A 57,671-nucleotide genomic window follows, 5' to 3' on the forward strand; every position below is an offset into this window, starting at 1 on the left:
GGTGATGTCGGCCGGAATGATGCCGGCGTTGGACTGGCCGGGCGTGATCAGGCCCGGGCCGTTGGGGCCCACGATGCGGGTGCCTTTGTCCTTGGCGTACGCGGTGAACGCGACGGAGTCGTGGACGGGGATGCCCTCGGTGATGACGACGGCCAGGCCGATGCCGGCGTCGGCGGCCTCGACGACGGCCGCCTTGGCGAAGGCGGGCGGCACGAAGAGGACGGTGACATCGGCTCCGGTGGCGCGCATCCCGTCGGCGACCGAGCCGAAGACGGGCACGGCCCGGTCGTCGAAGTCGACGGTGCGGCCGGCCTTGCGCGGGTTGACGCCGCCGACGACGTTCGTGCCCGCCGCGAGCATCCGCCGCGTGTGCTTCATGCCCTCGCCGCCGGTCATGCCCTGGACGAGGACCTTGCTCTCCTTGGTGAGGTAGATGGCCATGGCGTTCCCTCTCCTCAGGCCGTGGTGGCGAGTTCGGCGGCACGGGCGGCGGCGCCGTCCATGGTGGTGACCTGCTGGACCAGCGGATGCGCGTGCTCGTCGAGGATGGCCCGGCCCCGGGCCGCGTTGTTGCCGTCGAGGCGCACGACGAGCGGTTTGGTCAACCGGACGGTCTCCAGGGCCCGCACGATGCCGTCGGCGACCGCGTCGCAGGCGGTGATCCCGCCGAAGACGTTGACGAAGACGGATTTCACGGCCGGGTCGGAGAGGATGACCGACAGTCCGTCCGCCATGACCTGGGCGCTCGCTCCGCCGCCGATGTCGCAGAAGTTGGCGGGTCGCGCACCGCATCCCGCGACCACGTCGAGCGTCGACATGACGAGCCCCGCGCCGTTGCCGATGATGCCGACTACGCCGTTCAGCTTGACGTAGTTGAGGCCCTTCGCGGCGGCGGCCGCCCCGAGCGGGCCGTCGTGCTCGGTGTCGTCCGCGCCCCAGCGTGCCTGCCGGAAGCGGGCGTTGTCGTCGAGGGTGGCCTTGCCGTCGAGAGCCAGGATCCGGCCCTCCTTGGTGCGGACGAGCGGGTTGACCTCGACGAGGACGGCGTCCTCGCGGACCAGGACCTCCCACAGGCGCACGAGGACGTCGACGGCCTGCGACGGCAACCCGGCCGCGTCGGCGATCTCGGTGGCCTTGGCCGAGGTCACTCCCTCGGCCGGGTCGACGAGGATGCGCGCGACCGCCTCCGGCCTCGTGGCGGCGACCTCCTCGATCTCCATGCCGCCCTCGGCGGAGGCGATCGCGAGGAAGCGGCCGGCCGCCCGGTCGAGCACGTAGGACACGTAGAACTCGTTCTCGATGTCCGCCGGTTGGGCCAGCATGACCTTGCCGACCGTGTGGCCCTTGATGTCCATGCCGAGGATCTGGCGTGCGGTCAGCTCCGCCGCAGCCGGGTCGGCGACCAGTTTCACACCGCCGGCCTTGCCGCGCCCACCGGTCTTCACCTGGGCTTTCACCACGACCCGGCCACCGTCGACGAGGGCATCGAGGTCGTCGACGTACGCCACGAGCAGGTCGCCGCCCACGCCGCCGACGGTTACGCGCGCATCACCGGCAAGCCCGGCTGCGCGGTGGTCACCGCGGGACCCGGGACGACCGACGCCGTCACCGGTGTCGCCAACGCTTTCCGCGCGGAGTCCCCGATGCTGCTGATCGGCGGTCAGGGGGCTCTCACCCAGCACAAGATGGGGTCCCTCCAGGATCTTCCGCACGTCGACATGATGAACCCCATCACCAAGTTCGCGGCGACCGTGCCCGACACCGCCCGCGCCGCGGACATGGTGTCCATGGCGTTCCGCGAGTGCTTCCACGGCGCGCCCGGCCCCTCCTTCCTGGAGATCCCGCGCGACGTGCTGGACGCCAAGGTGCCCGCGTCCAAGGCGCGCGTGCCGCAGGAGGGCGCCTACCGTGCCTCGACCCGCTCGGCCGGCGACCCCGAGGCGATCGAGAAGCTCGCCGACCTGCTGGTGCACGCCGAGAAGCCGGCCATCCTGCTCGGCAGCCAGGTCTGGACGACCCGGGGCACCGAGTCGGCCATCGAGCTCGTCAGGACCCTCAACGTCCCCGTCTACATGAACGGCGCGGGACGCGGCACCCTCCCGCCCGGCGACCCGCACCACTTCCAGCTCTCACGCCGGTACGCCTTTTCCGACGCCGACGTCATCGTCATCGTCGGGGCTCCCTTCGACTTCCGCATGGGCTACGGCAAGCGGCTCTCGCCGGACGCGACCGTCGTGCAGATCGACCTGGACTACCGCACCGTCGGCAAGAACCGCGACATCGACCTCGGCATCGTGGGAGACGCCGGGCTGGTGCTGAAGTCGGTGACCGAGGCGGCCTCCGGGCGCATCAACGGCGGTGCGTCCAAGCGCAAGGAATGGCTGGACGAGCTGCGGGCGGCGGAGCAGACCGCTCTGGAGAAGCGGCTGCCGAACCTGAAGTCCGACGCCTCGCCCATCCACCCCTACCGCCTGGTCAGCGAGATCAACGACTTCCTCACCGAGGACTCGATCTACATCGGCGACGGCGGCGACATCGTCACCTTCTCCGGGCAGGTCGTGCAGCCCAAGTCGCCCGGGCACTGGATGGACCCGGGTCCCCTCGGCACGCTCGGCGTCGGCGTCCCCTTCGTGCTCGCGGCCAAGCAGGCGCGGCCCGACAAGGAGGTCGTGGCGCTCTTCGGTGACGGCGCGTTCTCCCTGACCGGCTGGGACTTCGAGACCCTCGTCCGCTACCACCTCCCCTTCGTCGGCATCGTCGGCAACAACTCCTCCATGAACCAGATCCGCTACGGCCAGGCCGCCAAGTACGGCGAGGAACGCGAGCGGATCGGCAACACCCTCGGCGACGTCCGCTACGACGAGTTCGCCCGGATGCTGGGCGGCCACGGCGAGGAGGTCCGCGACCCCGCCGACATCCGCCCGGCCCTGCGGCGCGCCCGCGAGTCCGGCAAGCCGTCGCTGATCAACGTCTGGGTCGACCCGGACGCGTACGCCCCCGGAACCATGAACCAGACCATGTACAAGTGAGGTGCCCCCGATGAACGCTTCGTCCACCAAGGCCCTCGAAGGCATCCGCGTCCTGGACATGACCCACGTCCAGTCCGGGCCGTCGGCGACACAGCTGCTCGCCTGGCTCGGCGCGGACGTCCTCAAGCTGGAGGCTCCGACCGGCGACATCACGCGCAAGCAGCTGCGTGACCTCCCGGGCGTCGACTCCCTCTACTTCACGATGCTCAACTGCAACAAGCGGAGCATCACCCTCAACACCAAGACCGGGCGCGGCAAGGAGATCCTCACCGAGCTGATCCGGCGCTCCGACGTCATGGTCGAGAACTTCGGCCCGGGCGCGGTGGACCGGATGGGCTTCACCTGGGACCGCATCCAGGAGATCAATCCACGGATCGTCTATGCCTCCATCAAGGGGTTCGGCGAGGGCCCGTACACCAACTTCAAGGCGTACGAGGTCGTCGCGCAGGCCATGGGCGGGTCGATGTCGACCACCGGCTTCGAGGACGGGCCGCCGCTGGCGACGGGGGCCCAGATCGGGGACTCGGGGACGGGTGTGCACGCCGTGGCGGGCATCCTCGCCGCGCTCTACCAACGGGAGCGCACCGGGCGCGGGCAGCGGGTCAACGTGGCCATGCAGCACGCCGTACTCAACCTGTGCCGGGTGAAGCTGCGGGATCAGCAGCGCCTGGCACACGGGCCGCTCGCTGAATATCCCAACGAGGACTTCGGCGACGAGGTTCCCAGGTCCGGAAACGCGTCCGGCGGCGGGCAGCCCGGCTGGGCGGTGAAGTGCGCGCCGGGCGGCCCGAACGACTACGTGTACGTCATCGTGCAGCCCGTCGGCTGGCAGCCGCTCAGCGAGCTGATCGGCCGGCCCGAGCTGGCCGCCGACCCCGAGTGGGCGACGCCCGAGGCGCGGCTGCCCAAGCTGGGCAAGATGTTCCAGCTGATCGAGGAGTGGTCCTCGACGCTGCCCAAGTGGGAGGTGCTGGAGCGGCTCAACGCGCACAACATCCCGTGCGGGCCGATCCTGTCCACCCGGGAGACCATCGAGGACCGTTCGCTGGTCGCCAACGAGATGGTCGTCACCGTCCCGCACCCCGAGCGCGGCGACTTCGTGACCGTCGGCAGCCCGCTCAAGCTGTCCGACTCCCCCGTCGACGTGACCAGTTCGCCCCTGCTCGGTGAGCACAACGAAGAGGTCTACGTCGGCGAACTCGGCCTCGGTGACGAGGAAGTGCGCCTGCTCAGGTCGAACGGAGTGATCTGACGTGATGGCGGAAGACCGGGTCCTGCGGGTGCGGTCCCTCCTGGAGTCCGTGCGGGCCGAGGGGCGGACCGCGCTGACCGCGCCCGAGGGCAAGGTGATCGCCGACGCGTACGGGATCGCCGTACCGGGCGAGGAGCTGGCGACGGACGTCGACGAGGCCGTGGCGTTCGCGGCACGCTTCGGCGGGCCCGTCGTGATGAAGATCGTCTCGCCGGACATCCTGCACAAGACCGACGTCGGCGGAGTGATCGTCGGGGTCGAGGGCGCGACCGACGTGCGGGCCGCGTTCCACAAGATCATCGACAATGCGCGCGCCTACAACGCCGACGCGCGCATATGGGGCGTGCAGGTGCAGGAGCTGCTGCCGCAGGGGCAGGAGGTCATCGTCGGGGCGGTCACGGACCCGACGTTCGGGAAGGTGGTCGCCTTCGGGCTCGGCGGGGTCCTCGTAGAGGTCCTGAAGGACGTCACCTTCCGGCTCGCACCGGTGGACGCCGACGAGGCACTGTCGATGCTGGACTCGATCCGGTCGGCGGAGATCCTGCGCGGGGTGCGCGGCCGGGCGGGCGTGGACCGGTGGGCCGTCGCCGAGCAGATCCGCCGGGTGTCCCAGCTCGTCGCGGACTTCCCCGAGATCGCCGAGGTGGACCTCAACCCGGTGATCGCCACGGCGGAGGGGGCCGTCGCGGCCGACATCCGGGTGATCCTCGCCGAGTCGCAGCCCGCGCCGCGCCGGAAGTACTCACGCGACGAGATCCTCGCGTCGATGCGCCGGCTGATGCAGCCGAGCTCGGTCGCCGTGATCGGCGCCTCCAACGAGCAGGGCAAGATCGGCAATTCGGTGATGCGCAACCTCATCGCCGGAGGCTTCGCCGGGGAGATCCATCCGGTGAATCCCAAGGCCGATGACATTCTGGGCCGCAAGGCGTACAAGAGTGTCACGGACGTTCCCAGTGAGGTGGATGTGGCGGTCTTCGCGATCCCCGCCACGTTCGTGGCCTCGGCCCTGGAGGAAGTGGGCCGCAAGAGGATCCCGAACGCCGTGCTGATCCCCTCCGGGTTCGCGGAGACCGGCGAGCACGAACTCCAGGCGGAGATCGTGGAGATCGCCGAGCGGCACGGCATACGGCTGCTGGGGCCGAACATCTACGGCTACTACTCGACTTGGCAGGACCTGTGCGCCACGTTCTGCACGCCGTACGACGTCAAGGGCGGGGTGGCGCTGACCTCGCAGTCGGGTGGCATCGGGATGGCCATCCTGGGCTTCGCCCGCACCACCAAGACGGGTGTGTCGGCGATCGTCGGGCTCGGCAACAAGTCGGACCTGGACGAGGACGACCTGCTGACCTGGTTCGGCGAGGACCCGCACACCGACTGCATCGCGATGCACCTGGAGGACCTCAAGGACGGCCGCGCATTCGTGGAGGCCGCCCGGGCGACCGTGCCGAAGAAGCCGGTGGTCGTGCTGAAGGCCGGGCGGACGGCGGCGGGGGCCAAGGCGGCCGGTTCGCACACCGGCGCCCTCGCGGGTGACGACGCCGTGTACGACGACATCCTGCGGCAGGCCGGGGTGATCCGGGCGCCGGGCCTGAACGACATGCTGGAGTACGCGCGCGCGTTGCCGGTGCTGCCCGCTCCCCAGGGCGACAACGTCGTGATCATCACGGGCGCCGGCGGCAGTGGTGTGCTGCTCTCCGACGCGGTGACGGACAACGGCCTGTCCCTGATGGAGATCCCGCCGGACCTGGACGAGGCGTTCCGGAAGTTCATCCCGCCCTTCGGGGCCGCGGGCAACCCGGTGGACATCACCGGGGGCGAGCCGCCGTCGACGTACGAGGCGACGATCCGGCTGGGTCTGGAGGACCCGCGCATCCACGCGCTGGTCCTCGGCTACTGGCACACCATCGTCACTCCTCCCATGGTCTTCGCGGAGCTCACCGCGCGCGTGGTGGCCGAGTTCCGGGAGCGCGGGATCGAGAAGCCCGTGGTGGCGTCGCTCGCGGGTGACGTGGAGGTCGAGGAGGCCTGCCAGTACCTCTTCGAGCACGGGGTCGTGGCGTACCCGTACACGACGGAGAAGCCGGTGGCCGTGCTCGGCGCGAAGTACCGCTGGGCGCGGGAGGCGGGGCGGCTGGGGGGCGGTACATGAGGTGAGTGAGCGGGGGGCCTGCCGACGGTGCGCGCCGGCAGGCCCCGCGACCCGCACGCGCACGAAAGGCATGGGACAGGGGGCGCTGGCCAGATCTTTCGACGCAAGGGGTGCGACACGACATGACAACGACCGATCTGCCCACAACGGTTCCCTACCGGGAGGTCACCGACGCGAACGGTCGCGTCTACCGCCTCGGTGAGACCGACATCGACATCATGGGCCGCAAGCGCAAGTGGATGGTGATCCTTCCCTGGATCGGCATGATGGGCATCTGCTGCGCCGAGTACGCGTTCGCGTCGGCCGAGGAGACCCTGCACACGGCGCACAGCTGGAACAGCATGCACATCTTCCGGATGATGACCGTCTGGGTCTTCTTCCAGGCCGCGGTGGCCTTCCCCGCGGGCAAACTGCGTGAGAGCGGAAAGCTGCCGGCCCGCTGGGCCATGATGCTCGGCGCCACCGCACCGCTGCTGGGCTACCTGTCCCTCGCCTTCGCGCCGCACGTCGTCTTCGCCTACATCGGCTTCAGCATGTTCAGCGGCATGGGCGCGGGCATGGTGTACGCCACCTGCGTCAACATGGTCGGCAAGTGGTACCCGGAGCGCAAGGGCGGCAAGACCGGCTTCGTCAACGGCGGTTTCGCCTACGGCTCGGTGCCCTTCGTCTTCCTGTTCAACGGCTACATGGACCTGACCAACTTCCGCTGGGTGCTGGTCTCGGTCGGCGTGTTCCTGGCCGGGACGGTCGCGTGCTCCGGCTACTTCTTCAAGGACCCGCCGAAGAACTGGTGGCCCTCCGCGATCGACCCGCTGAACCCGCCGGACGACCCGCGCGCGGCCCGCTCGCTGCGGATGAACCCGCCGGCGGTGCGCCAGTACTCCCCCAAGGAGGCCTGGAAGACCGGCCGGGTGGCCCTGATGTGGTTCTGCCTGGCCTGTACGTCCGGCGTGAACATCTTCGGTATCGCCTTCCAGGTGGAGATCGGCGAGGAGGCCGGATTCGCGGGCGGGATCGTCGCCACCGCCATGTCCTTGAAAGCCATCGTCAACGGCACCGGCCGCGGAGTCATCGGCTGGCTCTCCGACCTGTACGGCCGCAAGCGGTGCCTGCTCGTCGTGTGCGTGATCCTGGGCCTGTCCCAGTACGGCATCCTCTGGTCGGCGAACGCCGAGAACCTTCCGCTGTTCCTGGTCTTCTCGTCGATCTCCGGCTTCGGAGGCGGTGCCATCTTCCCGATGTTCGCCGCGCTCACCGCCGACTACTTCGGTGAGTACAACAACGCGTCCAACTACGGCATGGTCTACAGCGCCAAGCTCGTCTCCGGCCTGGGCGCCGGCATGGGTGCCGTGGTCGTCGGCGCCTGGGGGCACTCCGGTGCCTTCATCCTGGCCGGCTCCATCTCGCTCTTCGCCGGCTGCATGGCACTGTTCCTGAGCCCGCCGGGACGCGACAGGAAGACGGGCCGTATCTCCCCCAACCCGCAACCGCTCGGCGAGGACACAGCCTGACATGACGGCAGATCCGTACGCGGCAGGGGCGTCCGATGCTCGCCGCGGTGGTCTCCCTGCTGCTGCGTCGGCCGGGGCGCGCACCGGCACGGCCGCGGACCCTCGGCTGACGGCCGCAGCCGCAGACCTGAGGAGGCCCCCCGTTCGGGAGGAGGATCCTCCTCAGGTCCGTACGCCGGCCGCACCTCTCCCGTCAGCACTTCTCCCTCAGGGAGTGCAGGTGCGCGCTGGAGCGGCGCGCGAAGGTGAAGGACTCGGCCGGGTTGTCGTGCTCGGCCTGCCAGTGGTGGGCCAGGCGGTGGCCGCGCAGCCGGGTCACGGCGGAGATGAACCGCTGGTAGTCGATGTCGCCGTCGCCGACGTCGGTCATGTTGTAGCCGTACGGGTTCGACGGGTCGCTCTCGCCGTCCTTCACGTGGAAGAGCGGGTAGCGGTCGGGCTGCCGCAGGACGTAGTCCAGCGGCTCGAACGGCGCGGGCGTGCCGTCGGGCCGCTTGGAGAAGCGGAACTGGCCGACGTACGCCCAGTAGATGTCCATCTCCAGGTGGACGAGGTCCGGGTCGGTCTCCTTGAGCAGGATGTCGTAGAGGCGGACCTTGGGGTTGTCGGTGGCGAAGGAGAACTCCTCGGAGTGGTTGTGCTGGTAGAACTTCATGCCCCGGGCCCTGGCCGCCGCCCCGTAGCTGTTGAAGTCCTCGGCGGCGCGCTTCCAGGCGTCGACGGTCGAGCCGTAGCGGAACGGGCCGGAGGCCGTGCCGATGTGCTTGAGGCCGAGGGCCTGGGCGTCGTCGAGGACCTTGGTGAGGTTCTGGGCGAAGGTGTAGGCGTTGGGGTCGTCGGAGTAGTAGCCGACGTGGCTGCCGATCGGGTTCAGGCCGTGGTTGCGGGCCAGCCGCTTGAGCTGGGCGAGCGTGATGGGACCGGCGGAGCCCTGGGTGTATCCGGCGAACTCGACCTCGTCGTAGCCGTACCGCTCCAGTTCGGCGAAGACGGGGCCGAAGCCGAGGGTGGAGACCTTGTCGCGCAGGCTGTAGAGCTGGATGCCGAGGCGGCCGGGCGGCAGGACGGGGCGGCCGCGGCCCTTGGTGCCGGACGTGGTGGCGGGCGTTGCGCTGCTGTTGGTGGCGGCGTTCGCCGGGGCCGCGACGCCGAGCAGGGCGGCGGCGGTGGCGCCGGCGGCCACTCCGAGCATGCCTCGTCTGCTGAGGCGGTGGTTGAGCTCGGGGTCGGGCTGGGAGAAGCGGCTCATGCGTGGAACTCCTCGTGATCGCGGGGCGTTGTCAGTGGTGAGTGCTTCACTTGTGACCAGTCGGTACTGAGGGCTGTGACCTCAGGTGAGACCGGCGAGTCGGAGCAGCAGTGACTTCACATCGGTGGCCGCGACGCGGTCGCCGACAGCACGGGGGGTGGAGCAGATGAGGAGCGGACCGTCGTCGTCGCTCTGCGGAAGGCGGCCGTGGCTGCCGCGAATAGGTGAGGGGTCCAGGGGCACGACCGCCATGCGGTAGCGCATGCCGAGCTTCTTGCGCGCCAGTGCGGTGGCCGCCTTGACCTTGACGTAGGGGTCGAGGGGATCCATGAAGAGTTCGACCGGGTCGTAGCCGGGTTTGCGGTGGATCTCGACCAGCTGCGCGAAGTCGGGCGCGCGGTCGTCGTCGAGCCAGTAGTAGTAGGTGAACCAGGCGTCGGGTTCCGCCACGGCGACGAGCTCGCCCGCACGCGGATGGTCGAGATGGTGGGTCTTCTTGCCCTCGTCGTCCAGGAGTTGGGCGATGCCGGGCAGGCCGTCGAGGGCCGCTCGTGTGGCGTCGAGGTCCTCGGGGCGGCGCACGTAGACATGGGCGATCTGGTGGTCGGCGACCGCGAAGGCGCGGGACGCCATCGGGTCGAGGTACTCCATGCCGTCCTGCGTGTGTACCTCCAGCAGCCCGGCGCGGCGCAGAGCGCGGTTGATGTCGACGTGCCGGTTCACGCGGGTGATGCCGTACTCGGACAGGGCGACGACGGTACGGCCCTCGGCGCGGGCGTCGTCCAGCAGCGGGGCCATGGCGGCGTCGAGATCGGCGGCCGCCTTCAGGGAGCGCGGGTCGTCGGGGCCGAAGCGCTGCAGGTCGTAGTCGAGATGAGGGAGGTAGCAGAGCGTCAGGTCCGGGTGCCGGGTGCGGATGATGTGGCGGGTCGCGTCGATGATCCACCGGCTGGAGACGAGGTCGGCTCCGGGACCCCAGAAGTGGAACAGGGGGAACGTGCCCAGCTTGTCGTTGAGTTCGTCGTGCAGTGCGGCCGGCCGCGTGTAGCAGTCGGGTTCCTTGCGGCCGTCGGCGTAGTAGACCGGACGAGGGGTGACGGTGATGTCGGTGTCGGCGCCCATGGCGTACCACCAGCAGATGTTCGCGACGGTGTAGCCGGGGTGGGCGCGGCGGGCCGCGTCCCAGAGCTTGTCGCCGGCCACGAGCCCGTTGTGCTGGCGCCACAGCAGGACATCGCCGAGCTCGCGGAAGTACCAGCCGTTGCCGACGATGCCGTGCTCCGAGGGCATGGTGCCGGTGAGGAACGTGGACTGGGCGGCGCAGGTGACGGCGGGCAGGACGGTGCCGAGCGGGGCACGGGAACCGGACTGGCCGAGCGCTTTGAGGTGGGGCATGTGGTCGAGGAGACGGGGGGTGAGGCCTACGACGTCGAGGACGAGGAGCGGGGTGGGGCGGGTCGCGGCGCCCGGGTCTGACTGCTCATGGGGGCCGGTGCTCATGGCAGCTCCTTCAGGCCGAGGTCGGTCAGCAGGTCGCGGGCGAGGGCGAGTTCGGCGGCGATGCCCTCGGCGAGCTGGGTGCGGCCCTTGGGACGCAGCTCGGGCGGGAGGGCCTGCCAGGTGTAGGTCTCGACCTCCAGATGGCGGGTGAGCGGGGCCGGGCCGCCGACGAGCCGGGTCAGTGCGGAATTCAGGACCGGAAGGGTGGAGGTGAGGGGCGCGGCGGGGGCCGCGTGCAGGGGGACGTGGAAGTGGGAGCGCCAGGGTGAGGCGTCGGGCAGGGCGTGTCCGGCGAGGGCCTCGTCGAGGTCGTCGGTGGCGCGCAGGCCGGCGGCGGTGGCAGTGCGGGTCTGGTGCAGGAATCGGGGTTCGGCGAAGGCGGCGAGGGCCTCGCGTACCTCGGGGAGATGGGGGTGTTCGGCGTGCAGGGCGGCGGAGAGCTGGGACTTGACGACGGGGACGCCGGCCGCGGCGAGGGCGTCCAGGGCGGTGTGCGGATCTTCGAAGGAGGTGGCGAGATGGCAGGTGTCGACGCAGACGCCGACGCGGTCGTGGCCGATCGCGGTGAGCGGGGCGATGGCGTCGCGGGTCGTCTCGACGACGCAGCCGGGTTCCGGTTCCAGGCCGACGCGGATGGAGCGGCCGGTCAGCTCCGCGAGGGCGTCGAGGCGTTCGGCGAGGGTACGCAACGCCGTACGGGCTCTCTGCGCGGACTCGTCGTCGAACGCGGTGCGCCAGGCGAGGGGCAGGGTGGAGATGGTCCCGTCGGTGACGTCGTCGGGGAGGAGCCCGGCGAGGACGCGGGCCAGGGCGGTGGTGTGGTCCAGGCGTTCCGGGTCGGCCCAGTCCGGCTTGTAGACGCGGTACTTGACCTCCTCGGCACCGAAGCCCTCATAGGGGAAGCCGTTGAGGGTGACGACCTCGAGCCCGCGCCGGTCGAGTTCGGTGCGCAGGCCGCGCAGCGCGGCGGGGTCGGTGACGAGGGCATGGGCGGCGTCCTTGGCGAGCCACAGTCCGATGCCGAGCCGGTCGCGGCCGAGGCGGCGGCGGACGGGTTCGCAGTGGTCGCGGAGCTGGGCGAGGACGCCGTCGAGCGTCTCCGCGGGGTGGACGTTGGTGCAGTAGGCGAGGTGGACGGTGGACCCGTCGGGGTGGCGGAAGCGCATGGTTCACGCCTCCGCGGCGGGGACGGGGGCCGGCGTGCCCGGGCCGGTGTCCGACTGCGGATCCTTCGGGGCACCGCGGAGGATCGAGTTGCCCTCGTGGGTGGCCTCCGTGCCGGTGACGTCGAGGTTCAGGCGGCCGCTGAGCCCGTAGAAGGCGACGGGGTTGCGCCACAGCACCTGATCGACGTCGTCCTCGTCGAAGCCCTCGGCCAGCATCAGGTCGCCGACCTTGCGGGTCTTGAGGGGGTCGCTCTTTCCCCAGTCGGCGGCGGAGTTCACCAGCACCTGCTCGGTGCCATGGGCGCGCAGCAGCGCGACCGTGCGCTCCTCGTCCATCTTGGTGTCGGGATAGACGGAGAAGCCCAGCCAGCAGCCGCTGTCCCTGGCCTCCTTGACGGTGGTCTCGTTGAGGTGATCGATCAGCACCCGGTCCGGGGCCAGTGCGGACTCCCGGACGACGTCGAGGGTGCGGCGCAGTCCGGCGAGCTTGTCGCGGTGCGGGGTGTGCACGAGGGCGGGCAGGCCGTGGTCGGCGGCGAGCTGGAGCTGCGCGGCGAGGGCGGTGTCCTCCGCGGGGGTCATGGAGTCGTAGCCGATCTCCCCGACCGCCACGACGTTGTCCTTGACGAGATACCGGGGCAGCTCGTCGAGGACGGGCAGGCAGCGGGGGTCGTTCGCCTCCTTGGGGTTGAGGGCGATGGTGCAGTGGTGGGCGATGCCGTACTGGGCGGCGCGGAAGGGCTCCCAGCCGAGGAGGGCGTCGAAGTAGTCACGGAAGGAGGCAGGCGAGGTGCGCGGCTGGCCGAGCCAGAAGGACGGCTCGACGACGGCGCGGACACCGGCGGCATACATGGCCTCGTAGTCGTCGGTGGTCCGGGACGTCATGTGGATGTGGGGGTCGAAGATGCGCATCAGGACTCCTTGCCGTGGGGGTGGTCCGTGACAGGGGCCGGGGTGACGGACTCGGTCAGGTCCAGGACGCGGTGCAGATCCTCGGGGACGGTGCGGCCGGCGGCGGTGCGTTCGGCGGCGTAGTCGCCCAGCATCCGGGCCAGTTCGCCGTCGCCGGCGGCGCGCCGGGGCAGGTCCGCCACGTGGTCGACCGGCACGCCGGTGAACAGGCACTTCAGCACGGCGTGACGCCAGGCGTGAGCGGTCAGGTGCCGAGCGGTGTAGGGGCCGACGGCGGCGCTGAGGAGCCGGGTGTCGTTGGTGCGCAGGGCGTCCTCGATCAGCGGGAGCGCGTCCGGTCCGGAGACGAGGTGGGGCAGGGCGTGCAGCACGGCCCGGCGCTCGTCTGCGGTGCCCTGGAAGTACACCCGGGTCAGGGCGTCGATGCCGGCGCGGGCCGCGTCCAGGATGAGGACGCGTGCGGCGTCGGCGTGCGTGGCACCGCAGCGCCGGCCGGCTTCGGCGAGACGCAGCTCCCATACGGAGATGGGCCCGTGGATGCCGGGGTGGGCGGTGGCCTCGTCGAGGGCGTGGTCGAGCCAGGTGCGGGCGGCCGGGTCGAGGTGGGTGGTGAGGTGGTGGCGGAGGTCGGTGAGCGAGGGGGTGGGTGCGGTGCGCGGGGTGGGGTGTGGGGTGCGGGTGCGGGCGTTGCCCGGGGCGGACTCGGGGCTGCGGTCGGTGTCCTTGACGCCTGGCGCTGCCTCGGTGCTCTGGGTGTTCTCGGTTCTCGCCGCTGGCGTGGCGCGGGGACGGGTCATCTGGTGCTGCTCCCCTCAGGGGTGGCGGAGGGAGCGCCGTGGGGTGGCGCGGCCTGCTGGAGGGCCGGAGCGGTGGCAGGCGGCAGGGTGGCCGCGGTCCGCTCGGCATGGCGGAGGAACGGGAGGGAGTGCGCGGCGAAGTGCGGTCCGGCGTGGGAGTGGCGGGGCAGCTCGACGACGGTCAGGCCCTGGTAGCCGGTGGCCGCGAGGGCCGCCAGGACCGGCGGGAAGTCGATCTCCCCGTCCCCGAAGGGGAGGTGCTCGTGGACGCCGCGCCGCATGTCCTCGATCTGGATGTGCCGCAACCACGGGGCGGCGGCGCGCACGCAGTCGGCGGGAGAAAGGGGTTCGAGGCACTGGCAGTGGCCGATGTCCAGGGTGAGGCCGAGGTGTTCGGGGTCGCCGAGGGTGCTGCGGAGCCGGTGGAAGTCGGCCAGGGTGGCGAGGAGGTGACCGGGCTCGGGTTCGACGGCGAGCGGGATGCCCGCGGAGGCCGCGACGTCCAGGACCGGAGTCAGGGTCTCGGCGAGGCGTTTCCATGCGGTGTCCGTGTCGGTGTCCTCCGGGACGACACCGCTGAAGCAGTGCACCGCGTGGGCGCCGAGGTCGGCTGCGACGCGGACGGCCCGGACGAGGAGGTCGGCGCGGCGGACCCGGTCGTCCGGGTCCGGGTCCAGCAAGGACGGGCCGTGCTTGCGGCGGGGGTCGAGGACGTAGCGGGCACCCGTCTCGATGGTGACGCCCAGCCCGAGCGCGTCCAGCCGTTGCGCGACCCGGCGGGTGCGGGCGGCTAGGTCGGGGGCGAGCGGGTCGAGGTGCATGTGGTCGAGGGTCAGTCCGACGCCGTCGTAGCCGAGGTCGGCGAGGAGGCCGAGGGCGTCGTCGAGACGGAGGTCGGCGAGACCGTTGGTGCCGTAGCCGAAGCGGAGGGGAGGAAGGGCGCCGGGCCGTGAGAGGGAAGCGCTGGGTGAGGCGCCGGGCCGGGCAGGGGAGGTACTGCGCGAGGCGCCGGGCCGGGCGGAGGCGGTACCGGGTGAGGCGCCGGGCCGGGCGGAGGCAGTACCGGGTGAGGCGCCGGGCCGGGCAGGGGAGGTACTGCGCGAGGCGTCGGGCCGGGCGGAGGCGGTACCGGGTGAGGCGTCGGGCCGGGCGGAGGCAGTACCGGGTGAGGCGCCGGGCCGGGCAGGGGCGGTGCTCGGCGCTGTGGCCGGCTGGGCGTCGGGGGTCGGTGAGGCCGTGGCACGGCTCTCCGGAGCACTGGCATGGGCATGGGCATCGGCGCTCATGTGACGCTCACCTTCTTCGCGAACCGGGTTCCGAGGGGGGCGAGCGCGGCGATGAGAAGTGCCGTGGCCGTGCTCCGGGAGCGCGCGGTGAGGGCGGCCTGGAGGGGGATCGTGGCGCGGATGCCGGCGCCGACGGCGCGCTGGGTGAGGGGAGGTGAGGGGTTCAGGGTGGCGTGGAAGTAGGGGCGGGCGGTCTTCGCGGCGTACGCGGCCGTAAGGGCGGTGGCGAGCAGTTCTCCAAAGTCCTGCGCCGGGAACCGGTCGGCCCGGAGACCTGCCGGCCTGTGCCCGGTTGCCGGCCTGTGCCCCGTTGCCGGCCGGCGGCCTCTCGTCGGCCCGCCGGAGCCGCGGCGCGTCACCAGTCGGGTCAGCAGGGCCGTCGTCGCGAGGGCTGCCAGAGGCGGCACGGGTGAGCCGCCCTGGGCCTCCTGGCGGGAGACCGTGGTGACGGCGAGGGTGTGGGTACCGAGGAGGGCGGCGGAGGGCAGGGCAGGGCGGGTGCTGCCGCTCGTGGCCGCGGCTCCCAGGAGCAGGTCGAGGCCGCGTGCCGTGCCCATGGCCACGGGCCCGGCGGATGTGTGCTTCAGGCCGAGGTCGTACGCCCAGACGGTCGCCGCGAGGGGTGCGGCGACGGCCAGGGCCGGGCGGCCCGCCCCGGCGGCCAGGGCCAGTCCGGCTCCGGTGAGGGCGCAGGCCGCCGTAAGGGCGGCGGCGGGCCGGATGCGGCCGGAGGGCAGGGGGCGGTGCGGGCGTTCGACGGCGTCCACGTCGCGGTCGGCCCAGTCGTTGAGGGCCATGCCGGCTTCGTACAGGCAGAGGGAGGAGGCGATGGCGAGCAGGGTGCGGGTGTTGGGGGACGCGCCGGTTGCGGCCGCGCCGGCCAGGGCGTCTCCGGGGACGCTGAAGAGGGCAGGCAGGCGCAGGAGTTCGGCCCATGCGCGGCCCCGGTGGGAGCGGCCGGGGCATCCGCAGGGGGGCTGCGTGTCACCGGCAGTGGCCCGAGGAGCGGCGGTGGGCGTCTCGTCGGGGCATCCGCAAGGGCTTTCGCGCAGCGTCACCGTGCTTCTCCCGTCGCCTCGGGGCCGCTCACCGGCCCCGCGTCACGGCCCACGCCCTCGCCTTCTCCCTCTCCCCGTCCCAGGCTCCGGCCGAACCGGACCAGTGCCTCGTACTGCTCGGACAAGCCCGAGGGGCCCTCCCCCACCGGGTCCTTGAAGTAGAAGCCGAGCGCGCCGAGGGGTCCGGACAGCCCTGTCTCGTGGGCCCGGGCGGTCAGACGGGCCAGGTCGAGGACGAGGGGTGCGGCCAGGGCCGAGTCGCAGCCCTGCCAGATGGTCTGGAGGATCATGCGGGTGCCGAGGAAGCCGTCAAAGGCGATGTGGTCCCAGGCGGTCTTCCAGTCGCCGAGGGCCGGGACGTCGTCGATGTGGACCTCGCCCTCGGGGACGGTGCCGAGGGTGTCGGCGAGGACGCGTTCCTTGCCCGCGTTCTTCGCCGCGGCGGCGGCCGGGTCGGCGAGGGCGGCGCCGTCGCCGCCGCCCAGCAGGTTCGTGCCGGACCAGGCCCTGACCCGCAGCGCGCGTTGCGCGAACATCGGGCCCAGCACGGCCCGCAGCAGCGTCTGTCCGGTCTTGCCGTCGCGGCCGGCGTGCGGCAGGCCGGCGCCTGCGGCCTCGCCGGCGGCGACGGGGTGGTGCATGCCTTCGGAGGGGGTGAAGTTGACGTAGGGGCAGCCCGCGCGGAGGGCGGCCAGGGCGTAGAGGGTGCTGGCCGGCAGGGGGGCGTCGGGCCCCTGGGAGGCGGGTTCGGTGGAGGCGACGTTCACGACCACGGCCCGCTCCAGGTCGTGGCGGTGGATGAAGTCGCGTATGTCGGCGGCGAAGGCCGTGATCAGTTCAGCCTGGCTCCTGGTGTCCCCGGGGATGGGGCCGCCGGGCCTGATCTCCCGTTCGGCTGCGGCGAGTTCGGCGGTGACCGCGGTGGCGACGCCGGGTGGGAGGACGCCGCCGGCGGTCAGGGTCTCGGCGCGTTTGGGCAGGGGACTGTCGAGGGTGTCGTGTCCGCCGAAGACGAGGTCGGACAGCGCGGGCAGACCGCTGCCGGTGAAGGCCGGTGTTTCGGTCACCATGCCGGTGGGCGGGTGCAGTCCCGCGGCGACGGCGGCGCACCCCGTGACGACGGTGGTGGCGACGGAGCCTCGGGCTCCGATCAGCCACACCCCCACACGCGGTCGGGAGAGGGACGCGGACATGGGCAGCCTCCTGATCGTGCGCGAGACCCGCGCGGGACGTGACGAGACGGCGGGCGGGGGTCCGGCGTCCCCCGCCCGCCGCCGTTCAGTCGCCCTGGACGGGCAGTTCCTTCAACTGGATGTTGCGGAAGGAGACCTGGTCACCGGCGCCGTGGTTCTGGAGGCCGATGTAGCCGTCGGTCAGGCTCCGCTGGGGGTCCTTGTTGGTGAAGTCGTTGATCTTGACTCCGTTGAGGAACACCTGGAGGCGTTCGCCCTGGACCTTGATCTCGTAGGAGTTCCACTGGCCGGGCGGCCGCAGAACCTGGTCACGGGCCTTGATGTTGGCCGACTTGAACGAGTAGACGGAGCCCGTGGTGCGGTCGGCCGCGTCCGTGGCGTCGATCTGGATCTCGTAGCCCTTGTTCACCGCGGACCAGGGGTCGTCGGAGGCCGGGAAGCCCACGAAGATACCGGAGTTGTCGTCGCCCCGCATCTTCCAGTCGAGCTTGAGCGAGTACGACTTCAGCTCCTTGGCCTGGTACCAGAGCAGGCCCATGCCGCCCTCGGACTCCAGGGTGCCGTCCTTGACGTTGAACTTGCCGGGACCGGCCTGCTTCCAGCCGTCCAGGGTCTGGCCGTTGAAGATCTTCCGGTAGTCCTTGCCCGGCTTGCAGTCCGCCTTCACCTGGCCGGTGGCGTACTGGAGGCCGCCGAGCAGATGGGCGCGGAAGGCTTCGTCGGCGTAGGACTCCTTGGTGTGGCCGCCGCCGGTGTAGAAGGAGCGGCCGCCGCCGTAGCTCTGGCACCAGGCGATCGGGTGGTCGCCCCTCATGGTGCCGCCCTGGTAGGTGGTCTCGTCGAGGGTGGCGAGGACCTTGGCCTGCTCACGGGGGTTGGTGCGGTAGTTGTACCACTCGTCGGTGCGCTCCCAGGCGTCGTCCAGGTGCCCGGTGGCCGGGTGGTCGTGGTCCTCGACGCGGACGGTGGCCTTCTGGATGGCCGGGTGCGAGTCGAAGTAGGCGCCGACGAGGCCGCCGTAGAACGACCAGTCGTATTCGGTGTCGGCTGCCGCGTGGATCCCCATGTATCCGCCGCCGCCGGCCACGTAGTTCTCGAACGCCTTCTGCTGCTCGGCGTTGAGGACGTCACCGGTGGTGGACAGGAAGGCCACGGCGTCGTACTTGGCGAGGTTGGTCGTGGTGAACTGCTTGGCCTCCTCGGTCGCGTCGACCGTGATGCCGGCCGGGCCGCCGAGTTCCTTCAGCGCGGTGATGCCGGCCGGGATGGAGTCGTGGCGGAAGCCCGCGGTCTTGGAGAAGACCAGGACCTTCTTGCCGCCCTTGAAAGGCTCCTTGGAGAACTCGAAGTCGTCCACGTCGTACAGCGCACCCTCGCCGCCCTTGAAGACCAGGTAGATGTCAGTGGTCTTCTTCGGCAGCGACCGCAGCGGCACGTCGACGTTCTGGAACGTCTCCCAGCCGCCGGTCGGCGGGATGTAGGACGAGCCGTGCAGGGGCCCGTCGGGCGAGCCGGTGCGCAGTTCGATGAAGCCGCCCGCGCCGCCGGAGGAGGCCCGCACGGTCATCTTCTTCTGCCCGTCGAACCGGTAGGGGGAGAAGGAGATCCAGTCGCCGTCGTTGATGTCGCCGACGGTCTTGCCGCCGTTGGCGCCGGTCTTGTCGATGACCGACACGCCGGACTGGGTGGTGAAGTGCTCGCCCTGGCGGTGCAGCGGCTGGAGCACGGTACGGGCGGTGCCCGTCAGCGCCTCCTGGCCGTTCGCCCCGCCGTCGGTGTAGCTCGCGCCGACGACGCCGTAGATGTTGGCGTTGGGGTCGTGGCCGCCGTCACCCGGGGGCGGCGTCAGGGTGCCCTCGCAGCCCATCTCGCTGGTCAGCTCGTGGGCGTGGGAGTCGTGGCCGAGGCTGTAGGAGACCTTGACCTTGGAGCAGTCGACCGTCTCCTCGGGGTCGGTGACGGTCACCTTGAACGGGACGGGCTTGCCGAACTCGGCCAGGGCGCCGTTGCCCGGGACGTCGATGCGCACCTTGGGCTCGGTGTTGCCGACCACGATCCGGACGCTGGCGTTGCCGGTGTTGCCCTCGGGATCCTTGGCGGTGAAGGTGGCGCTGTAGGTGCCGACCTTCTTGTACTTGTGGGTGGGGTTGAGGCCCTCGCCCTTGGTGCCGTCACCGAAGTCCCAGCTGTAGGTGAGATCGGGAGAGTCGGCGTCCTTGGCGGAGGCGGTGAACTTGACCTTCAGGCCGGCCGCGCCGGACGTCTTGTCGGCGCTGACCTCGGCGATCGGGGAGAAGCCGTCCTCGGCGTTCTCGATCCGGTACAGCGCGGAGTGCTCGTCGCCCTGGAACCAGGAGACGCCGTAGTCGAGGACGTAGAGCGCGCCGTCGGGGCCGAACTCCATGTCCATGATCTGGGTGCCGGTCCACGGGAAGTCGTTGATCTTCGCGACCGAGCCGTCGTCGTTCTGCTCGATCCGCTTGATCCAGCGGCGGCCGAACTCGCCGGCGAAGAAGTCACCGTCGTAGGCCTCCGGGAACTTCACGCTGGAGTCCAGCTCAGGGTCGTAGCGGTAGACCGGGCCGCCCATCGGGGACTCCGAGCCGCTGCCGAACTCGGGCACGGAGCCGCCGTCGTACGGGATCCAGGCGGCCTGCGCGGGCGGCAGGTCGGTCAGGCCCGTGTTGTACGGCGAGGTGTTCTTCGGGGCGTTGCAGTCGAACGTCTCGCCGGATTCCTTGGTGGCGAAGTCGTAGTCGACGTACGGGTCGTTGTCGCCGGTGCAGAAGGGCCAGCCGAAGTTGGCCGCCTTGGTCACCTTGGCGAACTCGACCTGGCCGCCGGGGCCGCGCTTGGGGTCGGCGGCGCCGGCGTCGGGGCCGTAGTCGCCGACGTAGACGGTGCCGGTCTTGTCGTCGACGCTCATCCGGAACGGGTTGCGGAAGCCCATCGCGTAGATCTCGGGGCGGGTCTTCTCGGTGCCCGGGGCGAAGAGGTTGCCCTCCGGGACGGTGTAGGAGCCGTCCTCGGCGACCTTGATGCGCAGGATCTTGCCGCGCAGGTCGTTGGTGTTGCCGGAGCTGCGGCGCGCGTCGAAGGCCGGGTTGCGGTTCGGCCGGTCGTCGATCGGCGTGTAGCCGTCGGAGGCGAAGGGGTTGGTGTCGTCGCCGGTCGACAGGTAGAGGTTGCCGTCGGCGTCGAAGTCGATGTCCCCGCCGACGTGGCAGCAGGTGCCGCGGGAGGCCGCGACGTCGATGACCTTCTTCTCGCTGGCCTTGTTCAGCGTGCCGTTGGCGTTCAGGGTGAAGCGGGAGAGGCGGTTGACGCCGTCGAACTTCTTGAAGTCCTCGGCCGTGCCGGTCTCCGGGGCGTCGCCCGCGGGGGTGTCGAGCGGCGGGGCGTAGTAGAGGTAGATCGCCCGGTTGCTCTTGAAGTCCGGGTCTATGCCGACGCCTTGGAGGCCCTCCTCGTCGTGGCTGTAGACGTCGAGTTTGCCGGCGATCTTGGTGACGCCGCCCTGGTCGGTGAGGCGCAGTGTGCCGTCGCGTGAGGTGTGCAGGACGCTGCGGTCCGGGAGCACGGCGAGCGACATCGGCTCGCCCGTCTCGGGCTCGCCCTTGGCGAGCGGCACCTGCTGGAACTGGCCCTCGGCGGCTGCCGGTTCGTCGTGCTCGGGGTGGCCGGGGTGGGCGCCGGCGACGGTGGCCGGGGTGCCGACGGCGAGGAGCAGTCCGGTGAACAGGGCGACGGTGGCGCGAAGCCCGGGACGCCTGGGGGTGGCGGTGCTTCTGGGTCTGGTTCTGTGCACGAAGTCCCTCCGGGAACGGGGTGGGCCGTACGGGGTGGGTGCGGGGCGTGCGGTGCGGGCGCCGGGGTGCGCCGTCACCCCGGAGGTGGTTGTGTCCTGAACACATCAAGGACGGTATCCGTGTCCGTCCGGGGCGAACACCCCTTGAAGCAGACTCGGTTGTACTTTCTCCCAGCACAGGACAAAGCAGGATCCGTGTAGGTCGGAGGGGGGCCCGGCGGTGCTGCCGGTCCCCGCCCCCGACCTGCGCCGGGTCCGTGGTTCAGCTGTTGAACGCGGCGTCGAAGGACGCGCTGGGTGGCTCGAAGTCGAAGGCCTTCAGCCGCGTCAGGGCCTCCGGCGCCCCCTGCAGACGGTCCATGCCGGCGTCCTCCCACTCGACCGAGACGGGACCCTCGTAGTCGATGGAGCGCAGCATTCGGAAGACATCCTCCCAGGGGACGTCGCCGTGCCCGGCGGAGACGAAGTCCCAGCCGCGCCGCGGGTCGCCCCAGGGCAGATGGGAGCCGAGGCGGCCGTTGCGTCCGTCGAGGCGCTTGCGGGCCTCCTTGCAGTCGACGTGGTAGATCCGGTCGCGGAAGTCCCAGAGGAACCCGACCGGGTCGAGGTCCTGCCACACGAAGTGCGAGGGGTCGAAGTTGAGGCCGAAGGCGGGGCGCCGGCCGACCGCCTCCAACGCGCGGGCCGTCGTCCAGTAGTCGTAGGCGATCTCGCTGGGATGGACCTCGTGCGCGAACCGCACGCCCTCGGCGTCGAAGACGTCCAGGATCGGGTTCCAGCGGTCGGCGAAGTCCTGGTAGCCCCGCTCGATCATCGCCTCGGGGGCGGGCGGGAACATGGCGACCAGGTGCCAGATGGCGGAGCCCGTGAACCCGATGACGGTGTTCACGCCGAAGGCCGCCGCGGCCCGGGCGGTGTCCTTCATGCGTTCCGCGGCCCGCTGCCGGACTCCTTCCGGGTCTCCGTCGCCCCAGACCGCTTCCGGGACGATCGCCTGGTGCCGCTCGTCGATGATGGCGTCGCAGACCGCCTGGCCGACCAGGTGGTTGGAGATCGCCCAGCACTTGAGACCGTACTTGTCGAGCAGGGCCCGGCGGCCGTCGAGATAGCCGGGATCGGCCAGCGCCTTGTCGACTTCGAAGTGGTCGCCCCAGCAGGCGAGTTCGAGGCCGTCGTAGCCGAAGTCGCGGGCCAGGCGGCAGACCTCCTCCAGGGGCAGGTCCGCCCACTGGCCGGTGAACAGAGTGAAGGTGCGCGGCATCCTCATGGCCTCCTCAGACCGCGATCGGCGTGTAGACGGAGTTCTTCTCGGCGCTCTCCTCGACCGCCGCGAGCACGCGCTGCACCTGCAGCCCGTCGGCGAAGGAGGGTTCGGGGCGGCGGCCCTCGGCGATGGCGTGGACGAGGTCGCGGGCCTGGTGGACGAAGGTGTGCTCGTAGCCGAGGCCATGGCCCGGCGGCCACCAGGCGTCCAGGTAGGGGTGGTCGGGTTCGGTCACGAGGATCCGTCGGAAACCGGCCTCCACACCGGGCTCGGAGGCGTCGTGGAAGGACAGCTCGTTCAGCCGCTCCAGGTCGAAGGCGAGCGAGCCGCGCTCCCCGTTGAGTTCGATGCGCAGGGCGTTCTTGCGGCCGGTGGCGTAGCGGGTGGCCTCGAACGAGGCGAGGGCGCCGGAGGGGAAGCGGGCCGTGAACAGCGCGGCGTCGTCGACGGTGACCTGCCCGGTGCCGGCGGACGTGACGGCGGACAGCCCGCTCGTGGCGCCGGTGGGCAGGGGCCGTTCCCGTACGAAGGTCTCCGTCAGCGCGGAGACACCGGCCAGCGGCTCCCCCACCAGGTACTGCGCGAGGTCGACGATGTGCGCCCCCAGGTCGCCGAGCGAGCCCGAGCCGGCCTGCTCCCTGCGCAGCCGCCAGGTCAGCGGGAACTGCGGGTCTACCAGCCAGTCCTGGAGGTACGTCACGCGCACGTGCCGCAGCCTGCCCAGACGGCCCTCGGCGACCATGCGGCGGGCCTGGGCGGTGGCGGGAACGCGGCGGTAGTTGAAGCCGACCATCGCCACCTGGCCGCGGGCGTGGGCCTCTTCGGCCGCCAGCGCCATCGAGGCGGCTTCCTCGACGGTGTTGGCGAGGGGCTTCTCGCACAGGACGTGCTTGCCCGCCGCCAGGGCGGCCAGGGCGATCTCGGCGTGGCTGTCCCCGGGGGTGCAGATGTCGACGAGGTCGACGTCGTCCCGTTCGATCATGGCCCGCCAGTCGGTCTCGGTGGAGGCCCAGCCGTGCCGGTCGGCCGCCGCGCGGACGGCGGCGGCGTCCCGGCCGCAGATCACGGCCTGCACGGGGTGCAGCGGCAGGTCGAAGACACGTCCCGCGGTGCGCCAGCCCTGGGAGTGGGCGGCGCCCATGAAGGCGTAGCCCACCATCCCCACGCGCAGGGGTGGCTTCCCTGCCTCGGTCCCTTCCGACTGCTCCTGCGGCTGTCCCATACGGGTGTCCTCCTCGTCCTGGTCGGGGTGGCGCACGTGGGGGGTGCGGGGTGGCTCACTTGAAGCCGGTGGACATGTACTGGTCGACGTTGGTCTTGTCGACGACGGCCGAGTAGAGGGTGAGCGATGACGGGATCTCGAACTCGGCGAGGCCCCCGATGCCCTTGCTCTGGCCGAGGGCGCGGGCGAGATCGATGGCCGAGGCGGCCATGGTCGGCGGGTACAGCACGGTCGCCTTGAGCACGCCGTCGTCCTGCTTGATGGCCTGGAAGGCGGAGAGCGCGCCGGCGCCGCCGACCATGAGGAAGTCGTCGCGCCCGGCCTGCTCGATGGCGCGCAGCGCGCCCACGCCCTGGTCGTCGTCGTGGTTCCACAGCGCGTCGAACTTCGACTGGGCCTGGAGCAGCTGGGCCATCTTGGCCTGGCCGGACTCGACGGTGAACTCGGCGGCCTGCCGGGCGACCTTCTTGATGTCGGGGTAGTTCTTCAGGGCGTCGTCGAAGCCCTGGGTGCGCTGCTTGGTGAGCTCCAGGTTGTCCAGGCCCGCCAGTTCGATGACGCGGGCGCCGGACTTGCCCTTGAGCTTCTCGCCGATGTAGTGCCCGGCGTTGAGGCCCATGCCGTAATTGTCGCCGCCGATCCAGCAGCGGTAGGCCTGCGGGGTGTTGAAGATGCGGTCGAGGTTGACGACCGGGATGCCGGCGCGCATGGCCTTCAGGCCGACCTGGGTGAGGGCCTTGCCGTCGGCGGGCAGCACGACCAGGACGTCGACCTTCTTGTTGATGAGGGTCTCGATCTGGCCGATCTGCTGGGCGGTGTCGTTGGAGCCCTCGGTGATCTCCAGGGTGACGTCGGAGTACTTCTCGGCGCGGCTCTTGGCGTTGTCGTTGATGGCGTTGAGCCAGCCGTGGTCGGCCTGCGGTCCGGCGAAGCCGATGGTGACCTGCTTGCCGGGCTTGTCGTCGGCGGCCGGCTGGTCGTTGCCGGCCGGCTCGTCCTTGGAGCCGGACGGCTCGTTGCTCGTGCACCCCGTGAGCAGGGCACCGGCGGAGACGGCGGCGGCCCCGAAGAGCAGCCCTCTGCGGCTCGTGATCTCGGTCATGGCGGGGGAACCTTTCCTCAGGTCGTGCTCGCGGTACGGCGCTGGACCAGCACGGCGGCGACGATGATCGCGCCCTTGGCGATCTGCTGGACGTCGCTCTGCAGGTTGTTCAGGGCGAAGATGTTGGTGATCGTGGTGAAGATCAGGACGCCGAGGACGGAGCCGGTGATGGTGCCCCGGCCGCCGGTGAGGAGGGTGCCGCCGATGATCGCGGCGGCGATGGCGTCGAGTTCGTAGAGATTGCCGTTGGTGTTCTGGCCGGAGCCGGCCAGGACGATCAGCAGGAAGGCGGCGATGCCGCAGCACAGCCCGGACAGCAGGTAGAGGTAGAGCCGCTGGCGGCGGACGTCGATGCCGGCGAGCCGGGCGGCCTCCGGGTTGCCGCCGACGGCGACCGTGCGGCGTCCGAAGGTGGTGCGGTTGAGCACCAGCCAGCCGATGATGGTGACCACGGCGAACACCATGACCAGCGGCGGGATGCCGAGAACGTAGGCGTCGCGCTCCCCCAGGTCGAGGACGGACGGCACGGTGACGATCTGCGTCCTGCCGTCGGTGATCTGGAGGGAGAGGCCGCGGGCGGAGGCCAGCATGGCGAGGGTGGCGATGAACGGCACCATCGCGCCGTAGGCGATGAGGACGCCGTTGACCAGGCCGCAGCCGACTCCGACGACGACCGCCGTGAAGAGGATGCCGGCGAAGCCGTACTCCTGGGTGGCGACGGTGGTGGCCCACACGGAGGCGAGGGCGACGATCGCGCCGACCGACAGGTCGATGCCGCCGGAGACGATGACGAAGGTCATGCCGACGGTGACGACACCGATCACCGAGGCCTGGGTGAGGACGAGTTGCAGATTGCGGGTGTCGAGGAACTCGTCGGGCTTGGTGATGCCGCCGATGACGATCAGCACGGCGAGCACGCCGAGCAGGGACAGCGTGCGGACGTCGGCGCGGATCAGCAGGCCGCGCCAGGCGGGGGGCCGGGCCGGGGGCACCTTGTCGGTGCTGCTGTCCAGCGGCGGGGAGAAGGGCTGCGTCATGACGCCGGGCTTCCTTCCATGACCAGGTCGAGTACGCGGTGTTCGTCGAGTTCGCGGGCGGGTGCCGTGTGGACGACACGGCCCTCGCGCAGCACCAGCACACGGTCGGCGAGGCCGAGCACCTCGGGCACCTCGCTGGAGACCAGCAGGACGGCGAGGCCCTCGTCGGCGAGCCGGCGGATGACCGCGTAGAGCTCGGCGCGGGCGCCGACGTCGACGCCGCGGGTGGGTTCGTCGAGCAGCAGCACCTTGCAGCCGCGCAGCAGCCAGCGGGCGAGGACCGCCTTCTGCTGGTTGCCGCCGGACAGGGTGCGCACGGGCACGGACGGGTTGTCCGGCCGGAGCGACAGCTCGCGGGTCGCGGCCCGGGCGGCACCGAGTTCGGCGCCCCGGTCGATCCAACCGCCGCGCGAAAAGCGGGACATGGAGGAGACCGACACGTTGCGGGTGACGGACTCCAGCATCAGCAGGGCCTGTGCCTTGCGTTCCTCGGGGGCGAGCCCGAGTCCGGCCCGGACGGCGGCCCGTACGCTGCCCGGCTTCAGGGCCCTGCCGTCGACCAGCACCTGACCGGTCGTCGGTTTGCGGGCGCCGTAGACGGTCTCCAGGATCTCGGAGCGGCCCGAGCCGACGAGTCCGGCGAGGCCGACGATCTCCCCGGGCCGCACGTCGAGGTCGAGCGTGTCGAACTCTCCCTGCCGTGACAGTCCTCGGACCTTCAGCACGGGTTCCGCGGACGGCGGGGAGACGGGCCGGTCCGGGAAGACGTACTCGACGTTGCGGCCGGTCATCAGGGCGACGACCTCGTGGGTCGGGGTCGACTTCGCGGGGAGTCCGCCCGCGACGGCCCGCCCGTCCTTCAGCACCGTCACCCGGTCGCCGATGCGGCGGATCTCCTCCAGGCGGTGCGAGATGTAGACGACGGCGACTCCGGCGGCGGTGAGGTCGCCGACGATGCGGAAGAGGTTGCCGACCTCGTCCGGGTCGAGGGCGGCGGACGGCTCGTCCATCACGATGAGCCGCACGTCGTGGGAGAGCGCCCGCGCCATGGACACGATCTGCTGCTGCGCCGCCGACAGTTCGCCGACCAGCCGGGACGGATCGATCTCCGCGTGCCCGAGTCGCTTGAGCAGCGCGGCTGTTGACGCCTTGGCCGTCGTGCCGCGTACGACGAAGCCGGCGGCGGTCGGCTCATGCCCCAGGTGCACGTTCTCGGCGACCGACAGGTGTTCCACCAGGTCGAGTTCCTGGTAGATGGTGGCGATGCCGAGGCGCATGGCGGCGATCGGCGAGCGCAGTGTCACCTCCTCGCCCCGCCAGCGGATGGTTCCCGTGCCGGGCTGGTGGGCGCCGGCCAGGACCTTGATGAGGGTGGACTTGCCGGCCCCGTTCTGGCCGAGCAGGCAGTGCACCTCACCGGCCTGGACGTCGAGGTCGACGCCGTCGAGGGCCCGGACTCCGGGGAACGACTTGGTGATGCCGGACATGCTGAGCAGCGGTGGTTCTGGTGCCATGCGGATTCCCCTTGGCGGGCGGGCCGGTGTCAGGGCGCTTGTCGAACAGGCGTGTTCAGGGCAGGGCAGAGCGGTGAGCTGTGCTGGTGCTCCGTTACGGAGGTGCGGGCTTACGCGGGTGAGAACAAGTGGTCGCTGATGAGCCGGGCCGCGCCGATGACGCCGGCGGTGGGGCCGAGCTCGCCCAGGACGATGGGCAGGTTGCCGGTCGCCAGGGGCAGCGACTGGCGGTAGACCTGGGTGCGGATCGCGGCGAGCAGGGTGTGACCGAGGCCGGTCACCCCACCGCCGATCACCACCAGGCCGGGGTTGAAGAAGCTGACCAGGCCGGCGATGACCTGGCCGGTGTGGTTGCCGCCCTCGCGGATCAGATCGAGGGCGGCGGCGTCGCCCGCGGCGGCCGCGGCGGAGACGTCGACGGCGGTGAGGCCCCCGTTCGTCTCCAGCCGTGCGGCCAGTTCGGGCGAAAGCCCCTGCTGGGCCGCCTCCGTGGCGTCACGAGCGAGGGCGGCCCCGCTGAAGTGGGCCTCCAGACAGCCCCGGTTGCCGCAGGCACAGGGGCGGCCGTCGGGGACGGCCTGGATGTGCCCGATGTCGCCGGCGCTGCCCGTCGTCCCGCGGTAGACCTCACCGCCGACGACGATGCCGCAGCCGATGCCGGTGCCGATCTTGACGCAGAGGAAGTCGGCGACGGTGCGGGCGACGCCCGCGTGCTGCTCCCCCATCGCCATGAGGTTCACGTCGTTGTCGACCATGACGGGGCAGCCGAGTTCCTGGCTGAGCGCCTCCCGCACGGGGAAGCCGTCCCAGCCCGGCATGATCGGCGGTGCCACCGGGATGCCCTCGGGGAAGCGGACGGGGCCCGGGACGCCGATACCGGCGCCGTCGAACCCCTCCGCGAGCCCGGAGGCCCTCAGTTTCGCGGCCATGGCCAGGACCTGCTCGAAGACCGCGACGGGGCCTTCGCGCACGTCCATGGGCTGGTTGAGGTGCCCGAGGGTCTCCAGCTCGGCGTTGGTGACGGCGACGTCGACCGAGGTCGCGCCGATGTCGACACCGAGGAAGCGCAGTTCGGGGTTGAGCCGGATGTTGTGGGAGCGGCGGCCACCGCGCGAGGCGGCGAGTCCGTCGGCCACGACCAGCCCCGTCTCCAGCAGCCGGTCCACCTCCACGGCCAGTTTGGACCGCGAGAGGTCGACCTGGTCGCCCAGCTGGGCACGGGAGTTGGGGCCGCCGTCGCGCAACAGTCTGAGCAGTCGGGCCTGGTGGGCGTTTCCGGGTCGTGCGGTCATGCGTCTCACGAGCCCCTCCCCGCCTCGATCGGCCTGTGCGCGCCGGTTTTCCGCCACCTCGGTGGCTTGCTTTCGGAGGGAACGTAGCAGCGGCTGCCGGGAGTGGGAAGAAGTCGCGCAGGAATTGCCCCCTACTTTTTCCACTCACAGGACAAAGAAGCGGTGACGGGTGCCCTGCCTCGCAACTGGGCATGGTGGCGTCATAAAACCCCGGAGCCATGGGACCCCGGGGCTTGGGACCTACACAGATCTACGGATCTACGGAGGAGCCACCGAGTTACTGAGCCACTGAGCCACTGAGCCCCTCAGCTACGACCGGGAACGCGCATGGTACGAGCGGCGCGTGTGCTCGGTGTGTTCGCGCATGAGCTGGGTGGCGCGCTGTTCGTCCCGGCCGGAGACCGCGGCGATCAGCTCGCGGTGCTCGATCCAGGACTGATGGCCGCGCCGACGCGCCACGGGCGTGTAGTACCAGCGCACGCGCCGGTCGACCTGGGCGGCGAGTTCGGCGAGGACCGCGTTGCCGGCGAGTTCCATGATCTTGGCGTGGAAGCGGGCGTTCATGGCGACGGCCCCGTCCACGTCGTCGGCCTCGACGGCCTTCTCGCCCTCGGCGCACAGTGCTTCGAGGGCGGCGATGCCCGCGCTGTTCGCGTTGGCCGCCGCGAGCCGGGCGGCCTCGGCCTCCAGGAGCGTACGGACCGTGAGGAGCTGGTCGGCCTCCTCCTCCGTCGGCTCGTGCACGAACGCGCCCTGGGCGGGCCGCAGATCGACCCACCCCTCGGTGTTGAGTCGCTGCAGCGCCTCGCGCACCGGCTGCCGGGAGACCCCGAGATGCCCGGCGAGTTCACTCTCGACGAGATGCTGACCGGGCTGCAGCGCACGGGTGGTGATGAGTTCGAGCAGTGCCTCGTAGACACGGTCGCGCAGCGGACCCGGGCGTTCCAGCTTGGGTACCGCCCCCTGGGGCAGGCCTGTCGACAGCATCGCGGTCCCCCTCCTCGGCAGGGCCGTGCACAGCGCGGCGCGAGCCGGTGTCGCCGCAGACTCAGTATGGATTGTCTTTCGTCTACAGTCTACGGCGCACAAGAACCAGGGCTTCGGGGAGTTGACCGCGCCACACCGCCCGCCCCTGCCCGCTCAGCCCGCCCCGCCGCTCAGCCCGCTCAGCCCGCTCAGGGGCAGCGCACGACCTGCCCCGCGTACGACAGGTTCCCGCCGAAGCCGAACAGCAGCACCGGATCGCCCGTGCTGAGCGCCCCCTGCTCGACCAGCTTCGAGAAGGCCAGCGGGATGCTCGCGGCCGAGGTGTTGCCGGACTCGGTCACATCGCGCGCGACGACCGCGTTGACGGCGCCGATCTTCTCCGCGAGGGGTTCGATGATGCGCAGGTTCGCCTGGTGCAGCACCACTCCGGCGAGGTCGGCCGGCTCCAGCCCGGCCCGCTCGCAGGCCCGGCGCGCGATGGGCGGCAGCTGTGTGGTGGCCCAGCGGTAGACGCTCTGCCCCTCCTGCGCGAAGCGCGGCGGGGTGCCCTCGATCCGGACCGCGTTACCCATCTCGGGAACCGAGCCCCACAGCACCGGTCCGATGGCCGGCTCGCCGGCGGCCTCGACCACCGCGGCCCCGGCCCCGTCGCCGACGAGCACGCATGTGGTGCGGTCGCTCCAGTCGGTCACCTCGGACATCTTGTCGGCCCCGATGACCAGCACCCGGCTCGCGCCCCCCGCGCGGACGGCGTGGTCGGCGGTGGCCAGGGCGTGGGTGAAGCCGGCGCACACGACGTTGAGGTCCATGGTGGCGGCCTGCGGGATGCCCAGGCGGGCCGCGGCCCTGGCCGCCATGTTGGGCGAGCGGTCGACGGCCGTGGAGGTGGCGACCAGCACCAGGTCGATGTCCGCCGGGGTCAGTCCGGCGGCGGCGAGGGCCTTGGCGGCGGCGTGGGCGGCCAGCTCGTCGACCGGCTCGTCGGGTCCGGCGATGTGACGCGTGCGGATGCCCACCCGGCTCCTGATCCACTCGTCACTGGTGTCCACCAGGTCCGCCAGGTCCTCGTTGGTGAGGACCTTGGCGGGCTGGTAGTGGCCGACGGCGGCGATGCGCGAGCCGTTCATTGGGTGGATCCCCCTCGTTGCCTTGGGTAGCGGATCCACCAGTCTGATCAGTGACTCACGGGTACGACGGCAGCCAAGGCGACAGGAAACCGGCGCCGGGGTTGTCAGCTTCGGTCAGGAGCTCGGACGCCCGGACACCTGTCGAACGCCAACCCGGCGGCCCGGCCGCCACCCGCGCCCGAGCCCCTGCCCCTGCCCCTGCCCCTGCCCCTGCCCCTACCCGTTGAACAGCTGCGTCGCCTTGCGGACGAGCTCGTACAGCCCGTAGGCGAGCGGTACGCCCACCCACACCCAGGCGAGGGCGATCAGCCACCGCCGGTCCGGGCTAGGCGGACTCTGACTGCTGTCGCTCGACACGGGCGGCCTCCTTCGGGGCGGGGACGTGGTGGCGGGGGTCGACGGGCCGCACCAGTTCGTTGGCGACGAAGCCGACGACGAGCAGCCCGATCATGATGACGAACGACAGCCCGTACAGGGACGCGCCGTGCCGGCCTGCCTCCTCCTGCCGGTCGGCGATCCAGTTCACGATCAGCGGTCCGAGCACCCCGGCCGTGGACCAGGCGGTGAGCAGCCGCCCGTGGATGGCGCCGACCTGGTACGTACCGAACAAATCCTTCAGATAGGCCGGAACCGTGGCGAAACCACCGCCGTAGAAGGAGAGGATGACCAGCGCGCACAGGACGAACAGCGGCTTGGAGGAGTCGCCGAACAGTGCGATGAGGGCGTACATCACGGCGCCGACGCCCAGGTAGACGCGGTAGATGTTCTTGCGGCCGATGAGGTCGGACGTCGAGGACCAGCCGATGCGGCCGGCCATGTTCGCCGCGGACAGCAGCGCGACGAAGCCGGCGGCGGCCGTCACCGACACCGGGGTGGAGGTGTCCGCGAAGAAGTCCGTGATCATCGGCGCGGCCTTCTCCAGGATGCCGATGCCGGCGGTGACGTTCATGCAGAGCACGATCCACAGCAGCCAGAACTGCGGTGTGCGGATGGCCTGTCGCGCGGAGACCTGCGGGCCGGCGAGGACACTGGGCCCGCTCTCCACGGGCTTCTCGGTGCGGGGCACCCGGACCAACAGCACACCCAGCAGCATGAACACGGCGTACGACAGCCCGTGCACCAGGAAGGCCAGCGCGATGCCGGAGCTTTCGCTGCCGAACGACTCCAGCATCCGGGCCGACCACGGCGAGGCGATGAGCGCGCCGCCGCCGAAGCCCATGATGGCGATGCCGGTGGCCGTGCCGGGCCGGTCCGGGAACCACTTGATCAGCGTGGAGACGGGCGAGATGTAGCCGATGCCGAGACCGATGCCGCCGACGAAGCCGTAGCCGAGGACGATCAGCCAGTACTGCTCCAGGGACGCGCCCAGCGCGGAGAGCAGGAAGCCGGAGGAGAAGCAGAGCAGCGCGACGGTCATCGCCCAGCGCGGGCCGTTGCGCTCCACGAGGGTGCCGCCGAACGCGGCGGACAGACCGAGCATGACGATGCCCAGCTGGAAGGGCAGCGCGCTCTGGGTGCCGCTGAGGCCGAGCGCGGACTCGAGGGGCGGTTTGAACACGCTCCAGGCGTAGGCCTGGCCGATGGAGAGATGTACGGAGAGAGCGGCGGGCGGGACGAGCCAGCGGCTCCAGCCCGGGGGCGCGACTGGGGGACTCATGAACCCCGGACGGTAGGGATGCGCACGGGAGTTGAGAAGACGCGACGTCGACCGTATGCGGTGAACGGTATGCGGCACGCGCCTAACGGTCGGCGCACGGACCCTTGCCGCCCCAATCTCCATACTGTAGACAATATTTCGTCGACACAAGCCGCCCGCGAGCCATACACGGACCGTGGGCGGCCGGACGGCAGCCACCTCCGCGGTATCCCTCAAACCGAACGGAGTGTTCCCGTGAAAGTCGCAGTTCTCGGCGCCGGTGCCATCGGCGCCTACGTCGGCGCCGCGCTCCACCGCGCGGGCGCCGAGGTGCATCTCATCGCCCGTGGACCGCATCTGGCGGCCATGAGGCAGCACGGAGTCCGGGTACGCAGCCCACGCGGCGACTTCACCGCGCACCCCCACGCCACCGACGACCCGGCCGAAGTCGGCCCGGTCGACCATGTCTTCCTGGGCCTGAAGGCCAACGCGTACGCGGCGTGCGGGCCGCTGATCGCGCCCTTGCTGCACGAGACGACGTCGGTCGTCGCGGCCCAGAACGGCATCCCCTGGTGGTACTTCCACCGGCACGGCGGGCCGTACGACGGCCATCGTGTCGAGAGTGTCGACCCGGACGGCGCGGTCAGTGCGGTGCTCGCGCCCGAACGGGCCGTCGGCTGTGTCGTCTACGCGGCGACCGAACTCGAAGGGCCGGGCGTCGTACGCCACTTGGAGGGCACGAGATTCTCCATCGGCGAACCGGACCGCAGCCGCTCCGCGCGCTGTCTCGCGTTCAGCGAGGCCATGCGGGCGGGCGGGCTGAAGTGTCCCGTCGAACCGGACCTGCGCAGCGACATCTGGGTCAAGCTGCTCGGCAACATCTCCTTCAACCCGATCAGCGCCCTGGCCCGCGCGACCATGCGGCAGATGTGCCTGCACGGCGGCACCCGCAAGGTCATCGAGATCATGATGACCGAGACGCTGGCGGTCGCCGAGGCCCTCGGCTGCGAGGTCGGCGTCTCCATCGAACGCCGGCTCGCCGGTGCCGAGCGGGTCGGCGACCACCGCACCTCCACGCTCCAGGATCTGGAGCGCGGCAAGCCGCTCGAACTCGACGTGCTGCTCGCGGCGGTCGTCGAACTGGCGGAGATCACCGGCGTGGAGGTGCCCACCCTGCCGCACCGTGCACGCCATCTCGGACCTGCTCGCGCTGAGGAGCGCCGCATGAGGAAACGCGACCGGACCCCCACGACCTACACCCGGCTCACCCACCCGCTCCTCCGTGACTCCCGCGACGAGCCGTTCCGGCAGGCCACCTGGGAGGAGGCCCTGGACCGGGCCGCCGCGGGCCTCGGGCGCAACCGCGACGCCTTCGGCATGTTCAGCTGCGCCCGCGCCACCAACGAGATGAACTACGTGGCGCAGAAGTTCGCCCGGGTCGTCATGGGCACCAACAACGTCGACTCCTGCAACCGCACCTGCCACGCCCCGAGCGTGGCGGGCCTGTCGGCGGCGTTCGGCTCGGGCGGCGGGACGTCGTCGTACGAGGAGATCGAGCACACCGACGTCATCGTGATGTGGGGCTCCAACGCCCGGTTCGCGCACCCGATCTTCTTCCAGCACGTGCTGAAGGGGATCCGGAACGGCGCCCGGATGTACGCGGTCGATCCGCGCCGGACGTCGACCGCCGAGTGGGCGGAGGGCTGGATGGGGCTCAACGTCGGCACGGACATCCCGATGGCGCACGCGATCGGCCGCGAGATCGTCCACGCGGGGCTCGCGAACGAGGCGTTCATCGAGCGGGCCACCACCGGCTTCGAGGAGTACAAGGCCCTGGTCGAGCCGTGGACGCTGTCCCTCGCCGAGAAGGTGACGGGCGTACCGGCCGCGGCGATCCGTCCGTACGGCCGTCTCGGCGCCGGCGACCGTCGAGGAGGCCGTGCTCGCCGCGTCCTCGCCCGGCTCCGCCTCCGCGCCCGAGGAGCCGCCGGCGGCGCTGGCGGTGCCCCAGGCGGGGCAGGACGGGCTGATGCTGCTGCACCGCGTCGGCGTGGTCGACCCGTCGTCCCTAAACGACTACCGCGCCCACGGCGGCTACACCGCTCTTCGCCGGGCCTTCGAGCTGGGTCCCGCCGGGGTCATCCGCGAGGTCACCGACTCGGGCCTGGTCGGGCGCGGCGGCGCCGCCTTCCCCACCGGCCGCAAGTGGCAGGCCACGGCGTCCCAGCCCGACCGTCCCCACTACCTCGTCTGCAACGCCGACGAGTCGGAGCCGGGCACCTTCAAGGACCGCGTCCTCATGGAAGGCGACCCGTACGCGCTCGTCGAGGCGATGACGATCGCGGGGTATGCGACCGGCGCCCACCGGGGCTACCTGTATCTGCGCGGCGAGTACCCGCGCGCCCTGCGTCTGCTGGAGCACGCGATCACGCAGACCCGTGCGCGCGGACTGCTCGGCGACGACGTCCTCGGGCAGGGCTACTCCTTCGACATCGAGATCCGGCGCGGCGCGGGCGCCTACATCTGCGGTGAGGAGACGGCCCTGTTCAACTCCATCGAGGGCTACCGGGGCGAGCCCCGCTCCAAGCCGCCGTTCCCGGTGGAGAAGGGCCTGTTCGGCAAGCCGACGGCCGAGAACAACGTCGAGACGCTGGTCAACGTCCTGCCGATCCTGACCATGGGCGCCCCGGCGTACGCGGCGATCGGCACGCCGCGCTCCACCGGCCCGAAGCTGTTCTGCGTGTCCGGGAGCGTGGAGCGGCCCGGCGTCTACGAGGTGCCGTTCGGCGCGACGCTGGGCGAGGTGCTCACGCTGGCCGGGGTGCGCGCGGGGCTGCGGGCGGTGCTGCTCGGCGGGGCGGCCGGCGGTTTTGTGCGGGCCGACGAGCTGGATGTTCCGCTCACCTTCGAAGGGACGCGGGAGGCGGGCACGACGCTGGGCTCGGGGGTCGTCATGGCCTTCGACGACAGCGTGCCCCTGCCCCGGCTGCTGCTGCGCATCGCGGAGTTCTTCCGCGACGAGTCGTGCGGGCAGTGCGTGCCCTGCCGGGTCGGGACGGTGCGGCAGGAGGAGGCACTGCACCGGATCGTGGAGCGCACGGGCGCCGACACCGCCGGGGACATCGCGCTGCTGCGGGAGGTCGGCCGCGCCATGCGGGACGCCTCGATCTGCGGTCTGGGGCAGACCGCGTGGAACGCCGTGGAATCCGCCATCGACCGTCTGGGGGCATACGAATGACCGTCACACCGCTGGGGATCCCGCGCCGCATGCTGGAGTTCACCATCGACGGCGAGGAGGCCCGGGTTCCCGAGGGCTCGACCATCCTGGACGCCTGCCGGGCGGCCGGGAAGGACATCCCGACCCTGTGCGAGGGCGACACCCTGCGCCCCAAGAACGCCTGCCGCGTCTGCGTCGTCGAGGTCGAGGGGGCCAGGACGCTGGTCCCGGCCTGCTCCCGCAAGGCCGAGCCGGGCATGGAGGTCCGCACGGACACCGAGCGCGCCCGGCACAGCCGCAAGGTCGTCCTGGAGCTGCTCGCGTCGTCGGTCGACCTGTCGACGACGCCGAAGATCGCCGGGTGGCTCAAGGAGTACGAGGCGAAGCCGGGCCGCTTCGGCCCGGACGCTGCCCGCCTCAACGAGGAGCCGAAGGTCGACAACGACCTGTATGTCAGGGATTACGACAAGTGCATCCTCTGCTACAAGTGTGTCGACACCTGTGGCGACCAGTGGCAGAACTCGTTCGCGATCTCGGTGGCCGGGCGCGGTTTCGACGCCCGGATCGCCGTGGAGCACGACGCGCCGCTGACCGACTCGGCGTGCGTGTACTGCGGGAACTGCATCGAGGTGTGCCCCACGGGCGCGCTCTCCTTCAAGTCCGAGTTCGACATGCGCGCGGCGGGTACCTGGGACGAGGCGCGGCAGACGGAGACGACCACGGTGTGCGCGTACTGCGGAGTGGGCTGCAACCTGACGCTGCACGTGCAGGACAATGAGATCGTGAAGGTCACCTCGCCGCACGACAATCCGGTGACCCACGGCAACCTCTGCATCAAGGGCCGCTTCGGCTACCAGCACGTACAGAACCGGGACTGATCAGGACATGGGACGAGTCACGGAACGACGCAAGGTGATCCGCATCCGGGACGGGGTGGTCTCCAGCCGCCCGGACACGCTCGTCGCCGAGGAGCCGATGGAGATCCGGCTCAACGGCAAGCCCCTGGCGATCACCATGCGCACCCCGGGCGACGACTTCGCGCTGGCGGCGGGATTCCTGGTGAGCGAGGGGGTGCTGGCGGGGCGGCAGGATCTGCAGAACATCGTCTACTGCGCCGGGGCGACGGCCGACGGTGCGAACACGTACAACGTGGTCGATGTGAAGACGGCCCCGGGCGTGGTCATCCCCGACATCACGCTGGAGCGCAACGTCTACACCACGTCCTCCTGCGGGCTGTGCGGCAAGGCGTCGCTGGACGCGGTGCGCACCACGGCCCGGTGGCCCATTGCCGACACTCCCCCGGTCCGGATCTCCCCCGAGCTGCTCGCGAGCCTCCCCGACCGGCTGCGCACGGCCCAGCGGGTCTTCGACCGGACCGGGGGCCTGCACGCGGCGGCCCTGTTCTCGGAAGAGGGCGAACTGCTGGACGTCCGGGAGGACGTGGGCCGGCACAACGCGGTCGACAAGCTGGTCGGCCGCGCCCTGCAGAACGGGGAGCTGCCGCTGTCCCGGACGGTCCTGCTCGTCTCGGGCCGGGCCTCCTTCGAGCTGGCGCAGAAGGCCGTGCTGGCGGGCATCCCCGTGCTGGCTGCGGTGTCGGCGCCGTCCTCGCTGGCGGTGGACCTGGCCGCCGAGGCGGGTCTGACACTGGTGGGCTTCCTGCGGGGCAGCTCCATGAACGTGTACGCGGGTGAGGACCGGATCGCTGTGCGGGCCGCGGCCGCCCAGGGCTGAGCAGGTCCTTCCCGCGCGACACGGCGGCGGGGCCCCGACCGGCGGGGAGCGCCCCCTGCGCCGCAGGGGCCCCGTCTCGGCCCGCCCGGGGCCCGTCCCGCCTGGGGTCGGTCGTCTCGGGGCCGCAGGGGCCCCGTCTCGGCCCGCCCGGGGCGTCCCGCCTGGTCGGCCGTCTCGGCCTGCCCCGGGGCGTCCCGCCTAGTCGGCCGTGGCGGATATCCGGAGCAGCATCGCCATGAACTGCTCCCGCTCGGCCGCGGACAGCGGGGCGAGCAGTTCGTCGTTGGCGGCGCGGGCCGCCTTCTCGCACCGCTTCAGCAGCCGTGCTCCCCGCTCCGTGAGGGACACCGCGTTCTTGCGGCGGTCCTTCGGGTCGGGCTCGCGGACCACCAGACCGGCCGACTGGAGGTCGTTGAGCACGCCGACCAGGTCCTTGGGGTCCAGCCGGACCCCGCGGCCGAGGTCGGCCTGGGCGACGGGTGCGAGGTCGCGGACGGCTGACAGCACCACGTGGTGCCACATCCGCATGTCCTCCCCGGCCAGCGCCTCGGCCACCAGGGCCCGGCCGCGGGCGGCTGCGCGGCCGAGCAGCCAGCTGGGCAGGGAGCGGATCGCGGGGAGGGGGGCTTCCGACATGGGCGCAGCCTAACCACAAAATCGTTGGTTCTTCCCATGATCCTCCTATACCGTTGGGCCTCCCCATGAATTTATGGGGATCACCAACGACCCCGGAGGTGCGATGCGCCGCGTCCGCTACGAATCCCGAGGCGGCCCCCTGTTCGTGGAGGAGGCACCGCTCCCCCGGCCCGGCCCCGGAGAGCTCCTCGTGCGCGCGGAGGCGATCGGCGTGACACTCCCGGTCGTCCGCAAGGTCACCGAGGCGGACGAACCCGTCCCGCTCGGCGGGGAGATCGCCGGCGAGGTCGTGGCCGTCGGCGAGGGCGTCTCGGACTTCGGCACCGGCGACCGGGTGACCGGGCTCTGCTTCGGCCACGGCTACGCCGACTTCGCGCTGCTGCACGAGGCCATGGCTTCTCCGGTCCCGGCGGACGCGAGCGCCGTCGACGCGGTCGCCCTGGTCCGCAGCGGACTGGTCGCCCTCGGCGCCCTGGAGGCAGCCCGCCCCGAGCCGGGCGAGGCGGCCCTGGTCACCGCGGCCGCGAGCGGCGTCGGCCACCTGGCCCTGCAACTGGCCAGGACGCGCGGTGCCGGACGGGTCGTGGGAGCCGTCTCCGACCCTGCCAAGGCCGACTTCGTCCGGGGCCTCGGCGCCGACCACGTCATCACCTACGGCGACACCGGCTGGGGCACGCCGGTCGACTACGTCCTGGACGCGGTCGGCGGCGAGCTGCTCACCCCGGCCCTGCACGCGCTCGTCCCCGAGGGGCGGCTGGTGGCGTACAGCTCGGGCGGCGGCACCATCCAGGCGTACGACCTGCTCGTGGGCGCCAAGACGGTGATCGGGTTCCAGATGGCCCGTATCGCCCGCGGGAAGCCGGAGTTGTGCGATCAGTGGCGCGAGGAACTGTGGCGGTTGTTCGCCGCGGGAGAGCTCAGACCGGTCGCGCACGGGGAGTTCGCCCTGGAGGACGCGGCCAAGGCGCACGGGGAGATCGAGGGGCGGTCCAACCTGGGCAAGGTCGTCCTGATCCCCTGACGCACGCTTCTTGTGGGGGGTCTGAGAACCCAAGTACCGTCTGTGGCCCACACATTGGACGTGGGATGTCCGGATGACCGGATGTCTTCTCCCATGCCCCGGTGGTCCAGCCGACAGACGCATGAAGGGCAGGTCGCACCATGCCGTCAAGTCTTCGCGCACGTCTGAGATCCACCCTGACAGCCGCCGTCGCCGCCGGGGTGCTGCTCGCGCCCACTGCCCCGGTGCACAGCCAACCCGTGGCCGCCTTGACGGAGTTCCACCAGCAGGTGCTCTTCAAGGCGTCCCAGGATCCGGGCTACGCCTGCTTCCGGATCCCCGCGATCGTGCGCACCACCAGCGGCACGCTGCTGGCGTTCGCCGAGGGCCGCGTCCTCAACTGCGGTGACGCGGCCGACATCGACATCGTCGTCAAGCGTTCCACCGACGGCGGCCGCACCTGGGGGCCGCTCCAGGTCGTCACCGAGGGCGCGGGCGACACCCACGGCAACCCGGCGCCGGTCGTGGACCGCGGCACGGGCCGGATCCTGCTGGCCGAGACGTACAACACCGGCCGTACGGACGCCGGCAACTGCACCGTCCCCTGCGACCGCACCCCGCACCTGCAGTACAGCGACGACGACGGCCGCACCTGGTCTGAGCCGCGCGATCTGAGCCACGAGATCCTGCCCGAGCACTGGAACTCCTGGTACGCGACCGGTCCCGTGCACGGCATCCAGCTGACCCGCGGCAAACACGCCGGGCGGCTGGTGTTCGGCGTCAACACCGAGACGTGGAACGGCAGCCGGGTCTCCGCCAACCACGCGGCGCTCGTCGTCAGCGACGACGGCGGCGACTCCTGGCGCGTCGGCGCCACGGACACCTGGCCCATAGGGCAGGACGGCGTGTTCCGGCAGAAGCCGTCCGAGGTGACGCTCACCGAACGCGCCGACGGCGCCCTGCTCGTCAGCGGACGGGAGCAGGACGGCACCGACCTGGGCCACCGCTCCCAGACCGTCAGCACGGACGGCGGCGACAGCTTCGCCACCCCGTTCCGCGACCTCCCCGACCTGTACACACCGCAGGTCCAGGGCGCGACCCTGCGCCTCGGCGACCGGATGCTGCTGTCCGCTCCGGCCGACCCCGACCGCCGCCGCACGATGATGATCCGCTCCTCCTACGACGGCGGGCGCACCTGGGAGAGCGTGGACCGGGGCACGGTCGTCACCACGGACTGGTCCGGCTACTCCGACATGGCGGCCGTGGGCGGCGGGGCGGTGGGCCTGCTGTACGAGGGCGGCGCGGTCGACGCGCGCGACGAGATCCGCTTCGCCCGCTTCACCGAGGACTGGCTCAAGCCGCGCCGGGGCGCCGACCCGACCACGCGCGACGCGGCGGCGGGCGCCAAGCCCGCGGCGGTGCTCGGCGGCGCCGGGCGCACGGCCGGTGTCCGCGGCGGTGCGCTGTCCTTCGACGGCACCGACGACGCCGTACGGCTGCCCTACCGCTCCCGGCTCCCGCTCGGCGAAGGGGACTTCACGGCCTCGCTGCACTTCCGCTACACGGCCACGACCGGCGAACAGCCCTTCCTGTGGATGGGCGGCATCGGCACCACCCAGCCGCAGATCTGGCTTCGGGGCGAACCGGCGAGCAACCGCGTCCGGGGGCTGATCACCACCCGGTCCGGCGCGACGACCGTCAGGTCCGCGTCGGTGTCGACCGACGGCGCCCACAACGACGGCCGCTGGCACCATCTGGCCCTGCGCCGCGGCGCAGGGCGGTTGACGCTCTTCCTCGACGGCGAGGCGACCGGCACCGCGGATGTGCCGGGCTCGGTCAGCCGCAACTCCCCGTTCGGCGTGCACATCGGCCAGCGCATGGACAGCCGGGCGTTCCTCACGGGGGCGATCGACGACGTCCGGGTGTGGAACCGGGCCCTGAGCGACGAGGAGTTGGCCTCCGGCGCGTCGGGCGCGGCCTCCCGGGGCACCGTGCTGTGGCTCCCCATGGACCAGGTGAGCGGCAGCAACTAACGTCACGGAACGTGCCCGACGACTCAGGAGCAGCACGAGCACGACAGCGCACGGGAACCGGGATCGGCCTGCTGCTGGTCCTGGTTCTCGGCGCCGCACTGCTCATCGCCCTGCCCGACGACCACGGTTCGGGCGACGACGCCTGTCAGGGGCTCACCGTCGGCTCCTGGACGGCGGACGACGGCCTCACCGCCGAGTTCGCCCGCTACGGCGACGACGCGGGCCGCACGGACGACTGGACCGGCGGCGACGGCACCCACTCGGTGCGGCTGCCGGACGGCCGGGTGCTGTGGCTGTTCTCGGACACCTATCTGGGCCGGGTGTACGGCCCGCCCAACCCGTACGGCGAGTCCTACGCCTGGCGGGACGCCGGCACGCCGCTGGTGCGCAACTCGGCGGTGCTGATGCGCGACGGCCGGCTCGGCACCACCCTGCCCGCCCCGCTGTTCGCCGACCCGGCACCGAACCGGTGGCGCTGGCCGGTCGCCGCCCGCGTCGAACCCCGCTCCCCCGGCTCCTCGGAACAGGTCGTCCGGGTGCTGCTGTGGGTGCGCACGGCAGGACAGGCCCCCTGGATCTACGGCGTGCCCACCGCCACCGAGGTCGCCACGCTGTCGCTGCCCGGCCTGCGTCTGGAGTCGATCGTCGAGGTACTCGGCCAGCAGCTGGTCCCCGACCCGTCCCGGCGGGTGCTGTTCGGGACGACGCTGGTCGAGGAGGACGGCTGGACCTATGTGTTCGGCGGCGACGACGGCCGGGCCGCCTCCCGGCCCGCCTCGCACGCGTATGCGGCCCGCGTGCCGGAGGGCGCGCTCGGTGATCCGTCGGCCTGGCAGTACTGGAGCGGTTCGGCGTGGGTGCCCGGCGCCCACCCCCGGCCGGTGCTCGGCGACGGGCGGCGCAAGGGCGTGGGCAGCGCGTTCTCGGTGGTCCGGGAGGACGGCACGTTCGTGCTGTTCACGATGGCCGCCGGCCCGAAGGGGCTGACCACCGTCGCGTCCTACTGGGCCTGCTCGCCCGCCGGGCCGTGGCACGGTCCGGCGAAGGAGTTCAGCCCGCCGCTGCCCCAGGGGCAGGTCGCCGCCTACAACCCGCAGGCGCATCCGGTACTGAGCGGCGACGGGCGGCTCGTGCTGAGCTACGACGTCAACTGGCTGGAGACGACGGGCGCCGCAGCGCAGCTCAGCCGGAACGTGTCCCTGTACCGACCACGGTTCGTGTCGTTGCGACTGACTGCGGCCCGGTGACCTCCGCCGCCGCTTCCCGGGCGCGCCGCTTGGCGATCACCGCGCACACGATCAGCTGCATCTGGTGGAAGAGCATCAGAGGCAGTACGGCGAGCGCCGCCTGCGCGCCGAACAGGACGCTCGCCATGGGCAGCCCGGCGGCCAGGGACTTCTTCGAGCCGGCGAACTGGATCGCGATCCGGTCCGCCCGGGCGAAGCGCAGCGCCTTGCCGCCGTACCAGGTCAGCAGCAACATCACGGCGAGGATCACGGCCTCGACGACGACCAGGCCGCCGAGCCGGGCGGGGCTGACCTGGCGCCAGATGCCCTGGACCACGCCCGCACTGAACGCGGTGTAGACGACGAGCAGGATCGAGCCGCGGTCCACCAGCCCGAGGACCCGCTTGTGGCCGGTGACGAAACCACCGATCCAGCGGCGCAGCAGCTGCCCGGCGAGGAACGGCACCAGCAGTTGCAGCACGATCTTCAGCAGTGAATCGGCGGAGAATCCGCCGCCGTTGCCGCCGAGCAGCGAGGCCGCGAGCAGCGGGGTGGCGACGATGCCGACGAGGGAGGAGAAGGAGCCCGCGCAGATCGCGGCGGGCACGTTGCCGCGCGCCATCGAGGTGAAGGCGATCGACGACTGCACGGTCGACGGGACGAGCGTGAGGAAGAGCAGGCCCTGGTAGAGCGGGTGCGTCAGAATCACCGGCACGAGCCCGCGGGCCGCCAGCCCGAGCAGCGGGAACAGGAGGAAGGTGCAGGCCAGGACGGTGACGTGGAGCCGCCAGTGGCGCAGTCCGTCGAGCGCCTCACGGGTGGACAGCCGGGCGCCGTAGAGGAAGAAGAGGAGGGCGACCGCCGCCGTGGAGGCACCGGAGGCGACCTCCGCGGCCGACCCGCGTGCCGGGAACAGCGCGGCGAGGCCCACCGTCCCGAGGAGCAGCAGGATGTAGGGGTCGAGCGGCATCCAGCTCGGCCAGCGCAGGCGTTTCACGGTGCTCCACTTGCTTGGTACTCCGGTCGGTCCGGGGCCGCGGCGGGCCCCCGTCCATCCTGCTCCCCGCTCCGGCGATCGGGAATCCCGTATACGGCTCTCACTGTCATCGCGCTTCGCGATAACGTGGGGGGCATGTACGACCCGTCCCATCTGCGCACCTTCCTGTCGGTGGCGCAGACGCTGAGCTTCACGCAGGCCGCGCGGCGGCTCGGGCTGCGGCAGTCGACGGTCAGCCAGCACGTGCGGCGGCTGGAGGACGCCGCCGGGCGCACGCTGTTCACCCGGGACACGCACTCGGTGGAGCTGACGGAGGACGGCGAGGCCATGCTCGGCTTCGCGCGCCGGATCCTGGAGGTGCACGAGCAGGCGGCGGCGTTCTTCACGGGTACCCGGCTGCGCGGCCGGCTGCGCTTCGGCGCCTCGGAGGACTTCGTGCTGACCCGGCTGCCCGAGATCCTGGAGGGCTTCCGGCACGAGCATCCGGAGGTCGACCTGGAACTGACGGTCGAGCTGTCGGGCACGCTGCACGAGCAGCTGGCCGCCGGGAAGCTGGACCTCGTCCTGGCCAAGCGGCGCCCCGAGGACCCGCGGGGCGAGCTGGTCCGGCACGACCGGCTGGTGTGGATCGGCGCCGAGCGGCTCCGGCTCGACCCGGACCGCCCGGTGCCGCTCATCGTCTACCCGCCGCCGGGCATCACCCGCGCGCTCGCCCTGGAGGCCCTGGAGCGGCAGGGCCGGGACTGGCGCGTGGTGTGCACCAGCGGGAGCCTGAACGGTCTGGTCGCGGCGGCCCGGGCCGGTCTCGGGGTGATGGCCCACTCCCGGGGCCTCATCCCGCCGGGACTGGTCCGGGTCCCGGACCGGGCGGGGCTGCCGGAGCTGGGGCAGGTCGACTTCGTTCTGGTCCACGGCCGGCGCCGGCCCTCCGCCCAGGGCGCGGCGGACGCCCTGGCGGCGGCGATCGGTGCAGGTGGGGACCGTCTGCGCCGCAGCGAGCGCAAGGGGCTGTAAGGAAACGGAGTGACAGAATCCGCCACCGTCCCGCTGACAGAGGAGACCCCGCTCGACGACGCGTCGCGCCGCACCTGGACTCGTACAGATTCGGTGGAGATTACGGCACCGAAACGTACTCAACCGTCAGGATTGTGTCCGACCCTTCCCCGTGTGAGCGCTTTTTCCCTGGCTGACCAGCGCATACGAAAGGGCTGCTCGCCTTCGTACCCCCTCCCGCCCCCTGGCCGCTTGGGGTAGCTTTCACGGCGCTGTGCGGGGCGTCACTCGACTGAAGCGCTGAGGAGCGGGGAGCGGGGTTTGCGCGAGTTTTCCAACCCTCCGTTGGCGTTGGCACCTCCGGTGGGCGGTCTGGCCGACGTGGTCTTCCAGCATGCCCAGGAGGACCCGCTGCACATCGCGCTGGGCCGCAAGGACGACGAGGGGCAGTGGCGGGATGTCACGGCCGCCGAGTTCCGCGACGAGGTGCTCGCCCTGGCCAAGGGTCTGCTGGCGAGCGGCATCCGGTTCGGCGACCGGGTCGCGATCATGTCCCGCACCCGCTACGAGTGGACCCTCTTCGACTACGCGCTGTGGACGATCGGTGCCCAGGTCGTGCCGGTCTACCCGACGTCGTCGGCCGAGCAGTGCTTCTGGATGCTGTACGACGCCGAGGTGACGGCCGCGGTCGTGGAGCACGAGGACCACGCCATGACGATCGCCACCGTCATCGACCGGCTGCCCCAGCTGCGCCGCCTGTGGCAGCTCGACTCCGGGACCGTGCACGAGCTGTACGACGCGGGCGCGCATCTCGACGACGAGGTGGTGCACCGCCACCGGCAGGCCGTCACACCCGACTCGGTCGCCACGATCATCTACACCTCGGGCACCACCGGCCGCCCCAAAGGCTGCGTCATCACCCACGGCAACTTCATGTACGAGGCGGACACCGTCATCGAGCGCTGGGAGCCGGTGTTCCACTCCAAGCGCGGCGACGAGGCGGCGACCCTGCTGTTCCTGCCGCTCGCGCATGTCTTCGGGCGCATGGTCCAGGTCGCCGGCATTCGCGGCAAGGTGAAGTTCGGCCATCAGCCGCAGCTGAACGCGGCGGCCCTGCTGCCGGACCTGGCCGCGTTCAAGCCGACGTTCTTCCTGGCCGTGCCGTACATCTTCGAGAAGGTGTTCAACGCGGCCCGCCGCAAGGCCGAGAAGGAGGGCCGCTCCGGCCCCTTCGAGAAGGCCGTCGACATCGCCATCAGGTACGCGGACGCGATGGAGGCCAAGGCCTGGGGCACCGGCCCCGGCCCGTCGGCGGGCCTGCGGATGCAGCACCAGCTGTTCGACAAGCTCGTCTACACCAAGATCCGCTCCGCGATGGGCGGCCGCATCAAGCACGCCATGTCCGGCGGCTCGGCGATGGACCGCCGGCTCGGACTGTTCTTCGCCGGGGCGGGCGTGCACATCTACGAGGGGTACGGCCTGACGGAGACCACCGCCGCCGCGACCGCCAACCCGCCCGGGCGCACCCGCTTCGGCACGGTCGGGCAGCCCATTCCCGGCATGACCGTGCACATCGCGGACGACGGCGAGATCTGGCTGCACGGCGCGAACGTCTTCCAGGGGTACCTCAACAACCAGAAGGCCACCGACGCGACCCTGCACGACGGCTGGCTCGCCACGGGCGACCTCGGCGCGCTGGACGAGGACGGCTTCCTCACCATCACCGGCCGCAAGAAGGAGATCCTGGTCACATCCGGCGGCAAGAGTGTGTCGCCCGGTGTGCTGGAGGAACGCGTCCGGGACCACCCGCTGGTCAACCAGTGCATCCTCGTGGGCAACGACCGCCCGTACATCGCCGCCCTGGTCACCCTCGACCAGGAGGCCGTGGCGCACTGGCTGGCCATGCGGGCCAAGCCGCAGATGTCCCCCGCGGAGCTGGTGCGCGACGCGGATCTGGAGACGGAGGTGCGCCGCGCGGTGGTCGCCGCCAACACCCTCGTCTCGCAGGCCGAGTCGATCCGCACCTTCCGGATACTCGCCCAGCCGTTCACCGAGGAGCACGGGCTGCTGACCCCGTCCCTGAAGCTGAAGCGGAAGGCGATCGAGAAGGCGTACGAGAACGAGGTCGAAGCGCTCTACCGGGCGTGACGTCCGCCTCGCGGGGCAGATGTGGCTCAGGAATCTCCCGTCAGGAATGCATCACCGCCCGTGATCGTTGACGATGGGTAGTACACCTGACCACTTACCGAAGGATCGAGAGCTCGTGAGCAAGGTCCCCCCGATCATCCTGAACAACGGCGTCGAGATGCCCCAGCTGGGCTTCGGCGTCTGGCAGGTGCCGGACGACGAGGCCGAGACGGCCGTCGCGACGGCGCTGGAGGCCGGGTACCGCAGCATCGACACAGCGGCGATCTACGGCAACGAGGAGGGCACAGGCAAGGCCATCGCCGGCTCCGGCGTCCCCCGCGAGGAGCTCTTCGTCACCACGAAGCTCTGGAACGCCGACCAGGGGTACGACTCCACGCTGCGCGCCTTCGACACGTCGCTGGAGAAGCTCGGCCTGGACTTCGTCGATCTGTACCTGATCCACTGGCCGACGCCGGAGCGCGGTCTGTACGTCGACACCTACAAGGCGTTCGAGAAGCTGCACGCCGACGGCCGGATCCGTGCCATCGGCGTCTCCAACTTCCTTCCCGAGCACCTGCAGAAGCTGATCGGTGAGACGTCGGTCGTCCCGGCGGTGAACCAGATCGAGCTGCACCCGCATCTGCAGCAGGGCGCCTCCCGCGCGTACCACTCGGAGCAGGGCATCGCCACGGAGGCCTGGTCGCCGCTCGGCCAGGGCAAGGGACTGCTGGAGGTCCCGGCGATCGTCGCCATCGCCCGCAAGCACGAGCGCACCCCGGCCCAGGTCGTGCTGCGCTGGCACATCCAGCTGGGCAACGTGGTGATCCCGAAGTCCGTGACGCCGTCGCGGATCAAGGAGAACATCGAGGTCTTCGACTTCAGCCTCGACGACGAGGACCTTGCCGCGATCAGCGCCCTGAACGAGGACCGCCGCATCGGCCCGGACCCGGCGGAGTTCAACGGCGCCTGAGCCGTACCGGCGGCGCCCGGGTCCGGAGTCCCGCACAGCGCCGGAGCACCGACAGCGCCCCGGCCCGGGCCCCCTTCGTGGGGCCCGGGCCGGGGCGCTGTCGTTTCCGCCGTCTCGGACCGGCCGGCCCCCCGACCGTATGACGACGGTTGACATCGACACCGGCCGGCTGGCGGATCGCCCGGACCACCGGGTCGGCGATCCCGCCCGGCCGTGAGGAGATGGCCGGGCGGGAGGCTGCCGTAGGAGTCCCAGAAGGGGGTCTCCGTCCCTCCCGGCGCGACCAGGGTGACGCCCACGGCCCCACTCGGTCACCTGCCGCCGGGTGTTCTCGGTGAGCCCGGTCACGGCCCTTCCCCACTTTCGGCTGCGCTCGAGCGGGCGGTGCCCCCCATCGTGGCCCCGTCGAGGTTGGACATGGATTCCCCCTGTGCTGTCGGCCGGTGTGCGCTGCCGGGGAGTCCATCAGTTGAAGCGCTCTCGAAGTCAAGGGGCCTCGGAGCTAGGCGGGCCGGACCGCCGTGTGCACGGTGTGGGCCGCCAGCACGAACACGTCCTGGCGGCGGTGCAGGCCCGCCTCGTCGCCGGGGTCGAGGAGGCGGTCGAGGGTGGCGCGGTCGTCGTGGTCGAGGCCCTCCGCGAGGGTGTCGCGGAAGCGGGTGAGGGAGTCGACGACGTGGGCACGGGCGCGGTCCGAGGCCGGGGCGGGAAGGTCCAGGAGGAAGCTGTGCGTCCGGGTGTGCTTCAGGCCCGCGGCGGACAGCAGTGCGGGCCAGTTCTCCGGCTCGGCGACATGGCCCTGGAGGTCCTGCCGCATCCTCGTGAACCACTCCTCCTCCAGCGCGTCCATGCGCGCCTGAAGGCCGGGGCGGCCGATGCCGATGTCGCGGGGCAGGAACCGTGCGGGCAGCCCGCCCTCCATGAGGGCCAGGGTGCCCCCGGGCGCGAGCCGCGCCGCGAACGCGGCGAGCCCGGCCCTCTGGTCGCCGAGATGGTGCAGGGTGCGGCTCGCCCACAGCAGATCGGCTGGATAGTCCAACTCGTCTAGAACCTCCGGAAGTTCGCCACAGACCGTCCCGAAGCGGTCGGCCACCCCCTGTCGCTCCGCCCGTGCCCGGGCCCGCTCCAGCAGTGGCTCCGAACCGTCCACGGCCACGATCCGGGCGCCCGGGAACGTCTCGGCGAACAGACACGACACCACGCCGGGCCCACTGCCCACGTCGACGATCAGCCCTGGTTCGGTCACTTCCTTCGCCAGCCAGGCCAGGGCCCGCTCGTACATCGACGTGAACAGCTCCGCCTCGGACTCCAGCATCGGGGCCATCGCCGCCCAGTCGATGTCGGTGTGGTCGTGGTGGTGGCCGTGGCCCTGCCGGTGAACGTGCTCGTGGTCGTGCGCCATGGTGGTCAGCCTCTCGCTCGGATGCGGTCAGCGTGCGCCGACGCACCGATCGGAGGCCAGTGCTGTTGCCGGTCCCGCAAAATCCGCCGGGGCGGGAGCCCCGGCGGATCAGCGGATCAGTACACGCCGGTCAGGACAGCGGCGGGTACGCGTTCTGCATCAGCTGCCGGAACTGCGCGGAGAACCAGTGCCCGGACACCGGCGCGTCCGCCAGGGCGCCGGACATGTTGTTGTTGTTCCGCGGGTTGCCCGTGTAGGTCGGGTCGCACATGCGGTCGAAGCCCTTGCCCTCGTCGTTCGGGATGGCCTTGCTCGACCCGTCGGACTCACCCGGCGGCTTCATCCACACGTAGGCGTCGATCCCGGCGGCCGGGGCGGCCTTCGGGCGCTCGCCGAGACCCGCTCCGGACTGGTTGCACCAATTGCCGGCGTTGAGGCGACGGTCGTATCGCCCGCCGTCGACGTAGGTGTCGACGCTGGTCGTAGCGCCCGGTCCGGTGGGCCGTGCGGCGCCGCCCCAGCCGTTGCGGGAGGTGTCGATCAGCATGCCGATGTTCGAGTCGAAGCCCGCCGAGACCAGTTGGTTGCGGAAGGCCTGGGCGTAGGACAGCTCGTCGAGGTAGCGGTTCCAGTCGACCCACTTCGACTCGCGGACGGACTTGCCGCCCACGGTGTCGTTGATGGTGAAGTTGTTCTCCTTCAGGGCGCTGTAGTTCGCCGTGTTGGTGATGAAGCCGTGGACGTCGTTCACCGTGGCGCCCTCGGCGGTCGCCGCCTCCTTCATGATGGTGGCGGTGGGGCCGAAGTTGTCGTCCCAGCCGATCCAGCCATGGTGCCCGGCGTCGACGTAGTTGTAGACGTTGGGCACGTCGCCGAGCTTGTTGAGCGCGTAGCCGACGCCCTTGACGTAGTTGCCGTTGGCCTTCATCACGTCGCACTGCGGGACGGCCGTCGGGCGGCTGCCGGTGTTGGTGACGAGGTTCGGCAGCGAGTCGATCTCGACCGTGGTGACGATCCGCAGCGAGGCGTACTTCGAGTCGGCGAGGATCGCCTTGATCGGGTCGATGTACTCCGTCTTGTAGCGGCCGATCTCGTCGGCCTTCAGCTCGCCGTTGGAGGCGAGGGCGGAGCAGTCCCGGCCGGGCAGGTTGTAGATGACGAACTGGACGACGAGTTCGCCGGAGCCCTTCTGGCGCAGCGCCTCGTCGAGGTGGGCGCGCAGGCCCATCTTGCCGCCGGCGCCGTTGATCGCGGCGATGCGGTCCAGCCAGACACCGGTCGGCTGGCCGGCGACCCGGCTGCCGCCCGGCTCGGCCGCGGCGTTCGCGGACCACTCCGGGTTCACGTACACCTTCGCGCCCTCGTAGGGGTTGTTCACGCGAGTGGACGGCCCCCCCGGGTCCGGCGGATCCGTGGGGCCGCCGGGGCCACCGTCGTCGACGTTGCAGGTCACGCCGTCGAGGGTGAAGGTGGCCGGGATCGCGTTGCTGCCGCTGTAGCTGCCCTGGAAGCCGAAGCTCACCGAACCGCCGGTCGCCAGCTGGGCGTTGTAGGTCTCGTTGGCGGCGGTGACGGCGGCACCGCTCTGGCTCAGCTTGGCGTTCCAGCCGCTGGTGACCTTCTGGTTGCCGGCGTACGACCACTTCAGCGACCACGAGGACCTGGCGGCGCTGTTGTTGGTGACGGTCACGGCGGCGGTGAAGCCGGTGCTCCACTGGTTCTGGACCTTGTAGTCGACGGTGCAGGGGACTGCGGCGATGCCGGCACTGCCCGGGTCGACGGCGAACGCTGTGCCGGTCGCGCCGGCGACCAGGGCCATGGCGGCCAGTAACGCGGTTCTCGTACGGCTCATGAGTGGGGGTCCCTCTTCCGTTGGGTTCCTTGCGATTTCCGCGGTTCCGTGGGGGGTTGAGAGGTGCGGTGAGGCTTTCGCGGGCATGGCGGAGCCGATGCGGGCGCCATACGCGGCCGACGCGGGGCGTGCAACTGTCGCCGCACACGGGCGTCTCGCGCCGGCGGCGGCTCAAAGTACTGAACGCGGGGGGTGTCGCATGAGCGACTCCTTGCAGGTCGGGCGTGCCGTGACGGACGCGTCGACTGATGGAACCGCTCCCACTGGTGTCAAGGAAGGTAGCGCCAAGCGACAGTAAAGAACAGGGGAGTTGCTGACTTTTGCTCAACGTGGGGCGTCGAATCTTTTCGACTCTTCAAAGACCTTGACCGGTACCTGACGTGTCCGCACTATGGGAGCGCTCCCACTGGTTCAAGCCTTGACTTCTCCGAGCCGCAAGGAGGAACCAGCACCATGCATCCCCCACCCCGGAGACGCGGAGCGGTACGGCGGTTGTGGACCGCCGCCCTCGCAGCTCTCGCGCTTCCGTTGACGATGCTCTCCTCGGGGTCGACTCCCGCACAGGCAGCGGCACTCCAGTGCAGTGTCGACTACAAGACGAACGACTGGGGCTCCGGTTTCACGGTGGACCTGACCCTCACCAACCGCGGCACGGACGTCATCGACGGCTGGACGCTGACCTACGCCTACGCCGGCAACCAGAAGCTGGGCAACGGCTGGAACGGCAGCTGGACGCAGTCCGGCGGCAACATCACCGTGAAGAACGCCTCCCACAACGCGCGGGTCGCCGCGGGCGCCGCCGTCTCCACCGGCGCCCAGTTCTCCTACAGCGGCAGCAACACCGCGCCGACGTCCTTCTCGGTCAACGGCACGCCCTGCACCGGCGCGCACCAGCCGCCGATCGCCGTGCTGACCAGCCCGAGCGCCGGCGCCGTCTACACCCAGGGCCAGGCGGTGCCGCTGGCGGCGACCGCAGCCGCCGCGGACAACGCCACGATCAGCAAGGTGGAGTTCTACGACGACACCAAGCTGCTGGGCACGGACACCAGTGCGCCGTACGCGCTGTCCGTCTCCGACCTGGCCGTGGGCAGTCACTCCCTGGTGGCGAAGGCGTACGACAGCATGGGCGCCTCGGCCGACTCCACCCCGGTCGGCATCACCGTGGCCTCCGGCCCGACTGTCGTCGCCTCGCCGCTCCAGCTGGGCGTCCAGTCCGGCAAGTCGGGCACCTACGAGGTGAAGCTGTCCAAGCAGCCCGCCGCCAACGTGACGGTGGCTTCGGCCCGGGCGAGCGGCAACTCGGGGCTCTCGGTCTCCTCCGGCGCCTCGCTGACCTTCACGCCGCAGAACTGGAACACCGCGCAGAAGGTGACCGTCACCGCCGCGAACTCGGGCAGCGGATCGGCCGTGTTCGAGTCGACGGCAGCGGGCCACGCCAAGGCCTCGGTCACCGTGACCCAGCTGGCGGCGGCGAAGGTGTACGACGCCCGCTTCCTGGAGCTCTACGGGAAGATCACCAACCCGGCGAACGGCTACTTCTCCCCCGAAGGCATCCCGTATCACTCGGTGGAGACGCTGATCGTCGAGGCGCCGGACCACGGCCACGAGACCACGTCGGAGGCGTACAGCTATCTCCTGTGGCTCCAGGCCATGTACGGCAAGGTGACGGGTGACTGGTCGAAGTTCAACGGCGCGTGGGACCTCATGGAGAAGTACATGATCCCCACCAAGGCCGACCAGCCGACCAACTCCTTCTACAACGCCTCCAAGCCGGCCACCTACGCCCCCGAGCTGGACACGCCGAACGAGTACCCGGCCAAGCTCGACACCGGTGTCTCGGTCGGATCCGACCCGATCGCGGGCGAGCTGAAGAGCGCGTACGGCACGGACGACGTCTACGGCATGCACTGGCTGCAGGACGTGGACAACGTCTACGGCTACGGCAACTCCCCCGGCAAGTGCGAGGCGGGCCCCTCGGACACCGGCCCGTCCTACATCAACACCTTCCAGCGCGGCGCGCAGGAGTCGGTGTGGGAGACGGTGCCGCAGCCGACCTGCGACGCCTTCAAGTACGGCGGCAGGAACGGTTATCTGGACCTGTTCACCGGTGACGCCTCCTACGCCAAGCAGTGGAAGTTCACCAACGCGCCGGACGCCGACGCGCGGGCCGTGCAGGCCGCCTACTGGGCGGACCTGTGGGCGAAGGAGCAGGGCAAGGGCTCCGCCGTCTCCGCGACGGTGGGCAAGGCCGCCAAGATGGGTGACTACCTGCGCTACTCCATGTTCGACAAGTACTTCAAGAAGGTCGGCAACTGCGTCGGGCCGTCGGCCTGCCCGGCGGGCACCGGCAAGGACGCCTCGTTCTACCTGATGTCCTGGTACTACGCCTGGGGCGGCGCCACCGACACCAGCGCCGGCTGGGCCTGGCGCATCGGTTCCAGCCACGCCCACGGCGGCTACCAGAACCCCCTCGCGGCCTACGCGCTCGGCAACTACGCCCCGCTGAAGCCCAAGTCGGCGACGGGCGCGGCGGACTGGGCCAAGTCCATGGACCGGCAGCTGGAGTTCTACCGCTGGCTGCAGTCGAGCGAGGGCGCCATCGCCGGCGGCGCCACCAACAGCTGGGCGGGCCGGTACGCGACCCCGCCTTCGGGCAAGTCGACGTTCTACGGCATGTACTACGACGAGAAGCCCGTGTACCACGACCCGCCGTCCAACCAGTGGTTCGGCTTCCAGGCGTGGTCCATGGAGCGCGTCGCCGAGCTGTACCAGCAGACGGGCAACGCCAAGGCCAAGACGGTCCTCGACAAGTGGGTCGACTGGGCGCTGTCCAAGACCACGTTCAACCCGGACGGCACGTTCCGGATCCCGTCGACATTGCAGTGGTCGGGCCAGCCCGACACCTGGAACGCCTCCAGCCCCGGCGCCAACAGCGGGCTGCGCGTCACCGTCGCCGACTACACCAACGATGTCGGTGTGGCCGCCGCGTACGCCAAGACCCTGACGTACTACGCGGACCGCTCCGGTGACACGGAGGCCGCGGCGGCGGCGAAGAAGCTGCTGGACGGCATGTGGGACAACCACCAGGACGCCCTCGGGATCGCGGTCCCGGAGAACCGGGCCGACTACAACCGGTTCGACGACCCGGTGTACATCCCGAGCGGCTGGACGGGCACGATGCCGAACGGTGACGCGATCAACTCGTCGTCGACGTTCGACTCGATCCGGTCCTTCTACGAGGACGATCCCGCCTGGTCGAAGATCGAGAGCTATCTCTCGGGCGGCGCGGTGCCGTCGTTCACGTACCACCGGTTCTGGGCCCAGGCGGACATCGCCCTGGCCATGGGCTCGTACGCGGAGCTCCTCGAATAGCCCCCGCCGGGCGCTCCGCGGGTGGGGCCGTGGTCGACTGCGGGTCCGTCGTGGCTGGTCGCGCAGTTCCCCGCGCCCCCTGAACAAGCAGGTGCGTCCGAAGCTCCGCGTTCGTGGTCTCGCCACCTGACGGCGAGGCCGACCCGGCCGGGCGGCTCCCCTCCGCACGGGAGCCGCCCGGCCCTCGCACGTCCCCCCTCACGGAAGGACCCCCACCGTGCGAAGAACCCGTATTCTCACGGCCGTGCTGGCGCTGGCGGCCGGTCTGCTGTCGGGTGCCCCCACCGCCCTGGCCGCCGATCCCCCGGCGCCGAAGCTCGCCGCCGATACGTACACCTGGAAGAACGCCCGGATCGACGGGGGCGGGTTCGTACCGGGCATCGTCTTCAACCGTTCCGAGAAGAACCTGGCCTACGCGCGCACCGACATCGGCGGTGCCTACCGCTGGCAGGAGTCCTCCAAGGCCTGGACGCCACTGCTGGACTCGGTCGGGTGGGAGGACTGGGGGCACACGGGCGTGGTCAGCATCGCGTCCGACTCCGTCGACCCGAACCGGGTGTACGCGGCGGTCGGGACGTACACGAACAGCTGGGATCCGAAGAACGGCGCGGTCATGCGCTCCGCCGACCGGGGCGCGAGCTGGCAGAAGGCGAACCTGCCGTTCAAGCTCGGCGGCAACATGCCGGGGCGGGGCATGGGCGAGCGGCTGGCCGTCGACCCGAACCGCAACAGCGTGCTGTATCTCGGGGCACCCAGCGGCAAGGGGCTGTGGCGGTCGACGGACTCGGGGGTCAGCTGGTCGCAGGTGGCGAACTTCCCCAACGTCGGCAACTACGCCCAGGACCCGAGCGACACGAGCGGCTACGCGTCCGACAACCAGGGCATCGTCTGGGTGACCTTCGACGAGTCCACGGGCACGGCCGGGAGCGCCACGAAGACGGTCTACGTCGGAGTCGCCGACAAGGACAACGCGGTGTACCGGTCGACGGACGCGGGCGCCACCTGGCAGCGGCTGGCCGGGCAGCCCACCGGCCACCTCGCCCACAAGGGCGTCCTGGACGCGAAGAACGGCTATCTGTACCTCGCCTACAGCGACAGGGGCGGGCCGTACGACGGCGGCAAGGGCCGGCTGTGGCGGTACACGACGGGCACGGGGACCTGGAGGGACATCAGCCCGGTGGCGGAGGCGGACACCTTCTACGGCTTCAGCGGGCTCACCGTGGACCGGCGCAAGCCGGGCACGGTCATGGCGAGCGCGTACAGCGCCTGGTGGCCGGACACGCAGATCTTCCGCTCCACGGACAGCGGCGCGACCTGGAGCAAGGCGTGGGATTACACGTCGTACCCGAACCGCGAGAACCGCTACACGATGGATGTCTCGTCCTCGCCATGGCTGACCTGGGGCGCGAACCCGCAGCCGCCCGAGCAGACGCCGAAGCTGGGCTGGATGACCGAGGCCCTGGAGATCGACCCGTTCAATTCCGACCGCATGATGTACGGGACGGGTGCGACGGTCTACGGCACCGAGAACCTCACGAACTGGGACGGCGGAGGCAAGTTCGCCATCAGACCGATGGTGCAGGGCCTGGAGGAGACCGCGGTCAACGACCTCGTCTCTCCCCCGTCGGGCGCCCCGCTGCTGAGCGCGCTCGGTGACATCGGCGGCTTCCGGCACACGGACCTGACGAAGGTGCCGTCGATGATGTTCACCCAGCCGAACTTCACGACGACCACCAGCCTGGACTTCGCCGAGTCGAACCCGGACACGGTGGTGCGGACGGGCAACCTGGACTCGGGGCCGCACATCGCGTTCTCCACGGACAACGGCGCCAACTGGTTCGCCGGGACCGACCCTTCGGGGGTGAGCGGCGGCGGCACGGTCGCGTCGGCGGCCGACGGCACCCGGTTCGTGTGGAGTCCCGAGGGGGCCGGTGTCCACCACACGACGGGCTTCGGCACGTCGTGGCAGGCCTCCGCCGGGATCCCCGCCGGGGCGATCGTCGAGTCGGACCGCGTCGACACGAAGACCTTCTACGGCTTCAAGTCCGGGAAGTTCTACGTCAGTACGGACGGCGGGGCGACGTTCAAGGCGTCACCCGCGAGTGGCCTGCCCGGCGGCGACAGCGTCCGCTTCAAGGCGCTGCCCGGCGGGAAGGGCGATGTGTGGCTGGCGGGCGGCGCGGCGGACGGCGCGTACGGGCTGTGGCACTCCACGGACGGCGGGGCGAGCTTCACCAAGCTCTCGAACGTCGAGCAGGCCGATACCATCGGCTTCGGCAAGGCCGCCCCCGGCGCCTCCTACCAGACCCTCTACACCAGCGCGAAGATCGGCGGCGTACGCGGCGTCCACCGCTCCACGGACAAGGGCGCGAGCTGGACCCGCATCAACGACGACGCCCACCAGTGGGGCTGGACGGGCGCCGCGATCACCGGCGACCCGCGGGTCTACGGCCGTGTCTACGTCTCGACGAACGGTCGCGGCGTCCTCTACGGCGACAGCTCCGGCGGCGGCACCACGGACCCGGGGCCGGGCCCCGACCCCACACCGACCGGCGCCTGCAAGGTCACCTACACGATCACCAGTCAGTGGTCGGGCGGCTTCCAGGCGGACGTCCAGCTCACCAACACCGGCACCGGTCCCTGGAGCGGCTGGTCCCTCGCCTGGCCCTTCACCGACGGCCAGAAGCTGAGCCAGGCGTGGAACACCGAGGCGGCCCAGTCGGGTTCGACGGTGACGGCGAAGAACGTCGCCTGGAACGCGAACGTGGCGGCGGGGTCGTCGGTGAGCTTCGGGTTCACCGCGAGCCGCTCGGACACGAACGCGAAACCGGTCGCGTTCAAGCTGGGTGAGCAGACCTGCGCGGTTGCCTGAGCGGGCGGTCACGCGCCCGTGCGCGGGCTGCCGTACCGTTCCGCCAGTTCCGCCGCCGTCCGGGCGAGGCGGTCGCGCAGTTCCCGGGGTTCGAGCACCTCGATGCCCGTGCCGAGGCGCAGGAACTCGGCGTGGGCGTGGTCGAGGGACTCGATGGGGACGGTGGTCCGGGTCCAGCCGTCCTCACTGGATCATGTACTTCACCCGGCCCTCCGGAACGACCGCAGGCTGAACACCGGGTCGGGGCGCGGCCGTTCCTGGTCGGGGAGGTGGGCGAGCCGGGTGGCGAAGCCATCGGCGAGGGGGTCACCGGGCGGCAGGGTGACGAACCAGCCGCGGCGCAGGTCGGCGATGGTGCGACGGGGGCTGCGGCCCTGGCCGTGACCGGTGAAGCGGGCCTGGCCGGCCGGCAGCAGGCCGTGGGCGGCGGCCGCGGACTCGACGTCCGCCGCCGCGTCCCGGACCGGGCTGGGCGGCCGGGAGGACAGGACGACATCGATGTCACTGCCGACGTTGTGGGAGGCGGCCTTGTCGACCGTGGTGACGTAGATCCCACCGGGGCGCAGGACCCGGGCGCACTCGCCGACGATGGTCCCCACCTCGGCGGGCCCGGCGGCCAGGTGCAGCAGCCACACGCTGCACACGGCGTCGAACTGCCCGTCCCGGAACGGCAGCCGGCGGCAGTCGGCCCGCACGACGGCGCCCGGGAGCCGGGTGGATGCCTGCCGGGCCATCGCGGGGGCAAGGTCGACGCCGGTCACCCGCAGGTCCTCGCGGGCCGCAGCGAGCCGGCGGGTCACGATGCCGGTGCCGCAGGCGACGTCGAGCAGACGGCCCGTGCCGGGCGGCACGAGGCGCAGCACGGCTTCCGCGGCGGCGGCCGCCCGGGGCTCGCCGCCGCGCGAGGCGTCGTACCGCTCCGCTTCCTTGTCGTAGTCGAGCACCCGGTCAGTGTGCCCCGTGCCCGGGGGCGAGGTCCTCCACCCTGCGGGCGAGCTCGAAGTCCTTCTCGGTGACGGCGCCACCCGCGCTGTGCGTGTGCACGGCCAGGGAGACGGTGTCGTAGCCGAGCGTGAGGTCGCAGTGGTGGTTCAGCTCCTCCTGGACCTGGGCGATGTGCACGACCATCGCCGTCGCCGCGAAGTGCGA

40 protein-coding genes and 6 pseudogenes (2 of these 46 only partly in view) are annotated in these 57,671 nt (G+C 71.1%); 17 read left to right on the forward strand and 29 right to left on the reverse strand.

The features are described 5' to 3' along the window. Together sucD and sucC are read right to left on the reverse strand one after the other, a co-directional pair. Positions 1-441 carry the 5' end (the start) of a succinate--CoA ligase subunit alpha gene (gene sucD / locus HDC93_RS02085; protein ID WP_185006539.1) on the reverse strand. 441 nt of this gene lie to the left of the window's left edge, so only the first 441 of its 882 coding nucleotides appear in the window; it begins with the start codon at positions 439-441; its stop codon lies off the left edge, out of view. A gap of 14 nt (positions 442-455) precedes the next feature. After that, positions 456-1,457 (reverse strand): ADP-forming succinate--CoA ligase subunit beta, encoded by a 1,002-nt coding sequence (sucC, locus tag HDC93_RS02090; protein WP_311774477.1) that lies wholly within the window; start codon positions 1,455-1,457, stop codon positions 456-458. Between sucC and HDC93_RS02095 the strand changes: the two genes are divergently transcribed. The 4 genes from HDC93_RS02095 to HDC93_RS02110 all read left to right on the forward strand — a co-directional run bounded on the left by HDC93_RS02095 (position 1,338) and on the right by HDC93_RS02110 (position 7,941). Next, a complete protein-coding gene (locus tag HDC93_RS02095; protein WP_311774470.1) occupies positions 1,338-3,029 on the forward strand; it encodes a thiamine pyrophosphate-dependent enzyme in 1,692 nt (563 codons plus the stop codon). The genes sucC and HDC93_RS02095 overlap by 120 nt on opposite strands. Positions 3,030-3,039: 10 nt before the next feature. Then, positions 3,040-4,281 carry a formyl-CoA transferase gene (gene frc, locus HDC93_RS02100; protein ID WP_185006543.1) on the forward strand — a complete coding sequence of 414 codons (1,242 nt, stop codon included), beginning with the start codon at positions 3,040-3,042 and terminating at the stop codon, positions 4,279-4,281. A 4-nt stretch (positions 4,282-4,285) separates the two neighbouring features. Next, complete coding sequence (locus HDC93_RS02105) at positions 4,286-6,430, forward strand: acetate--CoA ligase family protein (protein WP_185006545.1); 2,145 nt, start codon at positions 4,286-4,288, stop codon at positions 6,428-6,430. Between the two features lie 122 nt (positions 6,431-6,552). Then, entirely contained in the window at positions 6,553-7,941 is a 1,389-nt protein-coding gene (locus HDC93_RS02110) for an OFA family MFS transporter (protein ID WP_185006547.1), read from the forward strand. A 193-nt stretch (positions 7,942-8,134) separates the two neighbouring features. Here the strand turns inward: HDC93_RS02110 and HDC93_RS02115 are convergent, their stop codons facing one another. The 19 genes and pseudogenes from HDC93_RS02115 to HDC93_RS02205 all read right to left on the reverse strand — a co-directional run bounded on the left by HDC93_RS02115 (position 8,135) and on the right by HDC93_RS02205 (position 32,112). Next, positions 8,135-9,190, reverse strand: coding sequence for a sugar phosphate isomerase/epimerase (locus HDC93_RS02115; protein ID WP_185006549.1), 1,056 nt, complete (start codon positions 9,188-9,190; stop codon positions 8,135-8,137). Positions 9,191-9,271: 81 nt separating this feature from the next. Continuing rightward, positions 9,272-10,690: a nucleotide pyrophosphatase/phosphodiesterase family protein gene (locus tag HDC93_RS02120; RefSeq protein WP_185006551.1), complete on the reverse strand. Its 1,419-nt coding sequence runs from the start codon at positions 10,688-10,690 to the stop codon at positions 9,272-9,274. Continuing rightward, positions 10,687-11,856, reverse strand: coding sequence for a metabolite traffic protein EboE (gene eboE, locus HDC93_RS02125; RefSeq protein WP_185006554.1), 1,170 nt, complete (start codon positions 11,854-11,856; stop codon positions 10,687-10,689). Before eboE ends, HDC93_RS02120 begins: the two co-directional genes overlap by 4 nt. Positions 11,857-11,859: 3 nt before the next feature. Continuing rightward, entirely contained in the window at positions 11,860-12,768 is a 909-nt protein-coding gene (locus tag HDC93_RS02130; RefSeq protein ID WP_185006556.1) for a TatD family hydrolase, read from the reverse strand. Continuing rightward, on the reverse strand, positions 12,768-13,565 hold the full coding sequence (locus HDC93_RS02135) for an EboA domain-containing protein (RefSeq protein ID WP_185006558.1): 798 nt from the start codon (positions 13,563-13,565) through the stop codon (positions 12,768-12,770). The genes HDC93_RS02130 and HDC93_RS02135 overlap by 1 nt, the downstream gene beginning before the upstream one ends. Then, positions 13,562-14,512, reverse strand: a pseudogene (locus HDC93_RS02140) (sugar phosphate isomerase/epimerase family protein); the annotation flags it as partial. The pseudogene HDC93_RS02140 and the gene HDC93_RS02135, both read right to left, overlap by 4 nt. Positions 14,513-14,847: 335 nt before the next feature. Further along, a complete protein-coding gene (locus HDC93_RS02145) occupies positions 14,848-15,909 on the reverse strand; it encodes an SCO3242 family prenyltransferase (protein WP_311774471.1) in 1,062 nt (353 codons plus the stop codon). Continuing rightward, positions 15,906-17,102, reverse strand: coding sequence for an inositol-3-phosphate synthase (locus tag HDC93_RS02150; RefSeq protein WP_185006560.1), 1,197 nt, complete (start codon positions 17,100-17,102; stop codon positions 15,906-15,908). Before HDC93_RS02150 ends, HDC93_RS02145 begins: the two co-directional genes overlap by 4 nt. 85 nt (positions 17,103-17,187) lie before the next feature. Continuing rightward, positions 17,188-20,910, reverse strand: coding sequence for a ThuA domain-containing protein (locus HDC93_RS02155; protein ID WP_185006562.1), 3,723 nt, complete (start codon positions 20,908-20,910; stop codon positions 17,188-17,190). A 262-nt stretch (positions 20,911-21,172) separates the two neighbouring features. After that, positions 21,173-22,171: a sugar phosphate isomerase/epimerase gene (locus HDC93_RS02160; RefSeq protein WP_185006564.1), complete on the reverse strand. Its 999-nt coding sequence runs from the start codon at positions 22,169-22,171 to the stop codon at positions 21,173-21,175. Positions 22,172-22,184: 13 nt separating this feature from the next. Beyond that, on the reverse strand, positions 22,185-23,396 hold the full coding sequence (locus HDC93_RS02165; RefSeq protein WP_185006566.1) for a Gfo/Idh/MocA family protein: 1,212 nt from the start codon (positions 23,394-23,396) through the stop codon (positions 22,185-22,187). Positions 23,397-23,451: 55 nt separating this feature from the next. Beyond that, positions 23,452-24,498 (reverse strand): substrate-binding domain-containing protein, encoded by a 1,047-nt coding sequence (locus HDC93_RS02170; protein WP_185006568.1) that lies wholly within the window; start codon positions 24,496-24,498, stop codon positions 23,452-23,454. Positions 24,499-24,515: 17 nt separating this feature from the next. Next, the gene (locus tag HDC93_RS02175) at positions 24,516-25,535 is read right to left on the reverse strand and encodes an ABC transporter permease (protein WP_185006570.1); all 1,020 of its coding nucleotides are present in this window, start codon (positions 25,533-25,535) and stop codon (positions 24,516-24,518) included. Then, on the reverse strand, positions 25,532-27,049 hold the full coding sequence (locus HDC93_RS02180; RefSeq protein WP_185006572.1) for a sugar ABC transporter ATP-binding protein: 1,518 nt from the start codon (positions 27,047-27,049) through the stop codon (positions 25,532-25,534). The genes HDC93_RS02175 and HDC93_RS02180 overlap by 4 nt, the downstream gene beginning before the upstream one ends. A 110-nt stretch (positions 27,050-27,159) precedes the next feature. After that, a complete protein-coding gene (locus tag HDC93_RS02185) occupies positions 27,160-28,341 on the reverse strand; it encodes an ROK family transcriptional regulator (protein ID WP_185006574.1) in 1,182 nt (393 codons plus the stop codon). 309 nt (positions 28,342-28,650) lie between these two features. Next, the gene (locus tag HDC93_RS02190) at positions 28,651-29,328 is read right to left on the reverse strand and encodes a GntR family transcriptional regulator (protein ID WP_185006576.1); all 678 of its coding nucleotides are present in this window, start codon (positions 29,326-29,328) and stop codon (positions 28,651-28,653) included. 188 nt (positions 29,329-29,516) lie between these two features. After that, positions 29,517-30,455 carry a beta-ketoacyl-ACP synthase III gene (locus HDC93_RS02195; protein WP_185006577.1) on the reverse strand — a complete coding sequence of 313 codons (939 nt, stop codon included), beginning with the start codon at positions 30,453-30,455 and terminating at the stop codon, positions 29,517-29,519. Between the two features lie 216 nt (positions 30,456-30,671). After that, positions 30,672-30,812 carry a hypothetical protein gene (locus HDC93_RS02200; protein WP_185006579.1) on the reverse strand — a complete coding sequence of 47 codons (141 nt, stop codon included), beginning with the start codon at positions 30,810-30,812 and terminating at the stop codon, positions 30,672-30,674. Further along, positions 30,781-32,112 (reverse strand): OFA family MFS transporter, encoded by a 1,332-nt coding sequence (locus HDC93_RS02205; protein ID WP_185006581.1) that lies wholly within the window; start codon positions 32,110-32,112, stop codon positions 30,781-30,783. Before HDC93_RS02205 ends, HDC93_RS02200 begins: the two co-directional genes overlap by 32 nt. Positions 32,113-32,346: 234 nt before the next feature. Here HDC93_RS02205 and HDC93_RS02210 point away from each other — a divergent pair. From HDC93_RS02210 to fdhD, 5 genes and pseudogenes are all read left to right on the forward strand, one after another. Further along, positions 32,347-33,319: pseudogene (locus HDC93_RS02210) on the forward strand (2-dehydropantoate 2-reductase). Next, a pseudogene (locus HDC93_RS02215) lies at positions 33,316-33,990 on the forward strand (molybdopterin oxidoreductase family protein); the annotation flags it as partial. The pseudogenes HDC93_RS02210 and HDC93_RS02215, both read left to right, overlap by 4 nt. Further along, positions 33,989-35,329: pseudogene (locus HDC93_RS02220) on the forward strand (NADH-quinone oxidoreductase subunit F); the annotation flags it as partial. The pseudogenes HDC93_RS02215 and HDC93_RS02220, both read left to right, overlap by 2 nt. After that, the gene (locus HDC93_RS02225; RefSeq protein WP_185006583.1) at positions 35,326-36,186 is read left to right on the forward strand and encodes a 2Fe-2S iron-sulfur cluster-binding protein; all 861 of its coding nucleotides are present in this window, start codon (positions 35,326-35,328) and stop codon (positions 36,184-36,186) included. The pseudogene HDC93_RS02220 and the gene HDC93_RS02225, both read left to right, overlap by 4 nt. Before the next feature lie 7 nt (positions 36,187-36,193). After that, entirely contained in the window at positions 36,194-37,042 is an 849-nt protein-coding gene (fdhD, locus tag HDC93_RS02230) for a formate dehydrogenase accessory sulfurtransferase FdhD (RefSeq protein ID WP_185006585.1), read from the forward strand. Between the two features lie 198 nt (positions 37,043-37,240). Here fdhD and HDC93_RS02235 read toward each other — a convergent pair whose 3' ends face one another. Then, entirely contained in the window at positions 37,241-37,678 is a 438-nt protein-coding gene (locus HDC93_RS02235) for a MarR family winged helix-turn-helix transcriptional regulator (RefSeq protein ID WP_185006586.1), read from the reverse strand. A 103-nt stretch (positions 37,679-37,781) separates the two neighbouring features. Here HDC93_RS02235 and HDC93_RS02240 point away from each other — a divergent pair, with 103 nt between their 5' ends. From HDC93_RS02240 to HDC93_RS02250, 3 genes are all read left to right on the forward strand, one after another. Next, on the forward strand, positions 37,782-38,699 hold the full coding sequence (locus HDC93_RS02240; protein ID WP_185006949.1) for a zinc-binding dehydrogenase: 918 nt from the start codon (positions 37,782-37,784) through the stop codon (positions 38,697-38,699). 140 nt (positions 38,700-38,839) lie between these two features. After that, the gene (locus HDC93_RS02245) at positions 38,840-40,711 is read left to right on the forward strand and encodes a sialidase family protein (protein WP_185006588.1); all 1,872 of its coding nucleotides are present in this window, start codon (positions 38,840-38,842) and stop codon (positions 40,709-40,711) included. Between the two features lie 11 nt (positions 40,712-40,722). Next, a complete protein-coding gene (locus tag HDC93_RS02250; RefSeq protein ID WP_185006591.1) occupies positions 40,723-41,958 on the forward strand; it encodes a DUF4185 domain-containing protein in 1,236 nt (411 codons plus the stop codon). Here HDC93_RS02250 and HDC93_RS02255 read toward each other — a convergent pair. Then, the gene (locus HDC93_RS02255) at positions 41,894-42,907 is read right to left on the reverse strand and encodes a bile acid:sodium symporter family protein (RefSeq protein ID WP_185006951.1); all 1,014 of its coding nucleotides are present in this window, start codon (positions 42,905-42,907) and stop codon (positions 41,894-41,896) included. The two genes, HDC93_RS02250 and HDC93_RS02255, sit on opposite strands and share 65 nt — an antisense overlap. Before the next feature lie 162 nt (positions 42,908-43,069). On the opposite strand from HDC93_RS02255, the gene HDC93_RS02260 reads away from it, so the two are divergent. The 3 genes from HDC93_RS02260 to HDC93_RS02270 all read left to right on the forward strand — a co-directional run bounded on the left by HDC93_RS02260 (position 43,070) and on the right by HDC93_RS02270 (position 47,024). Then, positions 43,070-43,948 (forward strand): LysR substrate-binding domain-containing protein, encoded by an 879-nt coding sequence (locus HDC93_RS02260; RefSeq protein WP_185006593.1) that lies wholly within the window; start codon positions 43,070-43,072, stop codon positions 43,946-43,948. A gap of 300 nt (positions 43,949-44,248) precedes the next feature. Further along, positions 44,249-46,075 (forward strand): long-chain fatty acid--CoA ligase, encoded by a 1,827-nt coding sequence (locus HDC93_RS02265; protein WP_185006595.1) that lies wholly within the window; start codon positions 44,249-44,251, stop codon positions 46,073-46,075. A 73-nt stretch (positions 46,076-46,148) separates the two neighbouring features. Next, on the forward strand, positions 46,149-47,024 hold the full coding sequence (locus tag HDC93_RS02270) for an aldo/keto reductase (protein WP_185006597.1): 876 nt from the start codon (positions 46,149-46,151) through the stop codon (positions 47,022-47,024). Between the two features lie 120 nt (positions 47,025-47,144). Here the strand turns inward: HDC93_RS02270 and HDC93_RS38055 are convergent. The 3 genes and pseudogenes from HDC93_RS38055 to HDC93_RS02280 form a co-directional block, all read right to left on the reverse strand. Further along, a pseudogene (locus tag HDC93_RS38055) lies at positions 47,145-47,375 on the reverse strand (short-chain dehydrogenase); the annotation flags it as partial. Between the two features lie 151 nt (positions 47,376-47,526). Further along, positions 47,527-48,426 (reverse strand): class I SAM-dependent methyltransferase, encoded by a 900-nt coding sequence (locus HDC93_RS02275; RefSeq protein ID WP_185006599.1) that lies wholly within the window; start codon positions 48,424-48,426, stop codon positions 47,527-47,529. A gap of 130 nt (positions 48,427-48,556) precedes the next feature. Continuing rightward, entirely contained in the window at positions 48,557-50,278 is a 1,722-nt protein-coding gene (locus tag HDC93_RS02280) for a glycoside hydrolase family 6 protein (RefSeq protein WP_185006601.1), read from the reverse strand. Between the two features lie 453 nt (positions 50,279-50,731). On the opposite strand from HDC93_RS02280, the gene HDC93_RS02285 reads away from it, so the two are divergent. Both HDC93_RS02285 and HDC93_RS02290 read left to right on the forward strand, forming a co-directional pair. Beyond that, positions 50,732-53,650 (forward strand): glycoside hydrolase family 48 protein, encoded by a 2,919-nt coding sequence (locus HDC93_RS02285; protein WP_185006603.1) that lies wholly within the window; start codon positions 50,732-50,734, stop codon positions 53,648-53,650. A 217-nt stretch (positions 53,651-53,867) separates the two neighbouring features. Next, positions 53,868-56,522, forward strand: a complete 2,655-nt coding sequence (locus tag HDC93_RS02290; protein ID WP_185006605.1) for a cellulose binding domain-containing protein — start codon at positions 53,868-53,870, stop codon at positions 56,520-56,522. A gap of 8 nt (positions 56,523-56,530) precedes the next feature. Here the strand turns inward: HDC93_RS02290 and HDC93_RS02295 are convergent. From HDC93_RS02295 to HDC93_RS02305, 3 genes and pseudogenes are all read right to left on the reverse strand, one after another. After that, a pseudogene (locus HDC93_RS02295) lies at positions 56,531-56,698 on the reverse strand (WYL domain-containing protein); the annotation flags it as partial. A gap of 24 nt (positions 56,699-56,722) precedes the next feature. Then, entirely contained in the window at positions 56,723-57,466 is a 744-nt protein-coding gene (locus tag HDC93_RS02300; RefSeq protein WP_185006607.1) for a class I SAM-dependent methyltransferase, read from the reverse strand. Between the two features lie 4 nt (positions 57,467-57,470). Beyond that, positions 57,471-57,671 carry the 3' portion of a 4a-hydroxytetrahydrobiopterin dehydratase gene (locus HDC93_RS02305; RefSeq protein ID WP_185006609.1) on the reverse strand. 105 nt of this gene lie beyond the right edge of the window, so the window shows 201 of its 306 coding nt (coding positions 106-306); its start codon lies off the right edge, out of view — the gene reads right to left on this strand; its stop codon occupies positions 57,471-57,473.

Origin of the sequence: Streptomyces sp. AK010 (assembly GCF_014207295.1) — a bacterium.
GTDB lineage: Bacteria > Actinomycetota > Actinomycetes > Streptomycetales > Streptomycetaceae > Streptomyces > Streptomyces massasporeus.

Coding starts and splice junctions, on each gene's coding strand:
- HDC93_RS02150 (WP_185006560.1), bottom strand. CDS start 17,102: ATGTCCGCGTCCCTCTCCCGACCGCGTGTGGGGGTGTGGCTGATCGGA.
- HDC93_RS02275 (WP_185006599.1), bottom strand. CDS start 48,426: ATGGCGCACGACCACGAGCACGTTCACCGGCAGGGCCACGGCCACCAC.
- HDC93_RS02110 (WP_185006547.1), top strand. CDS start 6,553: ATGACAACGACCGATCTGCCCACAACGGTTCCCTACCGGGAGGTCACC.
- frc (WP_185006543.1), top strand. CDS start 3,040: ATGAACGCTTCGTCCACCAAGGCCCTCGAAGGCATCCGCGTCCTGGAC.
- HDC93_RS02260 (WP_185006593.1), top strand. CDS start 43,070: ATGTACGACCCGTCCCATCTGCGCACCTTCCTGTCGGTGGCGCAGACG.
- HDC93_RS02195 (WP_185006577.1), bottom strand. CDS start 30,455: ATGAACGGCTCGCGCATCGCCGCCGTCGGCCACTACCAGCCCGCCAAG.
- HDC93_RS02105 (WP_185006545.1), top strand. CDS start 4,286: ATGGCGGAAGACCGGGTCCTGCGGGTGCGGTCCCTCCTGGAGTCCGTG.
- HDC93_RS02130 (WP_185006556.1), bottom strand. CDS start 12,768: ATGCGCATCTTCGACCCCCACATCCACATGACGTCCCGGACCACCGAC.
- HDC93_RS02180 (WP_185006572.1), bottom strand. CDS start 27,049: ATGGCACCAGAACCACCGCTGCTCAGCATGTCCGGCATCACCAAGTCG.
- HDC93_RS02285 (WP_185006603.1), top strand. CDS start 50,732: ATGCATCCCCCACCCCGGAGACGCGGAGCGGTACGGCGGTTGTGGACC.
- HDC93_RS02170 (WP_185006568.1), bottom strand. CDS start 24,498: ATGACCGAGATCACGAGCCGCAGAGGGCTGCTCTTCGGGGCCGCCGCC.
- HDC93_RS02240 (WP_185006949.1), top strand. CDS start 37,782: ATGCGCCGCGTCCGCTACGAATCCCGAGGCGGCCCCCTGTTCGTGGAG.
- HDC93_RS02175 (WP_185006570.1), bottom strand. CDS start 25,535: ATGACGCAGCCCTTCTCCCCGCCGCTGGACAGCAGCACCGACAAGGTG.
- HDC93_RS02255 (WP_185006951.1), bottom strand. CDS start 42,907: ATGCCGCTCGACCCCTACATCCTGCTGCTCCTCGGGACGGTGGGCCTC.
- HDC93_RS02205 (WP_185006581.1), bottom strand. CDS start 32,112: ATGAGTCCCCCAGTCGCGCCCCCGGGCTGGAGCCGCTGGCTCGTCCCG.
- HDC93_RS02235 (WP_185006586.1), bottom strand. CDS start 37,678: ATGTCGGAAGCCCCCCTCCCCGCGATCCGCTCCCTGCCCAGCTGGCTG.
- HDC93_RS02120 (WP_185006551.1), bottom strand. CDS start 10,690: ATGAGCACCGGCCCCCATGAGCAGTCAGACCCGGGCGCCGCGACCCGC.
- HDC93_RS02160 (WP_185006564.1), bottom strand. CDS start 22,171: ATGCCGCGCACCTTCACTCTGTTCACCGGCCAGTGGGCGGACCTGCCC.
- HDC93_RS02270 (WP_185006597.1), top strand. CDS start 46,149: ATGGGTAGTACACCTGACCACTTACCGAAGGATCGAGAGCTCGTGAGC.
- HDC93_RS02225 (WP_185006583.1), top strand. CDS start 35,326: ATGACCGTCACACCGCTGGGGATCCCGCGCCGCATGCTGGAGTTCACC.
- HDC93_RS02245 (WP_185006588.1), top strand. CDS start 38,840: ATGCCGTCAAGTCTTCGCGCACGTCTGAGATCCACCCTGACAGCCGCC.
- HDC93_RS02185 (WP_185006574.1), bottom strand. CDS start 28,341: ATGACCGCACGACCCGGAAACGCCCACCAGGCCCGACTGCTCAGACTG.
- HDC93_RS02190 (WP_185006576.1), bottom strand. CDS start 29,328: ATGCTGTCGACAGGCCTGCCCCAGGGGGCGGTACCCAAGCTGGAACGC.
- HDC93_RS02135 (WP_185006558.1), bottom strand. CDS start 13,565: ATGACCCGTCCCCGCGCCACGCCAGCGGCGAGAACCGAGAACACCCAG.
- fdhD (WP_185006585.1), top strand. CDS start 36,194: ATGGGACGAGTCACGGAACGACGCAAGGTGATCCGCATCCGGGACGGG.
- HDC93_RS02165 (WP_185006566.1), bottom strand. CDS start 23,396: ATGGGACAGCCGCAGGAGCAGTCGGAAGGGACCGAGGCAGGGAAGCCA.
- HDC93_RS02115 (WP_185006549.1), bottom strand. CDS start 9,190: ATGAGCCGCTTCTCCCAGCCCGACCCCGAGCTCAACCACCGCCTCAGC.
- eboE (WP_185006554.1), bottom strand. CDS start 11,856: ATGCGCTTCCGCCACCCCGACGGGTCCACCGTCCACCTCGCCTACTGC.
- HDC93_RS02280 (WP_185006601.1), bottom strand. CDS start 50,278: ATGAGCCGTACGAGAACCGCGTTACTGGCCGCCATGGCCCTGGTCGCC.